This is a genomic window from Cupriavidus sp. 01L46 (genome assembly GCF_056399905.1).
Genome location: NZ_JBFTSF010000027.1, coordinates 1 through 41,190 on the forward strand (window position 1 = coordinate 1; position 41,190 = coordinate 41,190).

At 63.7% G+C, this 41,190-nt stretch carries 37 protein-coding genes, 4 pseudogenes and 1 riboswitch; of the genes and pseudogenes, 24 read left to right on the forward strand and 17 right to left on the reverse strand.

Annotated features, from left to right (window positions below; all coding sequences use genetic code 11):
- The first annotated feature begins 37 nt into the window (after positions 1–37).
- Positions 38–832: a type IV pili methyl-accepting chemotaxis transducer N-terminal domain-containing protein gene (locus AC1DS3_RS07305; protein WP_477126921.1), complete on the forward strand. Its 795-nt coding sequence runs from the start codon at positions 38–40 to the stop codon at positions 830–832.
- 301 nt (positions 833–1,133) lie between these two features.
- On the opposite strand, the gene AC1DS3_RS07310 is transcribed toward AC1DS3_RS07305, so the two are convergent.
- On the reverse strand, positions 1,134–2,042 hold the full coding sequence (locus tag AC1DS3_RS07310; protein WP_477126922.1) for a transcriptional regulator: 909 nt from the start codon (positions 2,040–2,042) through the stop codon (positions 1,134–1,136).
- A 161-nt stretch (positions 2,043–2,203) separates the two neighbouring features.
- Positions 2,204–2,626: a winged helix-turn-helix domain-containing protein gene (locus AC1DS3_RS07315; RefSeq protein ID WP_477126923.1), complete on the reverse strand. Its 423-nt coding sequence runs from the start codon at positions 2,624–2,626 to the stop codon at positions 2,204–2,206.
- Between the two features lie 468 nt (positions 2,627–3,094).
- Between AC1DS3_RS07315 and AC1DS3_RS07320 the strand changes: the two genes are divergently transcribed.
- The gene (locus tag AC1DS3_RS07320) at positions 3,095–3,748 is read left to right on the forward strand and encodes an alternative oxidase (protein ID WP_477126924.1); all 654 of its coding nucleotides are present in this window, start codon (positions 3,095–3,097) and stop codon (positions 3,746–3,748) included.
- A gap of 82 nt (positions 3,749–3,830) precedes the next feature.
- Here the strand turns inward: AC1DS3_RS07320 and AC1DS3_RS07325 are convergent.
- Positions 3,831–5,423 (reverse strand): annotated as a pseudogene (locus AC1DS3_RS07325) (2-isopropylmalate synthase); the annotation flags it as partial.
- A gap of 591 nt (positions 5,424–6,014) precedes the next feature.
- Between AC1DS3_RS07325 and AC1DS3_RS07330 the strand changes: the two are divergent.
- Positions 6,015–7,106, forward strand: coding sequence for a branched-chain amino acid aminotransferase (locus tag AC1DS3_RS07330; protein ID WP_477126925.1), 1,092 nt, complete (start codon positions 6,015–6,017; stop codon positions 7,104–7,106).
- Between the two features lie 148 nt (positions 7,107–7,254).
- Here the strand turns inward: AC1DS3_RS07330 and AC1DS3_RS07335 are convergent, their stop codons facing one another.
- Positions 7,255–8,139, reverse strand: coding sequence for an IclR family transcriptional regulator (locus AC1DS3_RS07335; RefSeq protein WP_441631129.1), 885 nt, complete (start codon positions 8,137–8,139; stop codon positions 7,255–7,257).
- Positions 8,140–8,271: 132 nt separating this feature from the next.
- On the opposite strand from AC1DS3_RS07335, the gene AC1DS3_RS07340 reads away from it, so the two are divergent.
- The 5 genes and pseudogenes from AC1DS3_RS07340 to AC1DS3_RS07360 form a co-directional block, all read left to right on the forward strand.
- On the forward strand, positions 8,272–9,048 hold the full coding sequence (locus AC1DS3_RS07340) for an enoyl-CoA hydratase/isomerase family protein (protein ID WP_477126926.1): 777 nt from the start codon (positions 8,272–8,274) through the stop codon (positions 9,046–9,048).
- A gap of 9 nt (positions 9,049–9,057) precedes the next feature.
- Entirely contained in the window at positions 9,058–10,266 is a 1,209-nt protein-coding gene (locus AC1DS3_RS07345; RefSeq protein ID WP_477126927.1) for a CaiB/BaiF CoA transferase family protein, read from the forward strand.
- 31 nt (positions 10,267–10,297) lie between these two features.
- Positions 10,298–11,464 (forward strand): acyl-CoA dehydrogenase family protein, encoded by a 1,167-nt coding sequence (locus AC1DS3_RS07350; RefSeq protein ID WP_477126928.1) that lies wholly within the window; start codon positions 10,298–10,300, stop codon positions 11,462–11,464.
- A 139-nt stretch (positions 11,465–11,603) separates the two neighbouring features.
- Complete coding sequence (locus AC1DS3_RS07355; protein ID WP_441631137.1) at positions 11,604–12,605, forward strand: Bug family tripartite tricarboxylate transporter substrate binding protein; 1,002 nt, start codon at positions 11,604–11,606, stop codon at positions 12,603–12,605.
- 172 nt (positions 12,606–12,777) lie between these two features.
- Positions 12,778–12,873 (forward strand): annotated as a pseudogene (locus AC1DS3_RS07360) (LuxR C-terminal-related transcriptional regulator); the annotation flags it as partial.
- Positions 12,874–13,034: 161 nt separating this feature from the next.
- Here the strand turns inward: AC1DS3_RS07360 and AC1DS3_RS07365 are convergent.
- Both AC1DS3_RS07365 and AC1DS3_RS07370 read right to left on the reverse strand, forming a co-directional pair.
- A complete protein-coding gene (locus AC1DS3_RS07365) occupies positions 13,035–13,229 on the reverse strand; it encodes a hypothetical protein (RefSeq protein ID WP_441631139.1) in 195 nt (64 codons plus the stop codon).
- 23 nt (positions 13,230–13,252) lie between these two features.
- Positions 13,253–13,945, reverse strand: a complete 693-nt coding sequence (locus tag AC1DS3_RS07370; RefSeq protein WP_441631141.1) for an NnrU family protein — start codon at positions 13,943–13,945, stop codon at positions 13,253–13,255.
- Positions 13,946–14,458: 513 nt separating this feature from the next.
- On the opposite strand from AC1DS3_RS07370, the gene AC1DS3_RS07375 reads away from it, so the two are divergent.
- Positions 14,459–15,076 carry a TetR/AcrR family transcriptional regulator gene (locus AC1DS3_RS07375; protein ID WP_441631143.1) on the forward strand — a complete coding sequence of 206 codons (618 nt, stop codon included), beginning with the start codon at positions 14,459–14,461 and terminating at the stop codon, positions 15,074–15,076.
- A 72-nt stretch (positions 15,077–15,148) separates the two neighbouring features.
- Positions 15,149–16,405: an anion transporter gene (locus tag AC1DS3_RS07380; RefSeq protein ID WP_441631145.1), complete on the forward strand. Its 1,257-nt coding sequence runs from the start codon at positions 15,149–15,151 to the stop codon at positions 16,403–16,405.
- Between the two features lie 150 nt (positions 16,406–16,555).
- Here AC1DS3_RS07380 and AC1DS3_RS07385 read toward each other — a convergent pair whose 3' ends face one another.
- Both AC1DS3_RS07385 and AC1DS3_RS07390 read right to left on the reverse strand, forming a co-directional pair.
- Positions 16,556–17,542 (reverse strand): Bug family tripartite tricarboxylate transporter substrate binding protein, encoded by a 987-nt coding sequence (locus AC1DS3_RS07385; protein WP_441631147.1) that lies wholly within the window; start codon positions 17,540–17,542, stop codon positions 16,556–16,558.
- A gap of 226 nt (positions 17,543–17,768) precedes the next feature.
- A pseudogene (locus AC1DS3_RS07390) lies at positions 17,769–18,470 on the reverse strand (GMC family oxidoreductase); the annotation flags it as partial.
- On the opposite strand from AC1DS3_RS07390, the gene AC1DS3_RS07395 reads away from it, so the two are divergent.
- Positions 18,359–18,901, forward strand: a complete 543-nt coding sequence (locus AC1DS3_RS07395; protein WP_441631465.1) for a LysR substrate-binding domain-containing protein — start codon at positions 18,359–18,361, stop codon at positions 18,899–18,901. The pseudogene AC1DS3_RS07390 and the gene AC1DS3_RS07395 overlap by 112 nt on opposite strands.
- A 77-nt stretch (positions 18,902–18,978) precedes the next feature.
- Here AC1DS3_RS07395 and AC1DS3_RS07400 read toward each other — a convergent pair whose 3' ends face one another.
- The 3 genes from AC1DS3_RS07400 to AC1DS3_RS07410 form a co-directional block, all read right to left on the reverse strand.
- Positions 18,979–19,551, reverse strand: coding sequence for an MFS transporter (locus AC1DS3_RS07400; RefSeq protein WP_477126929.1), 573 nt, complete (start codon positions 19,549–19,551; stop codon positions 18,979–18,981).
- A 301-nt stretch (positions 19,552–19,852) separates the two neighbouring features.
- Positions 19,853–20,230, reverse strand: coding sequence for a hypothetical protein (locus AC1DS3_RS07405; protein WP_477126930.1), 378 nt, complete (start codon positions 20,228–20,230; stop codon positions 19,853–19,855).
- Positions 20,231–20,236: 6 nt separating this feature from the next.
- The gene (locus tag AC1DS3_RS07410; protein WP_441631148.1) at positions 20,237–20,527 is read right to left on the reverse strand and encodes a DMT family protein; all 291 of its coding nucleotides are present in this window, start codon (positions 20,525–20,527) and stop codon (positions 20,237–20,239) included.
- A 346-nt stretch (positions 20,528–20,873) separates the two neighbouring features.
- On the opposite strand from AC1DS3_RS07410, the gene AC1DS3_RS07415 reads away from it, so the two are divergent.
- The 7 genes and pseudogenes from AC1DS3_RS07415 to AC1DS3_RS07445 all read left to right on the forward strand — a co-directional run bounded on the left by AC1DS3_RS07415 (position 20,874) and on the right by AC1DS3_RS07445 (position 27,652).
- Positions 20,874–21,539, forward strand: a complete 666-nt coding sequence (locus tag AC1DS3_RS07415) for a DUF3313 domain-containing protein (RefSeq protein ID WP_441631150.1) — start codon at positions 20,874–20,876, stop codon at positions 21,537–21,539.
- Positions 21,540–21,796: 257 nt separating this feature from the next.
- Complete coding sequence (locus AC1DS3_RS07420; protein WP_441631467.1) at positions 21,797–22,447, forward strand: paraquat-inducible protein A; 651 nt, start codon at positions 21,797–21,799, stop codon at positions 22,445–22,447.
- A complete protein-coding gene (locus tag AC1DS3_RS07425) occupies positions 22,444–23,088 on the forward strand; it encodes a paraquat-inducible protein A (RefSeq protein WP_441631152.1) in 645 nt (214 codons plus the stop codon). The genes AC1DS3_RS07420 and AC1DS3_RS07425 overlap by 4 nt, the downstream gene beginning before the upstream one ends.
- Positions 23,075–24,745 (forward strand): PqiB family protein, encoded by a 1,671-nt coding sequence (locus AC1DS3_RS07430; RefSeq protein WP_441631154.1) that lies wholly within the window; start codon positions 23,075–23,077, stop codon positions 24,743–24,745. The genes AC1DS3_RS07425 and AC1DS3_RS07430 overlap by 14 nt, the downstream gene beginning before the upstream one ends.
- Positions 24,739–25,353, forward strand: coding sequence for a PqiC family protein (locus tag AC1DS3_RS07435; protein ID WP_441631156.1), 615 nt, complete (start codon positions 24,739–24,741; stop codon positions 25,351–25,353). Before AC1DS3_RS07430 ends, AC1DS3_RS07435 begins: the two co-directional genes overlap by 7 nt.
- Before the next feature lie 215 nt (positions 25,354–25,568).
- Positions 25,569–26,012: pseudogene (locus AC1DS3_RS07440) on the forward strand (isochorismatase family protein); the annotation flags it as partial.
- Positions 26,013–26,118: 106 nt separating this feature from the next.
- Positions 26,119–26,215, forward strand: a riboswitch (glycine riboswitch).
- A 168-nt stretch (positions 26,216–26,383) separates the two neighbouring features.
- Positions 26,384–27,652 (forward strand): D-amino acid dehydrogenase, encoded by a 1,269-nt coding sequence (locus AC1DS3_RS07445; RefSeq protein WP_441631158.1) that lies wholly within the window; start codon positions 26,384–26,386, stop codon positions 27,650–27,652.
- A gap of 25 nt (positions 27,653–27,677) precedes the next feature.
- On the opposite strand, the gene AC1DS3_RS07450 is transcribed toward AC1DS3_RS07445, so the two are convergent.
- On the reverse strand, positions 27,678–30,128 hold the full coding sequence (locus AC1DS3_RS07450) for a DUF3772 domain-containing protein (protein WP_477126931.1): 2,451 nt from the start codon (positions 30,126–30,128) through the stop codon (positions 27,678–27,680).
- Positions 30,129–30,565: 437 nt separating this feature from the next.
- On the opposite strand from AC1DS3_RS07450, the gene AC1DS3_RS07455 reads away from it, so the two are divergent.
- Both AC1DS3_RS07455 and AC1DS3_RS07460 read left to right on the forward strand, forming a co-directional pair.
- The gene (locus tag AC1DS3_RS07455) at positions 30,566–31,483 is read left to right on the forward strand and encodes a helix-turn-helix domain-containing protein (RefSeq protein ID WP_441631161.1); all 918 of its coding nucleotides are present in this window, start codon (positions 30,566–30,568) and stop codon (positions 31,481–31,483) included.
- A gap of 167 nt (positions 31,484–31,650) precedes the next feature.
- Positions 31,651–33,243: an MFS transporter gene (locus tag AC1DS3_RS07460; protein ID WP_477126932.1), complete on the forward strand. Its 1,593-nt coding sequence runs from the start codon at positions 31,651–31,653 to the stop codon at positions 33,241–33,243.
- 126 nt (positions 33,244–33,369) lie between these two features.
- On the opposite strand, the gene AC1DS3_RS07465 is transcribed toward AC1DS3_RS07460, so the two are convergent.
- On the reverse strand, positions 33,370–33,768 hold the full coding sequence (locus AC1DS3_RS07465; protein ID WP_441631165.1) for a response regulator transcription factor: 399 nt from the start codon (positions 33,766–33,768) through the stop codon (positions 33,370–33,372).
- Positions 33,769–34,554: 786 nt separating this feature from the next.
- Here AC1DS3_RS07465 and AC1DS3_RS07470 point away from each other — a divergent pair.
- The 4 genes from AC1DS3_RS07470 (at position 34,555) to AC1DS3_RS07485 (ending at position 37,643) form a co-directional block, all read left to right on the forward strand.
- Positions 34,555–35,181: a response regulator transcription factor gene (locus AC1DS3_RS07470; protein ID WP_477126936.1), complete on the forward strand. Its 627-nt coding sequence runs from the start codon at positions 34,555–34,557 to the stop codon at positions 35,179–35,181.
- A 124-nt stretch (positions 35,182–35,305) separates the two neighbouring features.
- Positions 35,306–36,463, forward strand: a complete 1,158-nt coding sequence (locus AC1DS3_RS07475) for an acyl-CoA dehydrogenase family protein (protein WP_441631167.1) — start codon at positions 35,306–35,308, stop codon at positions 36,461–36,463.
- A gap of 101 nt (positions 36,464–36,564) precedes the next feature.
- Positions 36,565–36,804: a DUF2789 domain-containing protein gene (locus AC1DS3_RS07480; RefSeq protein ID WP_459375473.1), complete on the forward strand. Its 240-nt coding sequence runs from the start codon at positions 36,565–36,567 to the stop codon at positions 36,802–36,804.
- 188 nt (positions 36,805–36,992) lie between these two features.
- A complete protein-coding gene (locus AC1DS3_RS07485; RefSeq protein WP_477126933.1) occupies positions 36,993–37,643 on the forward strand; it encodes a hypothetical protein in 651 nt (216 codons plus the stop codon).
- Between the two features lie 110 nt (positions 37,644–37,753).
- On the opposite strand, the gene cyoD is transcribed toward AC1DS3_RS07485, so the two are convergent.
- The 4 genes from cyoD to AC1DS3_RS07505 form a co-directional block, all read right to left on the reverse strand.
- Entirely contained in the window at positions 37,754–38,128 is a 375-nt protein-coding gene (cyoD, locus tag AC1DS3_RS07490) for a cytochrome o ubiquinol oxidase subunit IV (protein ID WP_441631173.1), read from the reverse strand.
- Entirely contained in the window at positions 38,125–38,727 is a 603-nt protein-coding gene (cyoC, locus tag AC1DS3_RS07495) for a cytochrome o ubiquinol oxidase subunit III (RefSeq protein WP_150986766.1), read from the reverse strand. The genes cyoD and cyoC overlap by 4 nt, the downstream gene beginning before the upstream one ends.
- Positions 38,728–38,730: 3 nt before the next feature.
- Complete coding sequence (cyoB, locus tag AC1DS3_RS07500) at positions 38,731–40,707, reverse strand: cytochrome o ubiquinol oxidase subunit I (protein ID WP_477126934.1); 1,977 nt, start codon at positions 40,705–40,707, stop codon at positions 38,731–38,733.
- 80 nt (positions 40,708–40,787) lie between these two features.
- A partial coding sequence (locus tag AC1DS3_RS07505) for a COX aromatic rich motif-containing protein (protein ID WP_477126935.1) occupies positions 40,788–41,190 on the reverse strand: 403 nt, incomplete at its 5' end.

The window sequence follows — 41,190 nt, forward strand, 5'->3', positions numbered from 1 at the left end:
TCCAAAGGCCCAATCAAAGTTTAATGTGGAGACGCCCTTGAAACGTTACGTCTGTTCCTTCTGCTTGATTGCCTGCAGCGTCCTGGCGCTGGCCTTGGCCGGGGCTGCTTCGGCCGAATCGCTAACCATCAACGCGGCGATCAACAAGGCGGGCCGCCAGCGCATGCTGTCTCAGCGCATGGCCAAGGCTTACTGCCAGGCTGGCCTCGGTGTTGAAGTCGAACGTTCGAAGAAGGTCCTCGAACAGTCCGTGGCGCTCTTTGACAAGCAGCWCATGGAGCTGAAGGCGTTCGCGCCCACGCCGGAGATCAAGGACATCTACGCCAGGCTCGAGCAGACCTGGATTCCCTATAAGCAGTTGCTGTCCGGCGGCGATCCGAATCTCGATAGCGCGAAAGCAATCGCAAGAATGAGCGAGGACGTGCTGAAACTTGCGCAACAGGGAACCCTCCTGCTCGAGAAACATTCCGGCACCGTGACGGGTAAGCTGATCAACGTTGCCGGCCGCCAGCGGATGCTCTCGCAGAGAATCGCCAAGATCAGCATGTTCCGCGCCTGGGGCATTAGCTCCCCCCAGATGGCGCAGGATCTGGACACGGCTACCAGGGAATTCGCAGCCGCGCAGGAACTTCTTACCGCAGCACCGCAAAACACAGAGGCAATCCGTCGCGAACTGCAGCTTGCCGGCTCGCAGTGGCTGTTCTTTGAAGAGGCGCTCAATCTGACCGGGGTCAGTCGCGCGGAACAGTTGAGAAACATCGCCACGACCAGCGAGCGTATTCTCCAGGTGATGGACGGCGTCACCAGCCTGTATGAAGGGATGCCCAAGTAGCGTGGGAGCGTGCACGAGCTATGCCAGACGCGCCTTTACAGGCAGCCACGCTTGCAATGCGCTGCCAAGCGCACAGCTTTTCCGCAGCGACGGCAGGTCCATGTTATGACGAGGGTTCGATTCCCTTCACCGCTCCATCGTGACTCTGGCTCATGCCTGGTTCGAGTCACGGCCCAGGGCCACGGGCATTTCCGCAGCCGGAGCCCGCAGCCACGGCAGCCGACGACGCGCTGGACAGGTGGTCCGAACCAGGTTTGTGCTGGGACTTCATCTGGCTGTCTACAGTGAAGGGCCGGTTCTTCTACTGGGGCATGATGCAGGATGCCAAGCCATTTCCGGCGGCCACCCGTGCTTCGTTCAATGCGAGCGCCTCAGTTGTCGGCAAGGCCTTACCTGCGGGCTGCGCAACGAAAGGCGCATCGGATACGCCCAAGCAGGGCGGAAAGTCCGTCGGGAGAAGCCACTTCGCCAAGAAGGTGCCCAGCGCGTCGAGCAGCACGTCGGAACTCAGCCCTTGCGCGCCGCCAAGGCGCGGACTCAGTACCAGCGCGGTCTGATCATGCTCGAAAACCTGCAAGCGCCGCACCAAATCGGCCGGCTGCAGGAGCACGTCGGCTCCCTCCACGTCCTCGAAGCCGAACGCATGCAAATAGTCGCGCGCGTGGCGTTCACCGAGGCACAGTACCACGCGGGGCCGGTACTGGCGGCGCAGCGACGATATGAAGCGAAAGCGCCCACCGAGGCGACACAGGTGTAAATACTCCGACTTGACACCCAGCACCTGCAACTCGCGGAGTACCTTGCTCCAGGGCAATGTGTAATCTGTCCTCTCAGGCAGTGGGAAGAGATTCAGCTTGAATTCCCATCCATTCGGCGCATAGAGATATCGGTCAAAGTACTCCCGTGCATCGATCGGAATGYGCCCCGGAGGCAAGGCGGCTGACCGCGCTGCAGCCAACATCCGTGCGATGCGGTAATGCGACTGCCAGCGCGGCAATAGGTGGGCATGGCGCGAACGGAACTCCCTATCCCATGCCCCGGGTATCGGCTGCCCCTGCAACGCTACCGATATCGGTACGCAGTCAGACAGCGGGGCCACGTCGCACACCCAGATGGCGGCGGCCAGGTTGCCGCCATCCATCCCCGCAAACGACGTAAATGCAAGGTCCAGCTCCGCACGACTAAGTGCGGAGAGTCGAGGTTGCTGCATCCGATTCAAATCCTCATGGATCGCGCGCGAGGCAAGCTGACGATCGCCAGTCTGGCTATGTTCAAAGCCAAAAGAATAAGAGTGCAGTTCCCTTCGCTGTCTGAGCAAATCTGAGCAAACCGGCGGCCCGCACCATGCGGCCTTGGTGTCAGACCCCGGCACTAGCCGTCGATCACGATCTTCTGGTAGACCCGGTAGCCCTCGCCCCGCACTGTCGATACGGGCAACCGCAGGCCGCCCACCTGCTCGACTTTGCGGCGCAGGCGCCGCATCTGGGTATCCAGTCGACGCTGGTCGTAATGGAGGTAATCCTCGCCAAGCGCTCGCACGATGGCCTTGCGCGTCACGCATTCATCGCCGCTGGCGAGGGCATGCAGGACCGTGTAATCCTGCGCAGACAGTGGAATGGGCGGGAACCCCGGCGGGGTCAGCGTAGGGGGCTTGGCGGACAGCCGCCAATGTGCTTCCACCGACGAGCCATCGGACAGCAAACGCTCCTCTGCCAGCGCGAGGGCCCGGTCAGAAATATCGCGGGCCACCGCCACCCGCTGGTTCTTGCACTCGGACAAGCGTGCCGACCACATGATGTGCGCGATACTGCCGTCCTTGCGCACATAACGATTCTCAAAATGACGCTGCAGATAGCCAGCCTATTTCTTTGTGTTTTGYAGAGCGGTGTGAGGACGAGTGCGCTACGCGCTGCCAAGCGTTGCAGGCGTGTCGCGAGCGCGAATAGTAGCAAGAAGGGTAGCAAGAAGGCAGTTCGGCCGCAGGCGGCTTTTCTGTCACACGCCTCCATGCCGGTGCGGTATCCAATCCCAGGGAAAAAAGCGGGTGACCGAGGTTCGGAATAGTGCGCTGTGGTGCACATGATGAATCCGAGTCATTCCACGCAAAGTCCGATAATCGCCCGTGACATGTTGCGAAGCAGCAAATCGCCTTGTTGCCGCTCTTTTAAAGGTGTATCGTAAATACATGTTTAGGGGGTGCGGGCCGGCCACCCACCTCTCATGAACGATCGCAATCGCAACGCTCAAAACTTGGAGCCCATCATGCAAGCCCCCATCAACCCGTCGGCAGACCTCGATACGCATCACAATGCCGCCGGCCTTTCCGACCGCGTCGCCTTGGCCATCACGATGACGTTGCGCTTTTTCGCCGATACATTTTTTGCCAAGCGCTATGGGAACCGCGCCATCGTGCTCGAAACCGTGGCGGCGGTGCCTGGCATGGTTGGTGGCATGCTGGTCCATCTGCGTTGCCTGCGCTGGATGGTGGCCGATGAAGGGTGGATTCGCACTCTGCTCGAGGAAGCAGAGAACGAACGGATGCACCTGATGACGTTCATCCAGCTCGCCCGGCCGAGCTGGTTTGAGCGAGTCGTGATCTTGCTCGTGCAGGCCGCCTTCTTCGTGACCTACTTCCTTCTGTATCTGGTGTCCGCCCGGACCGCGCACCGGCTGGTTGGGTATTTCGAAGAACAAGCTGTGATCAGCTACACCCTCTACCTAGCCGAAATCGATGCTGGTCGCGTCGAGAACGTTTCCGCCCCAGCGTTCGCGATCGAATACTGGAACCTGCCCACTAATGCCCGCCTGCGTGACGTGGTAGTGGCGGTGCGCGYCGACGAGGTCGGTCACCGTGATGTCAACCATGGCTTCGCCAACGCCCTCACAACCAGGGCAACTTTCAGTCAAGCCGAGTAAGCGGAGCCCCACGACAAAGAGATGCCCGCCTTTAAACGGCGGGCCTTTTGCCAGGTGCAATTGAGGGCATCCCTCAAGCCGGCTAGCCGGCGACAACCGCTTTGGAGAATCTCGCGGTAGCACTCAGTACCGCAAGCACCGACGCGGTAACGATGTTCGGGTGCTTTCCCACGCCGAAGCGCGAACCCGGTAAACCAGGCCATGCCGTTTCTACGATCGCCATTGCCAAAGCGTCCGCACCCGTGCTAAGGCTGCGCTCCTCGTAGCTGTCGATCCGCAATGGCAGGCCAAGGGCAGCGACCGTTGCCGCGATGGGGCCATTGCCGACGCCTTGGCGCGTCAGCACAGTCCCGTCCGGTGACGCCAGTTCCAGTTCAATGACCTGGCCCTCCGGCGTATCGAACAGACGATGATGTCGATAGGCATGACCTGCTTTGTCATCGCCATGGACGAGATAGGTTTTCTCGAAGACGGCCCAGATCTGCTCGCTGGTCAGCTCGGCTTCGCTGGCATCGGCCAGTTCCTGAACGATGGCGCTGAATTCGATCTGCATGCGGCGCGGTATCACCACGCCGTAATCGCGTTGCAGGAGAAACGCAATGCCGCCTTTGCCCGACTGGCTGTTGACACGCACGATGCTGTCGTAGGTGCGTCCCAGGTCGTGCGGATCAAGCGGCAGATAAGGAACACGCCAGATCCCGTTGGGGTCCTGCGCGGCAAAACCTTTGGCAATGGCATCCTGATGCGAACCGGAAAATGCGGTAAACACCAGATCGCCGACGTAGGGATGACGCGGGTGAATAGGCAAGGCGGTGCATTCCTCGGCAATGCGCGCGACCGCGGCAATGTCGGAAAAATCCAGTCCCGGCGCGATGCCCTGCGTGTACAGGTTCAGTGCCAGCGTCACGACATCCAGGTTACCGCTGCGCTCGCCATTGCCGAACAGGCAGCCCTCGACCCGCTGCGCGCCCGCCAGCATCGCCTGCTCGGCGCATGCGATACCCGTCCCACGGTCGTTATGCGGATGCACCGACAGCACGATATGCTCACGCCGCTCCAACCTGCGGTGCATCCATTCGATCTGATCTGCAAAGACATTGGGCGTGGAAACTTCGACCGTCGTGGGGAGATTGACGATCATGGGCCGTTGCGGTCCGGCATCCCATGCCCGGATGGCGGCATTGCACACGGCGAGCGACGCATCCAATTCCGCCATGCAGAAGGTCTCGGGAGAATACTGGAGCACCCATTCCGTTTGCGGATGTTGCGCGATCAGCTTTCCGAACAACGCGATATGGTGCTCAACCATCTCGATGATCTGCGGCACGCTCATGCCGAAGACGATTTCGCGCCAGGCCGGAGCGATGGCATTGTAGAAATGCACAATCACCCGGCGCGCGCCCTGAACACTGCGTACGGTTTCCTCGATCAGGTCTTCGCGCAATTGCGTCATGACCATCGGGGTCACGTCATCCGGTATGAGATTTGCGTCGATCAGATGACGCACGACTTCGAAGTCAGTTCTGGACGCAGCGGGGAAGCCCACCTCGATTTCCTTGAAACCGATGCGTACCAGTTCGTTGAACAAGCGCAGCTTGCGCTCGCGATTCATCGGCTCGAACAGAGCCTGATTACCGTCCCGCAGATCGGTCGAAAGCCAGATGGGGGCCTGGGAGAATCCGACGTCGACGCTCTATCAGGTAAAAGGTGGCCGCTGGGTTCCGGTAACGACGATTGGGGCCGAATGACGTGACGTTTTCCCTATTACGTGAGGGAAGTGTTAGGAGCCTGGCGATCGCGTGGCCCCCGGGTAGCAACCTGCGCCGGCTTGCGCGTTGCTGCCACCCCCAGGACCGCGGCTGGATATCGAGCCGTGGGCGGTCGCTGCCTGCAGGCTTTCGCGGCTGTCGGGGTCCCACTCAAACCAATGGGATCGCCGCACTCCTTCTTATATAGCGTAATAATTTAACATAACGTCCATGTGCCAATTGGCTTGTTGTAGCGGCTAAGCAATGTCCGTAGCGAAGGTCAATCCTTGTTAACGCCATCTTTCGAGGCCTTCATCCCTAGCTTCGAGCGAAAGTCCGAGCGAAAGTGCAGAGTGCCTGGCGATGGGGCCTGCAATGACATGGGAGACAAACTGGGCGCCAGCATGCGATCATCGATACCCTCGGATTTCACGCAAAGCCACGTGCCATGCCGGCGGCAGACAGGGGTGTTCGCTCTGCTGCCAGTCCCCAACGACAGCGAAGGAAGAATCGCGCTCATGACGCAACAAACCATTTTCAGCCTCGAACCCAACCCGAACGCGCTCGACGCGGCCACGCGGGATGCACTGATGCGCGACCCCGCGTTCGGCCGCGTCTTCACTGACCATATGGTGACGATCACCTGGCGTGAAGGACAGGGCTGGCAGGACGCCAAGGTCACCGCCCGCAAGCCGTTCTTGATCGATCCGGCGTGCTCTGTACTCCACTATGGCCAGGAGATCTTCGAGGGCATGAAGGCCTATCGTGGCGCGGATGGCGCCGTGACACTGTTCCGCCCGCTCGAGAATGCGCGCCGCTTCCAGGCGTCGGCCAAGCGCATGGCCATGCCGGCGTTGCCCGAATCGCTCTTTCTGGAAGCGATCGAGCAACTGGTGCGGGTCGACCAGGCCTGGGTGCCGCATGGCTCGGGCAGCCTCTACCTGCGTCCCTTCATGTTTGCGAACGAGGTGTTCCTCGGCATCAAGCCTGCCTCCGAGTTCATTTTCTGCGTGATCGCCTGTCCGGTGGGCCCGTACTTCAAGGGCGGCGACAAGGCGGTCTCCGTCTGGGTATCCGAGAACTACACGCGCGCCGCGCCCGGCGGCACCGGCGAGGCGAAGTGCGGCGGTAACTATGCCGGCAGCCTGGTCGCACAAAGCGAGGCCACCGCGAACGGATGCKACCAGGTGGTCTTCCTGGATGCCGCCGAGCACCGCTGGGTGGAGGAACTCGGTGGCATGAACATCTTCTTCGTGATGGACGACGGCACCCTGGTCACGCCGCCMCTTAGCGGCTCGATTCTTCCGGGCATCACCCGGGCTTCGGTGATCGAACTGGCCAGGGAGATGGGCATGGTGGTGGAAGAGCGACGGTATTCGTACCCGGAGTGGGAGGCGGACGCCCAAAGCGGACGCCTGGCCGAGGCCTTTGTTTGCGGAACGGCGGCGACGCTGGTGGCCATTGGCGAAGTGCGGTCCGCGCGCACGCGCTTCGCGATCGGCAACGGCGCCGCCGGCAACACCGTCAAGGTGCTAAGGGAGCGGCTGGTGGAGATTCAGCGCAACCAGGCCGCTGGCCCTGCCGGCTGGGTCCATCACGTTGGTTTGTAAGGGTGCCTTGCGGGACGCTTACGCTCGGGCTTACGTTCGGGCTTGCCTGATCTGCCGCTTGGCAAACGGCAGGCCAGACCGGAAGCCATCGCGCACCCCGGATTCCCGCCTCGCTGCGCCATGCCGGCCCCGCGCTAGCCGCGGGCCGTCATGCTGACTCCACGCCGTCCTCCATCCCGCATGACACGCTGATCTTCTCGATCAGACCGAGCAGCAGCGGCGCATAGCGCGCCACATCACGCGGCTTTTCGCTGGGCTTGTGCGGGAAGCTGATATTGAGTCCATACCACTGGTGGTCCGGCCCGCGGAACGCCGCGCCCACGGCGGTCAGGTGACCCGGCTGGTAGTTGGCGGTGCAATAGCCTTGCGCCTGGGACTGGGCAATGCCACGCGACAATTCCTTGTGCAAGGCCGGCCATTCGCCGCCAGCCTTCTCCGCGATCCGTGCGAGGAAATGGTCGCGCACGCCGGCCGGCACCGCGGCCAGCCACGCCATGCCGATCGAGGTCAGTTCCATGGGAACGCGCGTGCCGGGCGCTACGCGCCGGGTGCGCGATACGCTGTCGCGGCTGTGGCGCACCGCGGCCAGGTAGACCATGGCGGTCTGGTCGGGCACGGCCAGGCCGACATTGACCTTTTCCGCCTCGGCGATCTCGCGCATCAGCGGCAGGGCGATATCGGGCACCGTGGTGGCGTGGTGGAAGGCGTCCGCCAGGCTCACCACCACGGCCGCCAGCCGATAGGCGCGCTCGGTGGCGTCGTAGCACAGGAAGCCGCTGTCCACCAGCGAGCGCGTGAGGCGGCTGACGGTGGGGCGCGGCAGGCCGGTGCGCGCAGCCAGGTCCGCATTGGTCAGGCTGGAAGAGCCGACGCGGAACGCGCGCAGCAGCAGCAGGCCACGCTCGAGCGACTGACTGCCTCCGGTCTGGCGCGTGAACTGGCCGGTGCTGTGCGTGAGTTCGCGGCTCGAGGGCGATTTGACGGGGGAATCCGGGTCGGAAGCGGGGGCGGAATAGGGTTGCGGATCAGGCATGTCGTTGGCCGCAGGCCCGCCAATCCAGCGTCGGCGTGCTGCAAGTAATTTCGGTATTCGAAATTGTAGTGTAGCGCGGGAATCCGCATCGGCGAATACTGGGTGCCTTTCCACTACCCGGAGCCCTTCGCCATGACCTCGGCATCCAGCCCCGAAATCGTCCTKACACGCGACCAGCATGTTGCGCAGATCGAGATCTCCCGCCCGCCCCACAATTTTGTCGACGCCGATGTGATGCGCCGGCTGGCTGAAGCGCTGCTGCAACTTGACGAGGACGACAACTGCCGCGCCATTGTGCTGTCATCCGGCGTGGGCGCTTTCTGCGCCGGGGCCGATTTCAGCGGCGCCGATCAGGGCAGCGTCTCGCGCGACCCATCGGCCTTCTACGCACAGGCCATGAAGCTGTACCGCAACCGCAAGCCCATCGTGGCGGCTGTTGCGGGTGCCGCGATCGGCGCGGGGCTGGGCCTGGCGCTGGTGGCGGATTTCCGCGTCACATGCCGTGAAGCGCGCTTCAGCGCCAGCTTCAACCGGCTCGGTTTCCATCCCGGCTTTGGCATGAGCGTGACGCTACCGCGCCTGGTCGGCGAGCAGCAGGCCGCGCTGCTGTTGTACACGGGCAGGCGTATCGACGGCGAGGAAGCGGTGCGCATCGGTTTGGCCGACGAACTGGTGGCGCAGGCCGAGGTGCGTGCCCGCGCGCTGGCGCTCGCGCACGATATCGCGGCCTCGGCGCCGCTGGCCGTGGAAAGCACACGCGAGACGCTGCGCCTGGGGCTGGCCGACTGCATCGTGGCGGCCAACCAGCGTGAGCTGGCCATCCAGCGCGTGCAGTTCGCCACCGCGGATTTCCGCGAAGGCGTGGCGKCGATGGCCGAGCGCCGCGCGCCCGTCTTCCAGCGCCGCTGAGGGGGCCGCATGCAACATCAGAAACCCGTCTGCGCCGGCCCGCTCGAGGGAATTCGCGTACTCGACCTGACTTCCGTAGTGCTGGGCCCCCTGGCCACGCAATCGCTGGCCGACCTTGGCGCGGACGTCATCAAGATCGAAGGGCCGGAAGGCGACCTCATGCGCGCCAACGGCGTATCGCGCAACGCCGGCATGAGTTCAATCTACCTGGCGCTCAACCGCAACAAGCGTTCGGTGGTGCTGGACCTGAAAACGCCTGCGGGCGCTGCGGCGCTGCGGCGCCTGATCGCTGGCGCCGATGTGCTGATCCACAATATGCGCGTGGCCGCCATGGAGCGGCTGGGCTTTGGCTACGCCGCGGTGGCAGCGTTGAACCCGCGCATCGTCTACTGCGTGGCCACCGGCTTTGGCCAGGACGGCCCGCACCGCGACAAGCCGGCCTTCGACGACATCATCCAGGCCGCTTGCGGGCTGGTGTCGCTGSGCGCGGTTGCTGGCAGCCGGCCGGAGTATGTGCCCAGCCTGATCGCCGACAAGACCACCGGGATGGCGCTGGCCAACGCGGTGATGGCAGCACTGCTGTACCGCGAGCGCCACGGCAGCGGGCAAGCGGTGGAGGTACCAATGCTGGAAACCATGGCCAGCTTCGTGATGGCCGAGCACCTGGCGGGGTTGACCTTCGRGCCCGCCACCGGCGCGGCCGGCTATGCGCGCCTGCTGCAGGGCGGACGGCGGCCAGCGCAGACCGCGGACGGCTGGATCTGCGCGCTACCGTACACGGACCGTCACTGGAAAGCCTTTTTCCACGCCGTGGGCCGCGACGACCTGGGTGACAAGTACAACATCGCCAGCCGCGCGCAGCGCAACGTCCATATCCGCGCGCTGTACCAGCACCTCGCGGAGATCACCCCGACCCGTACCACAAAGGAGTGGATGGCGCTGTTCGAGACGCTGGATATCCCCGCCACGCCAATCTATACGCCAGACGAATTGCCGACGCATCCACACCTGGAAGCGGTCGGGCTGTTCCAGCAGACCGAGCATCCCACCGAGGGCCCGTTGCGCGAGATGCGGCCCACGACGCGCTTCTCCGCCACGCCGCTGTCGCTGCGCCGCCACGCGCCCACGCTGGGCGAGCACACCGATGAAGTGTTGCGCGAAGCCGGGCTAGCCCCTGAAGACATCGCCCAGCTGACACGCGGCCGGGACGCCGGCTGAAGCGGCACGCAAACAATAAAGGAGACATTGCATGAACTTCGTACTGGATGAAGAACACCAGATGCTCAAGGACCTGGTGGCGCGCTTCGTGCGCGAGCAGTTGATCCCGCTCGAAGCGGGCGTGCTGGCCCGCGAGGCAGAGGGCGGCCAGCTCACGCTGCTGCCGCAGGAGCAGGACAAGCTGGACGGGCTCTCGCGCGAGCTAGGCCTGTGGGGCCTGGATGCGCCGGCCGAGATGGGCGGCGCCGACCTGCCGGTGGTGGCCATGGTCGGCGTCAACGAGGAACTAGGCAAGACCGTCACACCCTACGACCTGCCGCCCGATTCACCGAACCTGCGCATGCTGCTCAAGACCGCCGACGCGGCCCAGCGTGCGCGCTACCTGGAACCCTACGCGCGCGGCGAGACCATTTCCGCCATCGCTATTTCCGAGCCTGGCGCCGGCGGCGACCCGGCCATGATGACCACCCGTGCCGAGCGCAACGGCGACGACTGGGTGCTCAACGGCCGCAAGATCTGGATCAGCCGCGCCGCCCGCGCCGACTGGACCATCGTGATGGCCGTGACCGACAAGACGCGCGGCGCCCGCGGCGGCATCTCCGCCTTTCTGGTCGACCGGGGCACGCCCGGCTTCAAGGTAGAACGGCGCATCCCCATGATCGGCGGCGCCTCCACCTACGAGGTGGTGCTGGAAGACTGCCGCGTTGCGCACACGCAGCTGCTCGGCGTGGAAGGCCAGGGCTTCGCGCCGATGCAGGCACGGCTGTCCAGCCGGCGCGTGCAGATGGCGGCCTGGTGCATTGGCCGCRCCCAGCGTGCGCTTGACATGCTGTGCGAGTACGCGCCGCAGCGCCGCACCTTCGGCGCCGCGCTGGCGGACCGGCAGGCAATCCAGTGGTGGGTGGCCGATGCCGCCACCCGCATCCACGCTTGCCGTCTGATGACTTACGAGGCCGCGGCACGCATTGACGCCGGCGACGAGGCGCGTACGCAGGTCTCGATGATCAAGGTATTCGCCACCGAGATGGCTTGGGACGTGATCGACCACGCGATGCAAGCCTTTGGCGCGATGGGCATGACCAAGGAAATGCCGTTGCAGCAGATGGCCAACGAGACGCGCTTGATGCGCATCTACGAAGGCCCGTCCGAAGTGCACCGATGGGTTATCGCGCGGGATCTGCTCGGCCTCAGGCGTTAGCCCGCCGCAAAAGCGAACCACTGAACCACTGAACCACTGAACCACTGAACCACTGAACCACTGAACCACTGAACCACTGAACCACTGACGCACCCGCACTGGCGGACCCCACTGCCAGGCGGAAGACCAAGGAGACAACATGACCCCAACCGTGAACTGTTCCCGGCGCCGCTTCGCTATCCTGGCCGGCACCGCCCTCGCAGCTAGCCTGGCAGGCGCGCCTTTCGCCGCGCTGGCGCAGCCGCAGGCATTTCCCACCCGGCCGATCCGCTTTATCGTGCCGTTCCCATCCGGCAGCGGTACCGACATGACCGCCCGCATGTTCGCCAAGAAGATCGGCGAGCTGACGGGGCAGGGCGTGGTGGTGGAGAACAAGCCGGGCGGCAATGGCTTTATCGGCGTGCAGACGCTGCTCAGCGCGCAGGCCGACGGATACACGGTGTTTATCGGCAGCAACTCCACGCTGTCCACCAATGCCGCCACCTTCCGCAAGCTACCTTACGATCCACTGACCGACTTCACGCCCATCACGCTGCTGTCGCGTGGGCCATGCCTGATCATCGTGCCCGCCAGTTCGCCGTACCACACGCTCAAGGCGCTGGTGGAGGACGCGCGCAAGCGGCCCGGCGCGCTCAACTACGGCACCGGCTCGGTGTCGTACACGCTTTACAGCGAATGGCTGAACGAGCAAAGCCGCATGAAGACCACTGCCGTGCCTTACAAGGGCGCGGGCGACGCGATCAACGGCGTGATGGCCGCCAACGTGGACTTCGCCGTGGTGGATGCCAGCGGCGCGATTGAGCTGGTCAAGGGCGGCAAGGTACGCGCGCTGGCCTACACCGCGCCTCAGCGCTCGCCGCTGCTGCCGGGCGTGCCGAGCGTGGCCGAAGCCGGCGTGCCGGACTTCCTGGCCTACAACTGGGTGGCGGCAGCGGTCTCCGCCAAGACACCCGCGCCCATCGCACAACGCCTTGGCGAACTGTTTGCCCAGGCCGGCGCCGCCGACGACGTCAAGGAGTATTACCAGCGCCAGTCCACCTCGCTGATCCTGTCCACGCCGGCAGAGCTGCGCGATTACCAGAAGGACGAAATAGCGCGCTGGAAGCGGCTGGCGGCGATCGCGAAGATCGAGCTGCAGTAAATAGAGCGCGCAGGGGGATCATGCCCCGTCGCTCGTCCTCCCCGCGCGGCCCTCTCCTTGGCACGTCCGCGGCAAGTGCCTTGACCTCCGCGATTGCGTCGCATTTCTGGTACCTTTTGAAGGCCTGTCTAGCCTGAAAGAAAAGGTTGGGCGATGGATGTAGATGGCTCAATTATCGGTGGATACGGTCAACTTTCATATCAAGAACGCAGTGCGCAAGTTGAACGCCACCAATAAGACCGGAGCCGTGGTACGGGCGGCCATGCTAGCCTGCCACACTAATTGCACTTTGCCAGGCGGGGTCCTCCTGGCTTCGGAGTCTGCTGTGTCGACCAGAAACATGGGCTGGCGGTATTCGTGGAGTGGTTCGAGGCGCTGATGCGGGCGTACCTGGGCGCCTGACAAGCGTGGAACAAATTAAACCTGTMACTACTTCATCATTAAATGCGTCAGTCGATACGGGGAAAGCGCGCTGGCGTCTGAAATCCGCGGTAACGCAGCGAAATCCCGCCCCGCAGCAGCGTCACCCGTTACGACGGCAACCTGATTTTGTGCAAACGTTTCGCTCAGCAGCTTTATCAGGAGTGCGCTTGTAGCCGGGGTGAACTCGGACGGATGGATCATGGCCCGGTTGCTTGCCGCCGCTGCTACAGCCAGCGCCAGATGCCCGCGGCCCAACCGGCGAGGGGGAGATGAGCCCAAGTTGCTGCGAGCCAGACGACGAGGCCGCCCAAAAGCGCGTGCAAGCCGAACCCGCCGAGCCGCGCACGGCCAGCGGCGATCGCCGCGAACGGCAGATAACTCGTCTTCGACTCCCATGCGGGCCAGAGATCGGGCTGGAGCTGCTCCTTCTTCCGGTCCTGCAGCGCGGCGCCGACGAGCGCGAGGATGACCATGGCCGCGGCGACTATGATGTTCTTGGCCACCGGGAACACCGCGATGTGGCACAGCCCCCAAAGGGCGAACGACCACATCATTGGGTGGCGCGTCACCGCGAACACGCCGCGCGCCGCTTCCGGGAACGCGCCGAGCCGACCGCCGGTGGGAAGCGCCGGGTTGCGGATCAGCGAACCCATCAGGAGGACCGACGCGATCAGCATGAGTGCGGTCATCACCGCCCAGAGGCCGTTCCCTACCGGCCATAGTGGTGCCGTCAGGGGCGCCTTTCGGTATGCCAGGATCAGCCAGCCGAGCGTCAAGACCGCAACCAGCGAATAGACGCCCTGGAACCCTGCTTCGCCAAGCGTGCGGACCAACCCCCTGCGCAGCGGATGGGACAAGAGAAAGTGGCTGCCCACGAAGGCGACTGCCGCCACCGCAACTGCGTTGGTGCTTCCCATTGGACCGGCTCCTCAAGTCGTATCGTGGGCTGACCGTATCGCCCCCAATTCGCGAAGATGCGTGGCCGGACTGATTAGACGCTGCCGGCATGGGGCGTGCTTCGCGATGGGGGGGCTTCATTTGGATATTCCGCCATCGCAATGCAAGCCGCCATCGAGCAGTCGGGCATTTGCCCATGTCACATATGCAGCGGCCAGTAATGAAGATTACTACTTGGGTGTCGCAAAAGCCAAGTTGACCATCCCGATTTCAGTTGCTTCCCACTCTCGTTTTCGGTGATTGACTAACCGAGTTGGAGGGGAACGCGTGGCGAGCTTTCTCGCAGCCTTCTCCGCCGCATCGTGCGCTTTCCCTTCCTTGCCGACGCCGTCCACCTTGGCATGCATGTGCTGAACGGCCGCTTCCTCGCGAGGCACCGCTGCAAACAATATATAAATATTGTTTTTGGCCGGGATTCCGGTTATGTTGGAGAGTTGGTTAGGCGGGACAAGCCCCCGCTGTGGAGATAGACAATGGAGAACACGGTACGGTCGGAGCGGTCCCGCCAGATCATCCTTGACGCGGCAATCGCCATCCTCGCGCGCGAGGGCCCTGGCCGGCTCACAATCGATGCCATCGCGCAAGAGGGCGGGATCAGCAAGGGGCGGGTGATGCACCAGTTCCGCACGAAAGCGGCCGTGGTGGAGGCGCTGCTGGACCAGCAGATCGAGTACTTCGACAAGTTCGCGAAGGACTACCTGGCCACTGCTGGCGCCGGGAATCCCGAGGCCCAGCTGTCGGAGCAGATCCTGGCGTTTCGCGAATCCGTCTCCCATCCACAGTCGCTGGTCTTTGCCATCCTCGGCTCCATTGCCGAGAATCCCGAGCTGCTGTCTGCGGTCAGGCAGAAGACGGCCGAGAAGGTGGTGCGCATCAAGGAGGAGGCGGAGGATCCCGATCTGGCGCTCCTGCGCTGGCAGGCTGCCCAGGGGATGGTGCTCGCAAAGATGCTGGGGCTCTGCCCGCTTGCGCCAGAGGAGCGCGACCGCTTGTTCGACCGGCTGCTCGACAGCCAGGCCTGGTCAACGCAACCCAAGGACAAGCCAAAGCCAAAGCCAGAGGCCAAGGCCAAGCCCCGGCAAAAAAAGTAGTCCGCGCTCGCCGGCGTCTAAGCCAACATCGAGCACTGGATCCACTTCAACGGGGCTGACCCGCGCAACCAAATGACTGCCACCATCGTCACCATCTTTCTCGTCGTCTACCTGGGGATGATTCTCGGTGGGCTCCCATTCCTGCAACTGGACCGGACGGGCGTGGCACTGCTTGGTGCGATTGCCTTGATCAGCGTCGATGCCGTGAGTCTGGAAGAGGCAGCGGGCTCCATCCATCTGCCGACCGTGATCCTGCTGTTCTCCTTCATGGTGGTGTCAGCGCAGATGCGGCTGGGTGGCTTCTACGACTGGGTTACGCACCGGTTCGTCTCATTGTCATTCAGCCCGCCCGGCCTGCTCGGGGCGCTCATCTTTGGCGTCGCGGCGCTGTCGGCCATCTTCAGCAACGACATCGTCTGCCTGGCCGTCGCCCCAGTGTTGATCGATGCCTGCCAACGGCGGCGCCTCGATCCAATGCCCTATCTGCTGGCGCTTGCCTGTGCCTCCAATATTGGCTCCGCCGCCACATTGATCGGGAACCCACAGAACATGCTGATCGGCCAGACGTTGCGCATGCCGTTTTTCGCCTATGTTGGCGAGGCGATGGTGCCAGTCACCTTTGGTCTGTTGGCAACATGGGTATTGATCACCTGGCAGGTAAAGGGTCGCTGGTCGGCTCCCGCAAGCGTTGCGGGAGCGGTCGATGAGGCGGCACGGCGTACCGACGAAGTGCCGCTGGACCGCTGGCAGACCACCAAGGGCCTCGCAGTTGCGGCAGTGCTACTGGTGGCCTTCCTTGTCGGGCCCTGGCCGCGCGAGCACGTGGCGCTCATCGGCGCGGGCGTGTTGTTGATGAGCCGCAAAATGCATTCCGCGCGCACACTCGGCCTCGTCGACTGGGAACTCCTGATCCTGTTCATGGCGCTCTTCGTCGTCAATCATGCGCTACAGCAATCCGGCGTCACCGCCGCCGTCATCGCCGACCTCGCCGCTGCCGGTCTTCACCTCGACCAGCTTGCGCCGCTATTCGGGGCCACCTTTGTTCTGTCGAACCTCGTATCGAATGTGCCGGCCGTGATGCTGCTACTGCCGCTGGCGCATCACGAGATGTCTGGACCGCTCCTTGCCTTGGTCAGTTCGCTGTCCGGCAACCTGTTCATTGTCGGTAGCATCGCGAACATCATCGTCGTGGATGCCGCGGCCAGGCGCAACATCCGAATCGATTGGCGTCGCCATGCGACAGTGGGTGTCCCGGTCACACTCGTGACCCTGGCGATATCCGCTGGCTACCTGGCCCTTCGCGTGCATTTCGGTGCTTCGGGGGGATAGCGGTAGACCCTGCTGCCATGTTCATTTGCGTGGCCGGATGCGTCCCCTATGCGCCTTGATCGTCGGACGTGCCCCTGCCGAAAGCTTCGCAGGCGTCGGCGCGGGCTCGCCCATCTGCAGCGCGATAAATCCCCGTTGCGGCTCCCCCCTTTACTCGGCGCGAATATTGGCCCGTGCCGCCAGCGCCCGCATCTCAGGAAGTTCCTTCTCGGCGCGCGCCTTGACCGCCACGCCGTTGCCGTAGGCGGGCGTCAGGCCGAGTTCAAGCATCCGGCTTTTGATCGCGGGCGCCGTCGCAACTTCCGCCAGGGCCTTCTCTAGCTTCTCCTGCACCGGTGCCGCAAGTCCGGCGGGCGCCAGCAGCGCGAACCACGACCCCATCTGGAAGCACGGATAGCCGCTCTCGGCCACTGTGGGTACCTGGGGCAGCGCGGGCTGCCGCTGCGCTGACAGCACCGCTACCGGCTTGATCTTGTGATCCTTGATCAGTGGCAGGCTGGCGACCACGCTATCGACCGCAACCTGAACCTGACCGCCGGCCAGCGCGGTCAGGCTTTGCGCGCTTCCGTTAAACGGTACGTGAACCATATGAACGCCGGTGGCCGACTTGAGCATCTCGCCGCCGAAATGCACTGAGGAGCCGGTACCGAACGAGCCATAGTAGAACTTGTCAGGCTGAGCCTTGGTCTGGATCACCAAGTCCTTGAGCGAGGTCACCGGAATCTCGGCGTTGACCAGCAGCACCAGGCTCAAGTCGGCGATCATCCCAAGCGGCGTGAAGCTCTTGGCCGGGTCGTAGTTCAGGTTTTGACGAATCGTCGGGTTCAGTGTGAGCGTGGTGCTCGAGCCAAGCAGCAGCGTGTAGCCGTCTGGCGCAGCCTTAGCCACCTGGGTGGCGCCGATCGCCGTGCTGGCACCGGGCTTGTTCTCGACCACGACGGCCTGGCCAAGCTTTTGCGAGAGGCCCGCCGCAAGCAGTCGGCCCAGCACGTCTGTGGCGCCGCCGGCGGCAAACGGCACGACCAGCTTGATCGGACGGTCGGGATAGGACTGCGCCTGCGCAGCGACCGGCGCCGTGGCCAGCATCACCGTCAGGCCGGTGCCTACAAAAAGGGGCTTCAGAGAAATTTTTGTCATCGGTGGATCAACTCCCTGCCTACGGTTCGGAAATACGGTTCAATTCAGGCGAGCGCCTTGAAATGATCAAGCGCCGCTCTTGGTATGGCCACGCCGATCACTCCGAACGCCCGCCCGTTCCCGGGCAGAACAGTGTTCCATACGTGGGTCGACATTCGATGCAAAAACCAGCCTTGCCTGGGTCAGGTTTGGATGCAAATCGACAACGGGGAAACCGTTTTAGGCGCTAGGCTGCGTCACGAATCCATCCAGCAGCTCTTTCTGCCATCATCAAGGTTGGGCTATTCGTATTGCCGCTGGTGATCGTTGGCATTGCGCCAGCATCCACGACTCTTAGGCCTTCCACTCCGCGGACCCGCATCCGTGAATCGAGAACCGCCATTCGGTCCTTGTCATCGCCCATCTTGGTCGTCCCGACGGGATGGAAGATCGTCGTTGCTATGTCGCCGGCCAGGCGGGCGAGGTCGTCGTCCGTCTGGAATTGGCTTCCAGGTTTCCACTCTATAGGGGAGTACCGCCGCAGTGCGTCCTGAGAGGCGATGTTCCTTGCGACCCTGATAGAGTCGGCTGCAACCTTCCTGTCGGTCTCTGTTGTGAGATAGTTTGGCGAAATCGCCGGTGCCACCTTGAAGTCGGGGCTCTTGAGCTTCACGGTTCCCCGGCTTGTCGGATTGAGATTGCAAACGCTTGCTGTGAACGCAGGGAACGCATGCAGCGGTTCACCGAATGCTTCCAGAGAGAGCGGCTGTACGTGGAACTGAATGTTGGGCCAGATTTGGTCTGGCGAGCTCGAGGTGAATACGCCTAGCTGTGAAGGTGCCATGCTCATGGGGCCACTACGCCGCGCCACATATTCCAGCCCGATCTTCGCTTTGCCCCAAAGACTGGCAGTCAGATGATTCAGCGTCTTGGCGCCTTCGATTTTGTAGCCATGTCTGGCAGCAACCCTTGTTGCAGTTTTCCTATCTCGTCGTAGGACCGCGTAACTGGGCAGCCAAGATACATGGCCAGGACTGGCGCGGACTAGCTGGCCTTCCGTGGCTGAAGACGCCGCCACAATCAGTCCATCATCGCTTGCTCGCATCGGTCTTCGGCCCGGGTTCCATGACCGGCGTAGAGCCTGCGCGGGTCGCCATGGTCGATCAGGAGGCGTCCATGATTGACTTGGTCAAGTCCGGTATCGGGTTGTCACTCATGCGTGACTCGATTGCCATGCGTGAACAACAGGAGCACGGACTAGTCGTTGCCGATCAAGCGAAACTCGACTGTGTACTCACATTCATTTGCTTGCACAGTCGCCGTGAGGATTCTGTCGTTGAGGCTTCGCGAAGCGCTCTTGCACGTGCTTGGTCGTTGTAGCTTGCCGTACCTCAACCTGATCCACGTCCAGCTTGATCGTTTCGAAGCCGGAAGCTATCGTCCGATCGGACGCGTGATCAGGGCGCGATCCCGAGACCATTTCGGCACAGCCGCGATGACATGCTGAAGCGGTAAACGACGAGTCCAATGGCAGCGATGATGCTCAGAGCGACAAAAGCGGCGCTATAGCCAAAATGATGCGCGACCCAACCAGCGAGCGCGGAACTCATTGCTGCGCCCAGCCCCTGGATCGCCATCACGGCGCCAAGGCCTGCATTGACGTGCCCAGTGCATTGCAGGATACGAGCCACGAGTCCTGGCAACGCGACGCCCAGCAGGCCCGCCCCGATCCCATCGAGGACTTGCACTGGAATCAGTGCCCAGGGTGATTCCCAACCTGCGGCAATCAGGCCGCGCAGCGGCAGAGCCAGCATAGCTGCCATGATCAGCGACCAATATCCGTGACGGTTGGCATACCGCCCAGCCAATAGCGCCACGGGAATCATGACCAGTTGGGCCACGACGATGGTCGTTGCCGTAAAGACGCTCGGGTCGGCCAGTCCGCGAGCGACGGCCGCTTGCGCGAACAAAGGCAGCATCGCAGCATTGCCCAAGTGGAACAACAGCATCGTGACTGCAAGCAGGCGCAAGTCGCGCGAATCCAGCAGGGCCCGTAGCAAAGGGGGGGCGGAACGTTGTCTCGCGCAGAAGAGTTTGGACCGGACTCACCGCCACGGGCCAGTTCGTGGTCGATATCCTGCGGTCGAATCTTCCACAGACAGGCGAGTGCCGCGCACGCCATCAGCATCATCAGAACGAGCACGGCGGAGAGCCCCCAGCGGTAGCCCGCGAGCCCGGCCACTGCTGCCGCGGCCACATTGCCGGCATGGTTCCAGGCCTCGTTGATGCCCAACTGCCGGGGCACGTCTTTCTGGCCGACGATGCCCAGGGTCATGCCATGACGGYGGTACCCATCAATGCACCAGCAACGGCCGTGACGATTTGCGAAGCGACAGCAATGCCGAACGAAGGTACCTTCCACAAGACCATCGTGGCGAGAATGAGCACGATGGTGCTGCCCGCCAGAAGCAGTCGCTTGTGGCGTGACGCATCGACCCATGCACCCATTGGCGTGGTCGCCAGCACGCCTGCAATGCCGCCCGCAGCCATGACGTAGCCGATGTCATCGGCTCGCCAGCCGCGGCCGGCCAGAAGCACGCCGAGGAACGGCCCCAGTCCGTCACGGACGTCGGCCAGGAAGAGGTTCAGGCCAGAAAGCCACCTCCGCGAGCTGGCGTGCGTCGAGGGCATGAAAAGCATTGCCATCATCGTTTCCTAGTGCAATGGGCCTTTGAAAACGAAGAAGGCACCCAAGCAGATGAAGCCAAAGCCCAGCAGATGGTTGAGTGTGAGCCGCTCGCCGAGATAGACCACGGAAAAGACGGCAAAGACAACCAGCGTAATGACCTCTTGCATCGTCTTGAGTTCTGCAGCGCTGTAGATGGCGTGACCGATCCTGTTGGCGGGAACCGCGAAGCAGTACTCGGCCAGGGCGATTAGCCAACTCACCAGCACCACCAGGTAAAGCGGGCGGTCGCCGAACTTGAGGTGGCCATACCAGGCCATCCCCGACCTCCCTCCCTGGCTTGTCTTCGGTCACCTGTTGGCTCCAAAAAAACAAACCGACTGTATTGTTTGCAAATTGATTGCGAGACGCTATACTGCGTCGCAAGGCAGCTCTCGCTACGTCACAGTCCTGCACTTCCGTGGATCACGCTAAACACCGGCGCTTTCTGGCGCTGTGGATGCGTGCGCCTGTCTGCAGCGGGGAGGGGCTGCTTCACAGTTCAGGAAACAGAACCAGAGTCGACCATCGCTTGGATTCACAAGCATGGCGCATCCACTAAATGGCCTCTGACCTCGCATTCCATAGCGAACGTGGTCCGTCGGCAAATCAATGAAGGGATTTCAAATGCTCGCCTCCAATACAACGAACCGACTCCTGCTGATCGCACTATTTGCCGTGGTCATGACGGGTTGCGCGAGCACAAAGCCCGTGGCCTATTCCGGCATTTCATCGTCAACCGTGCTGACAACCAACGCCAAAGAGGAAGCCGAGCGCATGCCGTATAGCTATGCGACGGCGGTGGACTGGCGGAAATACACGTCGGTCATCGTTGACCCGGTTGAAATCTACAAAGGCCGCGACCATCAGTTCGACGATATGTCTGCTGACGATAAAGCCGCGCTCGCGAGCTACATGCAATCRCAATTTTCCGAGAAACTGAAAACGCGCTTCGCGATCGTGAACAGCCCGGCCCGGGACACGTTGCGCCTGAAGCTGACATTGACCGGTGCGAGCGCCACTACCCCAGTCCTCGGGCCGTTGTTGCGCTTCGACATTGCTGGCGGGCTCTACAACGGGGTGCAGGCAATCCGGGGGCGAGAGGGCGCGATGACGGGCTATGTCATCTACGCCGTCGAGATCTTCGATGCGCAGAGCAATCGGCTTCTCAAGGCGTACATCACCAAGCAATACCCGAATGCCATGAACGTTGTCGCCAATTTCGGCGCATTGACTGCGTCCAAGACCGGCATCGACAAAGGCGCGGACGCGCTCGTGGAACAACTCCGGTGACCACGTCGCCGCCACGCGTCACGCTTGCCGGCTGGCTTTAAGCCGGGCAGCAAGCGGCATCCGCCGGAGCTGAGTCATGGACCTCAGGAGTTGTGCCGCCATTGTCGTCGCATGGGTGGCGCTTTGCATTGGCTGCGGCTGGATAGCTGGCCGGATGGCGCAGTGGCTGGCAATGCCGTGATCCGCGTAGTTGAGCACAACACATGCCGCTTCTCTTTGCCATGCGCGAGTCTGCCTTGCGCCTGCGAGCTACTGCAATGCCCCCGTTTACAAAGCAAGACGTGTCGGCTCGCCCAGCGAGCCTCGCGCACCTGGTCGCCTGCAAATACTGTGACGCTGTCCATCAGCGAGCTGGTCTCGCCGAGGGCGAACGCGCACTGTGCCGACGTTGCGGCGGTCTGTTGTATCGCCAGAGTCAGCGCGCCTATCACCGCCAGCTGCCGCTGGTGGTGACCGCACTGGTTCTTTTCATTCTCTCGGGCGCCTGTCCCATCGTCGAGATGGATCTCAAGGGCGTGCGCTCGCAGACCTCGCTGTGGGGCGCGATACAGGCCCTCTCGACCGGCCAGATGGTGCCGGTGGCGATCCTGGTGTTCGCTACCACCATCCTGTTTCCTTTGGCCGAGATGCTGATGCTGCTCTACCTGCTGGCCCCGATGGCCCGGCGCCGGGTGCCGCCGGGATTCGGTCGTCTCGTCCGCGCCATCCAGCAGGCCAGGCCGTGGGGCATGCTCGAAGTCTTCATGATCGGCGTGCTGGTCACACTGGCGAAGCTCTCGACCATTGCCCAGGTGCTGCCGGGCGTTGCGCTGTGGTCGCTCGCTGGGCTGATGATCGTGCTCGCCGTGATGCTCTGTTTCGACCCGCGCGACCTCTGGCGGTACCCGGGGGAGCAAACGCCACGATGACAATCACGACCGCTACGACCGCTACGACCGCGGCCTCGCTGGGCCTGCTGTCCTGCCACGCCTGCGCCGCGCTCAGCCCGCGCGATCTGGCGGGCGAACCCTGCCCGCGCTGCGGCGCCATCTTGCACCATCGCAAGCCGCAGAGCCTGACCCGCGCCTGGGCCTTCCTGCTGGCGGCCTACATGCTCTATATCCCTGCCAACCTGCTGCCGGTGATGGTGACGCAATCCATCTTCGGCACGCAGCGCGACACCATCTTCTCCGGCGTCATCTATCTGTGGATGTCGGGCGCCAGGCTGCTCGCCATCATCGTACTGATTGCGAGCATCGTCGTGCCRCTCTTGAAGCTGGCGATCCTTACCCTGTTGCTGATCACCGTGCAATTGGGCTCAGGCTGGCGCATCCACCAGCAGACCCGCCTCCATGGCCTGGTTGAGCTGATTGGACGCTGGTCGATGCTCGACATCTTCGTGGTCGCGCTATTGGCTTCGCTGGTACGGGCCGGCACGCTGGCGACCATTGTTCCGGGCGGCGGGGCGATTGCCTTCGGCTCCGTGGTAGTGCTCACGATGATGGCTTCACTAAGTTTCGACCCACGCCTGCTGTGGGATTCGCTGGATGCAAGTCATGTCCGATCCTGAGGCATCCGTGCCGCTTCTGCCTTCTTCCACCTTGCTGCCGCCACCACAGCCGCCGATGCCCGGGCCGGAACGCCGGCAGCGGGGGCGCTGGATACCCTCGCTCGTCTGGCTGGTCCCCATTGCCGCTGCCGTGATCTCGCTGTGGTTGCTGATCCACACCTTGGCCGAGCGCGGCCCAACGGTCACGGTGAGCTTCCGCTCGGCCGACGGACTCATCCCCGGCAAGACCCCGGTGCGCTATAAGGCCGTGGATATCGGCCTCGTCAAGTCACTGCGGCTGGCGCCGGACCGCTCGCATGTCGTCGCGACGATCGAGCTGACTAGCGACGCCGAGAGTTTCTCGAGCCAGGACACCCGCTTCTGGGTGGTGCGCCCGAGGATCGCCGTCTCTGGCATCTCGGGCCTGGAGACGCTGGTGTCCGGCTCCTATATCGGCGTGGACGCCGGCAGGTGGGCGGTGCGCAGACGCGCCTTCACCGGGCTGGAAGCACCGCCTGTTGTCACCACCGATGCCTCCGGCACGCAGTTCGTGCTGCGCGCCGCGGACCTTGGCTCGCTCGATATCGGCTCTCCGGTCTACTACCGGCGTGTGCAGGTCGGGCAGGTGGTGGCCTATCGGCTCAATCCCGATGGCCGTGACCTGTCCGTCCGGGTGTTCATCAACAAGCCCTATGACCAGATGGTCACCGTGGATACGCGCTTCTGGCACGCCAGCGGCGTCGATATCAAGCTCGACTCGGGCGGGTTCAAGCTCAACACGCAGTCGCTTGCCACGATGTTGCTCGGTGGCGTTGCCTTCCAGGCGCCGGACGATGCCAAGGCTGCAGCAGTGGCAGGAGAAAACACCCAGTTCATGCTCGCCAGCGACCAGGCCAACGCCTTCAAGGCCTCCGACGAGCTTGCGCCCACGCTGGCCGTGCTCTACTTCGACCAGTCCGTGCGCGGCCTGTCTCCCGGCGCTCCGGTTGACTTTCGCGGTATCGCGGTGGGCCAGGTTCGATCCATCGGGATCGAATACCAGCGCGACAAGAAGGCCTTCCGCATGCCCGTCATCGTGGAACTATATCCTTCCCGCATTGGCTTATCCGCGCGCGACCTCGCGGATAAGCCCCACGCCAGGGGCATCGCCGATGTGCTGAACAAGCGCGGCCTCCGGGCGCAGCTGCGCACCGGCAACCTGCTGACGGGCCAGGTCTTTGTGGCGTTTGATTTCTTCGCTAACGCGCCACCGGTCAAGCTCAGCCTGGACACCCCCGTGCCCGAGCTCCCCACCATACCCGGGGCATTCGACGAACTGCAGGCCAAGTTGGGGGACATCGTTTCCAAGCTGGACAAGGTGCCGTTTGAGCAGATCGGCCAGGACCTCCGGACCACGATGGCGTCACTGGACAAGATGCTGAGCAACGCCGACAAGCTGGTGGCCCAGGTCAACGGCGACGTGATGCCGCAAGTCGCCACCGTGCTGCGGGATGCGCACCAGACACTGCAGGTGGCCAATGGCGCGCTCGACGCAAACGCGCCGATGCAGCAAGACGCGCGCCGCATGCTGCAGGAGTTGACGCGCACCGCCATCTCGCTGCGCACCTTGACCGATTATCTGGAAGGGCACCCGGAAGCCGTGGTGCGCGGCAAGACGGAGCAGGAGGCACCATGGTGAGGCGCTTCAATCCGCTGCGGCTGGCCGCGGGTGCGGTGATCGCCTTTGCCGCTGCTGTGCTGGCCGGCTGTGCTTCGCCGCAGGCGCGGTACTACACGTTGTCGCTGCCGGCACTGGCGCGTCCCGCGGCCACGCCAGCGCCCGGCCAGGCCACGGCGCCTGTGTGGATCGAAGTGGCACCCGTTCGCGTGCCGGAGCGCGTCAACCGGGTCAATCTTGTCCTGAGCGACGGCAATGGCAGGCTCAGGCTATTGGCGCAGGATCGCTGGTCGGCATCGCTGCCGGATGAGTTTCGGGACGCGCTGTCCCAGCGATTGCAGGCGAGCCTGGGCGCGGTCGATGCCTACCAGCATGGCAGGTCCGGCGCGGAGCCGCTTTACCGCGTCAGCGCGGAAGTGGTGCAGATCGATGCCCAGATCGACGAACGCGTCAGCGCCATCGTCAACTGGACCGTGCGCCGAATGCCCGATGGCAGGGTGACGGTGGGCCACACACGGGCGGAGTTGGCCGCGCCGGGTGGCGTGGACGGCGTTGTCGCTGGCTATCAGCAGGTAGTGGTCAACGCTGCTGCCGATATCGCGGCGGCTGTGCGTTCGCTACGGCTGTGAGTCTCGCGCGGCGTGGCCTCTGTGGCGCATCGCCTGGTGCCTCAAAATATCAATCAATAAAATTGAACAAGTTATCCGACGAACTCATCACATCGACGGCCGGCTCTGCCATAAAGTTCAACCTATGGACGGATCGGCGCCAAAGACGACGTTCTAAATAATTCAACCATGTAGCCAAGTGGCCAAATAGCCAAGTAGCCAAGGAGAGAGAAATCATGACCAACGCCAAGCTCGAAGTCCTGACCCCGCAAAACAGCCAGCTGATCTTCATCGACCACCAGCCGTAGATGGCCTTCGGCGTGCAGTCAATGGACCGCCAGGCGATGAAGAACAACGCGGTCGGGCTGGCCAAGGCGGCCAGGATCTTCAATATCCCCACCACCATCACCACGGTGGAGAGCGAGTCTTTCTCCGGCTACACCTACCCCGAACTGCTTGACGTATTCCCCGGCCAGCAGACGCTGGAACGCACCTCGATGAACTCGTGGGACGACCAGAAGGTGCGCGACGCGCTGGCCGCCAACGGCCGCAAGAAGATCATCGTGGCCGGCCTGTGGACCGAGGTTTGCAACACCACCTTCGCGCTGTCCGCGATGCACGACAGCGACTACGAGATCTACATGGTGGCCGACGCCTCCGGCGGCACCAGCAAGGAAGCTCCCGCCCGCTGAAATTCGCGGCCTGAACCCGCAGGGAACTTCCCCAGGCAGTCAGACTAGTGCTAAAGTTCCGAGCCATGCCACCTGGTATTACCCGGCGGCATGCAAAGTGATATCGGGAGAGACTGCCTAGCCAAGCGCCGGGCAGCGCCGAAGGAGCAACCGCCCCGGAAACTCTCAGGCAAAAGGACCGGTATCACGTTTGAACTCTGAAGAACCCCGGCGCTCGTCAGCCGGCGGTACCGAAGGAGCAAGCGATCCTCGCCACCCCCAAAGTGGCGTATCGTGAATCTCTCAGGTCAAGGACAGAGGGGGCGTCTTTTGTGCATGCCGCGCAAGAGGCTCCCATCCGACGTCCTGGAACCATAGAGATGAAAACAATTGCCGTTATCGGTGGTGGCATCACCGGCGTGACCACTGCCTATGCGCTCGCCAAACGCGGTTTCTCGGTCACGCTGCTCGAAAAACACCGCTATGCCGCCATGGAAACCTCGTTCGCCAACGGCGGCCAGCTTTCCGCTTCCAACGCCGAAGTCTGGACACACTGGTCCACCATCCTCAAGGGCATCAAGTGGATGCTCAAGAGCGATGCGCCGCTGCTGGTCAACCCGCGCCCGAGCTGGCACAAGCTGTCCTGGTTCGCCGAGTTCATCGCCGCCATTCCCCATTACCGCAAGAACACCATCGAGACCACGCGCCTGGCAATTGCCGCGCGCGACCACCTGTTCTCCTGGGCGGCGGCCGAAGGCATCGATTTCGACCTGAAGAAGGAAGGCATCCTCCATATCTATCGCGACAAGGCGGGTTTCGAGCATGCCGGCAGGGTGTCCAAGCTGCTGGCCGAGGGCGGGCTGGAGCGCCACGCCGTCACGCCGGAAGAAATGCGCGCCATCGAGCCGACCCTGGCCGGGCAGTACTACGGTGGTTATTTCACCCAGAGCGACTCCACTGGCGACATCCACAAGTTCACCAGCGGCATGGCCGCGGCCATCGACCGCCTGGGCGTGCGTTGCCTGTACAGCCAGGATGTCCAGTCGGTCAGCACCGATGGCCGGCAGGTCACCATCGTCAGCAGCGATGGCCAGCAGGCCGAATCGCGCGTGTTCGACGGCGTGGTTGTCTGTGCCGGCACGGCCAGCCGGGCGCTGGCGGCCAGCCTTGGCGATCGCGTCAACATCTATCCGGTCAAGGGCTATTCGATCACCGTCAACCTGAATGACGCGCAAAGCCAGGCGGCCGCGCCCGTCGTGAGCCTGCTCGACGACGAGACCAAGCTGGTCACCAGCCGCCTGGGCGTTGACCGCTTCCGCGTGGCGGGCACGGCGGAGTTCAACGGCTACAACCGCGACATCCGCGCCGATCGCATCCGCCCGCTGGTGGAGTGGGTCAACCAGTGCTTCCCCGGCGTCAGCACGCGCAGCGTGGTGCCCTGGGCCGGCCTGCGGCCGATGATGCCTACCATGCTGCCGCGCGTGGGCCGGGGCCGTGCGCCCTGCGTGTTCTACAACACCGGCCACGGCCACCTGGGATGGACGCTGTCGGCGGTCACTGCGGACATGATCGGCGATGTGGTGCAGCAAGCCATGGGCGCCAGGCGTGCGCATGGCGTGCAGGACTCGGTGGCGCTGGTGACTCCGTAACGGGCCGCGTAAGGGGCCGGACGCGTTACGCRCCAAGCGCGGCCATATTCTCCACCCGCAACGTCTGCGGGACCGACAGCGAGATATCGGCCGCGCGCAGCCGCTTCAGTATCTCGAACAACAGGTCGCTCTTGGTCGCGGTGGCGATCCGGGGGCTGCCGACGTAGCCCGTCACGCTAAGCGTGATTCCGTTCGGCGCCAGCTGGCTGAACGTGACGGATGGCGCGGGCTTGTCGAGGATCGCCTCATTTTCCCGATAGGAGTCGAGCAGCAGTTCGCGCACCTGTTCGGGATCGATGTTCAGCGGGAAGGTGAGCAGCAGCGTCGCGACGCCTTGCGTGCTGTTGCTCATCGTCACGTTGCGCAGGTTCTGCGAGATCAGCTGCGAGTTGGGCACGATCACGGTCGAGCGGTCGCCCAGCAGGATCTCCGTCGCGCGCACGTTGATGCGCTTGATGTCGCCCTCCAYGCCGCCGATGCTTACCATGTCGCCGACCTTCACCGGGCGCTCGGTCAGCAGGATGAGCCCCGACACGAAGTTCTTGACGATCTCCTGCAGGCCGAAGCCAATGCCCACGGACAGCGCGCTGACGATCCAGGCCAGGTTTTCCCATCTGACGCCCAGCAGCGACAGCGTCAGCAATACGATCAGCACATAGCCGATGTTGCTGAACAGCGTGATGAGCGATGCGCGCAGGCCCGCTTCCATGCAGAGCTTCGGCAAGAGTTCCGCGTCCAGCCAGCGCCGCACCGAGCGCAGCAGGTAGGTGCCGACCGAGAGTGCGATGACCGCGTTCAGGATGCGGTCGGGCATGATGTTGAGGCTGCGCAGCCGCTCGCCGCCGAGCATCGTCAGCAGGCTGTTGAGCAGGTCGCTCGGCGTGGTGCCGAAGCCGCCGGTCAGCAGCGCGATGACAGCCACCAGGAGCAGCAGGCTGGTGCCGATCCCCGACAGCACCGTCGACGCCTGCGCGAGATGGCTGTCCCCGAGTCCGAACAACTGCTTGATGACCTTGCCGCTTGGATGGTGCGCGCTGAACACGCTTTCGCAGACGTCGCGGGTCAGTTGCGTCAGCAAGTACAGGCTGCACAGGACGATGTCGATCCAGACAAGCTCGTAGGTCAGGAAGCGCGCGAACGTGATGTAGCCGATCAGCAGCGCCATCAGCGAGGCGACGACCGTCATCGTGACGCTAGCGTGGATCAGGCCGGCAAAGGTGGAGCGCGCTTCAGGCCGCTCGCCCGCCGCGGCGAGCTTCGTGCGCACGCGGTTGGCGCGCAGCAGCGCTGCGCCGATTGTCAGCACCACCACAAGCGACACCAGGCCGCGGCCTAGCAAGGTCACCTGCAGGCTTGTGTCCGCGGTCCGGTTGAGTTGCTCGAGTGTGCCGGCGATCAGCAGCAGGCCCGCGAGGACGCTAGGGAAAGGACGCATCGCCAGCGCGACCTTGTCGGCTAGCGCGGGCACGCGCCATGAGGGATGGCGCGTGCACAGCAATGCCCGTCCCAGGCCCGCGATCAGCGCGCTTGTCAGCGTCAGCTTGCCGAGTTCGCTGATCAGGTCTTGCACCTGAGCAGGCAGTTCGTAGTGCGGGGCGAAAGCAAAACACAGAACCTGTACCGCGATGGCGGTCGCCGCGACCGTCGCGAGTGCCGTTGCAAGCGCGAGTGCGCTGCGCCGCAGCCGGCTCTCGGGCAAGCGCGTCAGGCAGAACCATGCCAGCGCCCGCTCGAGCAGCCGTCGGCCGATGGTCCAGACGCTGATCGCAAGCAGCAGAAGCAGGGCGGTGATGGCTTGCCGCCCGGGCTGCCAGGCCAGGTCCCACAACGGGGTGACTTGTCTTTTGAACGCGTTCAGCCGCTGCTGGTCCTCCGGGCTTGGCGCGAACAACGGCTCCCAGAATGCCATGCTGAGAATGCTGGGCGAGCGCAGCGCGAGCTGGTTCTTCAAGCGGCTGCGCTGCAGCTTGGCGATCTGCTCGGTCAGGTTGGTGACATTGCCCTTGACCTCGGCCGCTTGCTTCAGTCCGCTGTCCAGTTGGGCCTTGCGCGCGTTCAGGTCCGCCCGCTGCTGTGCGACGGCAGCGGCCTCCGGCGTGGTGCCGGCGGCGGGTGGCGGCCCGAGCACGTCGAGCTGTGCCTGCAACTGCGCACGCTGGGGCGTGAGCGCAGCGCTCAGCTTGTCGACGTCGCTTGCCAACTGGTGGATGGCGTCATCCAGCCCTTCGAGCTGCGTGCCGCTGGTGGGCGACGACGCCAGTTGCTTGATGCGGTCCTGCTCGGTCTGGAGGCGTTTCAGCTCGGCAACGGCATCCGCGTGCGATGGGGGCTTGGTGGCGGGCGCATCCGCGTTCGAGGTGGTGTCGGCGGCGGCTGCTGCGGCTGCAGCGGCGGCTGCGGCCGGGAATGCATTGGGGGTCAGGTGCAATAGCGCAACCAGCACAAGGCTCAGCACGAACCTGGGGAGTTTGCTCATAGAAAGGGAAAGATCCTTACTGATCGGCTTGCCGGGCCGGCAATCGCGCAGGTTCGCGTGGATTGCCATGGCTCGTCAGACGGTCGATGACCGGGGGGCGACGATCAGGATGTTGGACGACCGCGCGGCGATCGAGATGGGAGTCGATCGGAGCGCCAGGGAGGCGATCTTGCCGGCATGTGCTCAATAGTCCGTCGGACTACTGGCGATGCCGCGTGATTGGCACGTCGCTTGATACGGGAGAATGGCTTGAACGAGTCTGAATTATACAGAAGGCATCGCGCGCCCTTCGTTTTCAGCTGGCAACAGGCGCTTGCGTCACTCGATCTGTATCATCCAAAGTTCCACGCGAGCTGCAACCAAGCTCTGCTATTCTGGTTGGCCGCTGCTGCCGCGGCGTGGGTTTTCATGGTGGTGGTTTATTCTTGTGTGAAATCATGTCCGTCAACGCCAATGCCGCAATCCCGCTCCCATCCCACGGATCGCTTGACGCATTCGGGTGCGCCGCGGAAAAGCTCTCCAAGGATCAGAAGCTCGCCGGCAGCGAGATCCGGTTTTTCCGCAAGAGCTCGCCCGGCGAGAAGGCGAGCCAGGTTATCACTTCGGCGTCGAATCGTGGCTTTCTGGTGGGGGTTTCGCTGTGCACGGGACATCGCCGCCGGGTGTTTCATGAGCGCCGCGCGAGCACCCACGAATTTGAAAAGAACTCCATCTATATCCGGAATTTCTTTGAAGACTATAAAGCCGATTTTTATGGTTATTTCGATTTCATCCTGCTGGAGATTTCCCGCACCTTTATCGAGCGCACCAGCGCGGAACTAGGCCGCTCGCGCATCCTGGGGCTGCGCAGCGCGGCGGGAGAGCAAGACCAGGTACTGGCGCATCTCGCCCAGGCGGCGGCGCCGGCACTGAGCCACCCCGAGATGGCCAGCAAGCTGTTCGTCGATCAACTGGGCTTCACGATCGGGACCTATCTCGTCGAGCACTATGGGCATGGATCCGTCGCCACGCCCAAGACGAACCGGTTGCTGTCGCAACGCAGCGTGGCGATGGCCAAGGAAATGCTGATCGCCAAGATCGATGGCGATCTGTCCATTGCGGACGTCGCCGACGCCTGCAACCTGTCGCGTAGCCATTTCACCCGTGCCTTCCGGGATACGACCGGCCAGACACCCTATCAGTGGCTGGCGGCCCAGCGCCTGGAACGCGCGCGCGGCCTCCTGCGCGAATCAGGACTCTCCCTGGCGGAAGTGGCCATGGCTTGTGGCTTCTCCGATCAAAGCCATTTCACCCGCGTGTTCTCGCAATCGGTCGGCGTCTCTCCCGGCAACTGGCGCCGCAGGGTTCACGCCTGAAGCGCTGGGCGCAAGGCCACTGCGTCGGCGCCGATGCTAGCCGGTGCCGAGGCACAACGCAACTGTCCCTTGGTATGGGTAGACGGCGCTCGCTGTGCTCCACACAATGCGGCTGTGCCACCGTTGGCATTGCCGCCGGCAGTGCCTGAGCAACTTGCGACCAAGCCATGAATGACTCTCAAGCCGCCGCTGCCGGCTCGCCGTGGAGCCCGCTGCGGCACAGCACGTTCCGGATGTTGTGGATCGCCACGGTGGCGTCCAACGTGGGCACCTGGATGAACGACGTGGGTGCCAGCTGGCTGATGACGTCGCTCGATCCCGATCCCCTGATGGTCGCCCTGGTGCAGGCAGCGGGCAGCCTGCCGATGTTCCTGTTCGCCTTGCCGTCCGGGGTGCTGGCCGATATCGTCGACCGGCGCAAGTACCTGATCCTCGCGCAGCTTTGGACGCTGGCCGTGGCGGCCACGCTGGGTGTGCTTGCGCTCACCGGCGTGGTCAACGCGCATGTGCTGCTGATTGCTGCGTTTTTGCTGAGCACCGGCGCGGCGATGAGCTCGCCACCGTTCCAGGCCATCGTGCCAGATCTGGTCGACAAGGCGGACTTGCCGCCGGCCATTGCGCTGAACTCCCTGGGGATCAATATCAGCCGTGCGATCGGCCCTGCGCTGGGCGGCCTGATCCTGTCGTTCTCCGGGCCCGCGGTGGTCTTTCTGCTCAACGCGTTGTCGGTGCTGGGCGTGACGCTGGTGCTGTACCGGTGGAAGGCCGAGCCCGCCCGGCGGAACCTGCCGCCCGAGCATTTCGTGTCGGCGGTGCGTGCCGGCCTGCGGTACGTGGAGGCCGCGCCCCTGCTGCGGGTCGTGCTGGTCAGGGCGCTCGCGTTCTTTCTTTTCGGCAGTGCCGGCTGGGCGCTGCTCCCGCTGGTGGCCCGGCGGGAACTGGGCCTTGGCCCGGGCGGATATGGCTTGCTGCTGGCCAGCATCGGCCTGGGCGCCGTCGGTGGCGCCCTTGTGCTCCCCAAGCTGCGCGGCCGGGTCTCTGCCGATCGCATGGTGGTGCTGGCTAGCTTGCTGTTCGCGCTGAGCTTGCTCGCGCTGGCCTATGTGCGGCATTTCTGGCTGCTGGCGGCGGCACTGCTGTTTGCCGGGCTGGCGTGGATCGCGGTACTGTCCACGCTCAATGTGGCCGCCCAGCGCAGCGCCGCGGGCTGGGTCAAGGCACGCGCGCTGGCGGTCTACCTGACCGTGTTCTTCGGCGCCATGACCGCGGGGAGCGCGCTATGGGGCAAGACTGCCGCGCTGCTGGGCATCCCTGTTGCCCTGATGCTGGCGGCAGCGGGGCTGGCCCTTGCGTGCGCCACTGCGCTGCGGTGGCGCCTGGGCATCTCGCCGGACCTGGACCTGGCGCCTTCCGGTTTTCTGCACCCGGGCGAGCTGGACGTAGCCCACGACCGTGGGCCGGTGATGATCTGCGTGGAATACGAGGTCGCGCGCGAGGATGTGGCAGCGTTTGCCAAGGCCGTGCAGGAGATGCGCCGGATTCGCCGCCGCAGCGGTGCGCTGTCCTGKGGTGCCTACGAAGACCTGGCCGCGCCCGGACGCTTCATCGAGACCTTCCTGGTGGAGTCGTGGCTGGAGCATCTGCGCCAGCACGAGCGTCACACCATGAACGACAAACTGATCCAKACGCGCGTGCATCGCTTTCACCGCGGTGCCGCGCCGCCCGTCGTGCGCCACCTGGCCGCACCCGACGGCAGCTGACCGCACCTGCGCCGGATCTGGGCGGGTGGCGTCCCGGCGCGGCGGCAAGGAAACCGCCCGGGCCCAGGGCAAGCCGCTCGTGGCGCATGCCGAGCGCCAGGGGCATCACGCTTTCGGACATCGTCTTCAGTCTCCTGGCCGCGGCCCGGAATTGGCGCTTCGCGCCAGCACATTCCCGATGCAACGGATGATGTCGGTTTCCATGAACGGTTTGCTGAGAAAGCAGACAGCGCCGATCGCCTCGGCGCGTTGCCGGCAGTGCTCCTCGGGGAAGGCCGTCATGAAGATCACCGGCGTGGCCAACCCGCGCGCGCGGAGGTGTTCGCAAAGTGCGAAGCCGTTCATCGCCGGCATCTGCACGTCGGCGATCAGGCAGGAAATGGATTCGATGGTGTTTGACTGAAGCAGATCGTTCCCGCTCGCATAAAGCTCGACGCTCATGTTGAAGGAGCGGAGCAGGCTTCCCAGGGCTTGTCGGACAGCAGCATCGTCGTCGACGATGGCGATCACCGGGTTAGCGATCACACGGTGTTCCCCCTTTTGTCATGAGCGGTGAAGCGGTGACGAAGCGGTCGGAGGCCCCCATCGCTTGCTTTGAGGATAGCGCGCTGTCACGCTCAGTGGAATCATACGGTGGTATTGTCGGCATCGGTCAGGGGTCCCCCCCAGGCGGGCAGGGGAGAGCGGTCAGACCGCGCCGTCCCCGACGTGCTATCAGGCCAGGCCTGACCCGCGCGGCCCAGGTCTGGCGTGGCCGGGGGTAACACCAAAGTATGAGGCGACGACCCTCGCTGGAAAACGCCAGGCTGTATGCCGAGTTGCTGCGCCAGAACCAGGAATGCCAGCGGGTACAAGCCGAACTGGCGCACGTCTCCCGGGTTGCCACGCTTGGCGAGCTGGCGGCATCGATTGCGCACGAGGTCAATCAGCCGCTGACCGGTATCGTCGCGCGGCCTTCTCCTTTACCCTGCCGGTGCCGTAACCATGGCCGCGACCGTAGCCAGGGCGGCGCCGGCCGGCCATGCCCGTGGCTATTACGCCCCTTGGGCCGGCGCTGCCATCCTCTGGGGTGATGATTAATTCATATGGAATATTGGCGCGCATGAATACGCCACAGTAGACAAAAGCCGGCACAAATCGACAATACGCCGGCAAGGCAAGAGCATAGTGTGCCTGCGGGGCAGCCACACAGCGACACAGCCCCGCACAGCCCGACACAACGATTGACGTTGTCCGCGTTCTTGCTGGCGTCTTTGAAGCTGACTGGAGAAACTGACCGTGACATCTCAAAGCCTGGAGCCTGTCGAGACAATGACTTGCGACGAAGCGTTGGTGCTGGTCGTCGACGACGATGCGCTGCTGCGCGGTGCGCTGGGCAACCTGTTTCGCTCGGTCGGCATGCGTGCCGCGCTGTTCGGCTCGGCCGCGGAATTGCTTGAATACCGGTTGCCGGAAGCACCTTGTTGCCTGGTGCTCGACGTCAGGCTGCGCGGCCAGAGCGGACTGGACCTGCAGGCGCACCTGCGGCAACTGGGCATCTGTGTCCCGATCATCTTCATGACGGGCTACGGCGATATCGCCATGACCGTGGCAGCGATGAAGGCTGGCGCGGAAGATTTCATGGCCAAGCCGTTTCGCGATCAGGACCTGCTCGATGCGGTATCGGCAGCGATCGAGAAGGACCGCCGGCGACGCGAGGGAATGCGCAGGGCCCAGGGGCTTCGCAGCAGTTTCGAGACGCTGACGCCGCGGGAGTCGGAGGTGATGGCTCTGGCCGCATCCGGGCTGATGAACAAGCAGATTGYCAGCCGCATCGGCATCAGCGAGGTGACGGTAAAGATCCACCGCGGGCAGGCCATGCGCAAGATGAAAGCGCGCACGTTTGCCGATCTCGTGCTGATGGCCCAGCAACTTGGCGTCTGCCAAGTCGAATGCTAGCCGTGCAGGGATAGCCACGCCTGCATCGCAACACGCCTCGCGCCGGGACACCTGCCTCGCCTACAATTTCTTCTGCATGGCCGCAATGGCCCAATCAGAAGACGAAGCAAGGCGAGGCAAGATAATGGACTTCAGTTTGACTTCCGTTCAACAGGATCTGCAGGCACGCACCCGCCAGTTCATCGCGGACCACGTCATGCCGATGGAGCGCGATCCCCGGCAAACGCCGCATGGCCCAACCGAGGACTTGCGCGCGGACCTGGTGGAAAAGGCAAGGGCGGCGGGCTTGCTGACACCCCACGCCAGCATGGAGGCCGGAGGCCTCGGGCTGTCGCACCGGGACAAGGCTATTGTTTTTGAAGAGGCGGGCTACTCGCCGCTGGGGCCGGTGGCGATGAACATTCATGCGCCGGACGAAGGCAACATCCACCTGATGGAGCTGGTCGCCACGCCGGAGCAGAAGGCCCGCTGGCTGCAGCCCCTGATCCTTGGGCACACGCGCTCGTGCTTTTGCATGACCGAACCGGCGCCAGGCGCGGGGGCCGATCCGTCGATGCTGCAAACCACGGCGGTGCGCGATGGGAATCATTTCGTGATCACGGGCAGGAAGTGGTTTATCACGGGCGCCACCGGCGCCACCTTCGCCATCATCATGGCGCGGATGGAAGACGGCACCGCCACCATGTTCCTCGCGGACATGAACCAGGCCGGCGTCGAGATCGAGCGGCAGATGGATGCGCTCGATACGTGCTTCACGGGTGGGCATGCCGTGGTGCGTTTCGATGGCCTGCGCGTCCCCGAGAGCGACGTGCTCGGCAAGCTTGGCGAAGGTTTTCGCTACGCGCAGCTGCGCCTGGCCCCGGCGCGGCTGACGCACTGCATGCGCTGGCTCGGGGCGGCCCGGCGCGCGCATGACATTGCGGTCGACTATGCGCGGCAACGCCTTGCGTTTGGCCGGACCCTGGTGGAGCATGAGGGCGTGGGATTCATGCTGGCCGACAACGAAATGGATATGCACACCGCGCGCCTGGCCATCTGGCACTGCGCCTGGGTGCTGGACCGGGGCGAGAAGGGGCGCGACGAGTCCAGCCTGGCCAAGGTGTATTGCTCGGAGGCGCTGTGGCGGGTGGTGGATCGTTCCGTGCAGGTGCTTGGCGGCAGCGGGGTGACGGACGAAACCATTGTCGCGCGCATCTTCCGCGACATGCGCGCCTTCCGGATCTACGATGGTCCCTCGGAGGTGCATCGCTGGAGCATGGCCAAGCGGATAGCGCGGGGCTGAGCCGCTTTCAGCGTGCAAGGTCGAACAGTAATGCACTGATGCACTGATGCACTGATGCACTGATGCATTGATGCGTCTTCACCGTAGGAGGTACGCTCGCCATGGACAATTCCTTCCACCATTTTTCCGAGTTGTTTGCGCAGCTCGGCCTGCCTGCCGACGATCGGGCGATCCGTGAATTCCTGGCCGCGCATTCACCCCTGGCCCCCGATGTCGCGCTTGCGGATGCCGCTTTCTGGACCCCCGCGCAGGCCGCGTTGCTGCGGGAGGAAATCCTGGAAGATGCTGACTGGGCGGAAGTGGTTGACCAGCTGAATGCCGCGCTGCGGGTGCCCGGGTAGTGCCCCGGCGGGATTCGACTCTGCTCCGCTCCAAATAGCGTACTTCTGCTCCTGTTCTGCATTGCTGCGGTGCGGCAACATCCCCTGGACGCGCGTCATTGCCGACGCCAGGGGAAACCGCCGCAGCCATGAAGTACCAGTTATTTGTATTGGCCGGATGTCCGGCCTGCACCGCGCTTGAACTGTGCATGCGAGACGCCGGTCTCGCCTATGACCGCATCGTGCTGGCGTCGCCGCGCCATGCTGCCGATGTGCTGGTTCTGCTTTCCGAATCCGATCCGCGTTGTCCGGCCTTGAGCATGKGCGAGCAAAGCGCAAGCGGCCTCGCGGCTTGCCTTACGCTTCTCAGCCAGAGGCATCCCGAATGCGCCTCGCTGGCGCCGCTGGCACCGCTGGCATTTACCGCCGCAGGCAAGGAACTGGTGGATGGCGTGCTTAGCGGCTGCGTGCTGACGGCCAGGAATGAGCGGGCGTTCTTGCTCGCGCTCGGTGCGTTGCGTGCTGCCGTTCAGGCATGGGGCAGTGCGATGCCGGCGGCGCTGCGCCGCATCGGCCTGTTCGTGCCGTACCTGGACTTGAGAATCGCGGATGGCCTGTCTGGCGGGAAGTTCCGGCTTGCTGGCGCGCTTGGCGTTGACGAAAGCGCGCTGGCCTCCATGGCCAATCGCTTGCCAGCCGGGTTTGAGGACGCCTATCTGGACCGCCTTAGAAGGGGCCGGAGCTGGGTCTATTGGGAAGGGGGCGCCAGCATGCTTGGCGAGCACACCTCGCGGTTTCAGAATGTCCGCCACTGGCCGGCGGCCAGGCGCACGGCGGTCGCCGGCAGCCTGCTTATCTAGCTATTCTATCCAGGCATTCGCAAGCACGCCGCCTGACGGCGGCGCGTGGCCGGCCCCGGAGAGGGGGCGGCCACGCCATGGCGCCCATGGTGCCCATCGGGCCCGTGGTGCTAGTCGCGCAGACGCGCGCGTTCCGGCGACATATCCATCGGCATCATGTTGACGTTCGCGTTATGCATGACCCACAGCGAGCCTGCCACGATGATGGCGATCAGCAGCCCGGTGCACACGAAGATCGCCGTGTTCATGCGCTGGTCCGCGGACGTGCCGATATGCAGGAAGAACACCAGCTGCACCACCAGCTGCGCGACGCAAAGCACCACGATGGCGGCAAGGCCCATGCCCTTCGGCACGAACCCGCCCATCACCGCGCCGAACGACGCGAGGGTGAGCACCAGCGACAGCGCAAAGCCGATTGCATAGCCTTTCAGGCTGCCGTGCGCGGCGTGTGCCGCGGATCCTGTGTGGAGATGGGCGGTCTTCATACAAACTCTCGCAGATAGACAAAGGTGAACACGCAGATCCAGATCAGGTCCAGGAAGTGCCAGAACAGGCTGAGGCAGGCCAGGCGGCGCCGGGTCACGCCATCCAGGCCGAAGGACTTGACCTGGTGCATCATGACCAGGATCCACAGCAGGCCGCAGCTCACGTGCAGGCCGTGGGTGCCCACCAGGGAAAAGTAGGCAGACAAGAACGCGCTGACGCCCGGCCCCGCGCCGGCATGCAGCAGCTCGGCGAATTCATACAGCTCCATGGCGATGAAGGCCGCGCCAAGCACGAACGTGATGCCCAGCCACTGAATGACCTGGCGCTCCCGCCCGGGCTGCATGTTCAGCATGGCCACGCCGAAGGTGAAGCTGCTGATCAGCAGCAGCATGGTTTCACCGAGCACGAACGGCAGCTCGAACAGCTCCCGGCCGCTCGGGCCGCCTGCCGTATTGCCGGCGAGCACCCCGAAGGTGGCGAACAGCACGGCGAAGATCAGGCAGTCGCTCATCAGGTAGATCCAGAACCCCAGCGTGGTCTTGGATCCGTCGTCGTGCGCGACGTGCTCGTGCGTGTTGTGAATGACTGTGTAGCTCATGGGTCAAGCCGCCTTGCGTAGCTGCGCATAGCGCGCGTTTTCGATGCGTTCGACTTCGGCCGCCGGGACGTAGTAGTCCACGTCGCGGTTGTAGGTCCGTGCGATGAAGGTGCCGATCACGCCCAGCAGGCCAAGGCCCGCGATCGCCCACATGTGCCAGACGAGCGCGAAGCAGAGCACCAGGCCGAACGCCGACACGATCACGCCCGCGCTGGTGTTCCTGGGCATATGGATGTCCTCGTAGTGGCCTGGCCGCACATAGGCGCGCCCCGCCTCCTTGTCATCCCAGTGCTGTTCCAGCGACGTGATGTGCGGCACATGGGCGAAGTTGTAGAAGGGTGCCGGCGATGCGGTGGCCCACTCCAGGCTGCGGCCATCCCACGGGTCGCCGGTGAGGTCGGGATTTTGCTTGCGGTCGCGCACGCTCACGGCCAGCTGGATGAGCAGGGCGACGATGCCGGCGCCGATGATCACGGCGCCGCACAGCGCCACGATCAGGTAGGGCTGCCAGTCGGCGTGCGTGTAGTGGTTCATCCGGCGGGTCATGCCCTTGAAGCCGAGCACGTAGAGCGGCATGAAGGCCAGGTAGAAGCCCACCAGCCAGCACCAGAACGAGATCTTGCCCCAGCGCTCGTTCAGGGTGAAGCCGAACACCTTGGGGAACCAGAAGCTCATGGCGGCCAGGCAGCCGAAGATGACGCCGCCAATGATCACGTTGTGGAAGTGCGCGACCAGGAACAGGCTGTTATGCAGCAAGAAGTCCGCGCCGGGCACGGCCAGCAGCACGCCCGTCATGCCGCCGATGGCAAAGGTCACCATGAAGCCGATCGTCCACAGCGTGGACGAGTGGTAGCGGATGCGGCCGCGATACATCGTGAACAGCCAGTTGAACAGCTTCACGCCGGTCGGGATCGAGATGATGGTCGTCATGATCCCGAAGAAGGCATTGACGTTCGCGCCGGAGCCCATCGTGAAGAAGTGATGCAGCCAGACGAAGAACGACAGGATGCCGATCGACGAGGTGGCGTACACCATCGACTTGTAGCCGAACAGCGGCTTGCCGGAGAACGTGGAGATGATCTCCGAGAAGGCCCCGAAGCACGGCAGGATGAGGATATAGACCTCGGGGTGTCCCCAGACCCAGATCAGGTTGACGTACATCATGGCGTTGCCGCCAAGCTCATTGGTAAAGAAGTGCATGCCCAGGTAACGGTCGGCGGTGAGCAGCGCAAGCGTGGCGGTCAGCACCGGGAACACGGCAACGATCAGGATGTTGGTGATCAGCGCGGTCCAGGTGAACACCGGCATCTTCATCAGCGTCAGGCCCGGGGCACGCATGCGCAGGATGGTGACGATGAAGTTGATCCCGGTGAGCGTGGTTCCCAGGCCCGATATCTGTAGTGACCATATGTAGTAGTCCACCCCCACCGTCGGGCTATATCCCAGCTCGGACAACGGTGGATAGGCGACCCAGCCCGTGGCGGCAAAGTCGCCGACGAACATCGACATCATCACCAGCACCGCGCCCGCTGCCGCCAGCCAGAAGCTGAGCGAGTTGACGAACGGATAGGCTACGTCGCGCGCGCCGATCTGCAGCGGCACGATGACGTTCATCAAGCCGAGGATGAACGGCGTTGCCACGAAGAAGATCATGATCACGCCGTGGGCGGTGAAGATCTGGTCGTAGTGGTGTGGAGGCAGGTAGCCGGCCGCATCGCCAACCGCAATCGCCTGCTGCGMGCGCATCATSAYGGCGTCGGCRAARCCRCGCAGCAGCATGAYCAKSGCMAYGATGATGTACATCACGCCGATKYKCTTGTGGTCGACCGAGCAGATCCACTCGGTCCACAGGTACTTCCATTTGCCGAAGTAGGTCACGGCGCCGAGCAGCGCGATGCCGCCCAGAATGACGGCGGCCAGCGTACCCATGATGATGGGCTCATGGTACGGAATCGCCTCGAGGTTCAATTTGCCGAACATGGATCAGTGCTCCGTGGCCGCGGCGCGGTGGCGTTGCGTGTGTTGCATGCAGTGCATGTGTTTCGGATTCATTGGCTTCATCAGTTGGCGGCCAGCGGGGGGCTTTGGGCTGTGCATACGTCGCCAAGCGCACCGCCACGCGCATCACCGCGCGCATCGCCACGCATATTGGCGCGCATATCGCTATGCATGTACTTGTTGACGATGTTCTGGAACAGGCCGGGCGCAACGCCCGCGTAGACCGTCGCCGGCTCCTTGGTGCTCGGCAGCTCCAGCGTCTTGTAGGCTTTATCGTCCAGCGTCAGCGACGACTGCCTGGCCTGCCGTACCCACGCGTCGAACTCCTCGCGCGAGGTGGCCACGGTGTCGAAATGCATGTCGGAGAAGCCGGGGCCGCTGTAGGCCGCGGACATGCCCGCGTAGATGCCGGGCGTGTCGGCGATCAGGTGCAGCTTGGTCTGCATGCCGGCCATGGCATAGACC

Bases quoted from the DNA above. Each gene is read 5' to 3' on its own strand.
- AC1DS3_RS07315 (WP_477126923.1), bottom strand. From the start codon at position 2,626: ATGTGGTCGGCACGCTTGTCCGAGTGCAAGAACCAGCGGGTGGCGGTG.
- AC1DS3_RS07335 (WP_441631129.1), bottom strand. From the start codon at position 8,139: ATGCCTGATCCGCAACCCTATTCCGCCCCCGCTTCCGACCCGGATTCC.
- AC1DS3_RS07355 (WP_441631137.1), top strand. From the start codon at position 11,604: ATGACCCCAACCGTGAACTGTTCCCGGCGCCGCTTCGCTATCCTGGCC.
- AC1DS3_RS07365 (WP_441631139.1), bottom strand. From the start codon at position 13,229: ATGATCCATCCGTCCGAGTTCACCCCGGCTACAAGCGCACTCCTGATA.
- AC1DS3_RS07370 (WP_441631141.1), bottom strand. From the start codon at position 13,945: ATGGGAAGCACCAACGCAGTTGCGGTGGCGGCAGTCGCCTTCGTGGGC.
- AC1DS3_RS07375 (WP_441631143.1), top strand. From the start codon at position 14,459: ATGGAGAACACGGTACGGTCGGAGCGGTCCCGCCAGATCATCCTTGAC.
- AC1DS3_RS07380 (WP_441631145.1), top strand. From the start codon at position 15,149: ATGACTGCCACCATCGTCACCATCTTTCTCGTCGTCTACCTGGGGATG.
- AC1DS3_RS07385 (WP_441631147.1), bottom strand. From the start codon at position 17,542: ATGACAAAAATTTCTCTGAAGCCCCTTTTTGTAGGCACCGGCCTGACG.
- AC1DS3_RS07410 (WP_441631148.1), bottom strand. From the start codon at position 20,527: ATGGCCTGGTATGGCCACCTCAAGTTCGGCGACCGCCCGCTTTACCTG.
- AC1DS3_RS07420 (WP_441631467.1), top strand. From the start codon at position 21,797: ATGCCCCCGTTTACAAAGCAAGACGTGTCGGCTCGCCCAGCGAGCCTC.
- AC1DS3_RS07430 (WP_441631154.1), top strand. From the start codon at position 23,075: ATGTCCGATCCTGAGGCATCCGTGCCGCTTCTGCCTTCTTCCACCTTG.
- AC1DS3_RS07435 (WP_441631156.1), top strand. From the start codon at position 24,739: ATGGTGAGGCGCTTCAATCCGCTGCGGCTGGCCGCGGGTGCGGTGATC.
- AC1DS3_RS07445 (WP_441631158.1), top strand. From the start codon at position 26,384: ATGAAAACAATTGCCGTTATCGGTGGTGGCATCACCGGCGTGACCACT.
- AC1DS3_RS07455 (WP_441631161.1), top strand. From the start codon at position 30,566: ATGTCCGTCAACGCCAATGCCGCAATCCCGCTCCCATCCCACGGATCG.
- AC1DS3_RS07475 (WP_441631167.1), top strand. From the start codon at position 35,306: ATGGACTTCAGTTTGACTTCCGTTCAACAGGATCTGCAGGCACGCACC.
- AC1DS3_RS07480 (WP_459375473.1), top strand. From the start codon at position 36,565: ATGGACAATTCCTTCCACCATTTTTCCGAGTTGTTTGCGCAGCTCGGC.
- cyoD (WP_441631173.1), bottom strand. From the start codon at position 38,128: ATGAAGACCGCCCATCTCCACACAGGATCCGCGGCACACGCCGCGCAC.
- cyoC (WP_150986766.1), bottom strand. From the start codon at position 38,727: ATGAGCTACACAGTCATTCACAACACGCACGAGCACGTCGCGCACGAC.